At 72.3% G+C, this 57455-nt stretch carries 51 protein-coding genes (1 of these 51 cut by a window edge); 22 read left to right on the top strand and 29 right to left on the bottom strand.

The features are described from left to right. The 3 genes from KSK32_RS31135 to KSK32_RS31125 all read left to right on the top strand — a co-directional run. A protein-coding gene (locus KSK32_RS31135; protein ID WP_216935292.1) for a family 43 glycosylhydrolase crosses the window boundary here: on the top strand, positions 1–1281 show its 3' portion. 228 nt of this gene lie to the left of the window's left edge; only the last 1281 of its 1509 coding nucleotides appear in the window; the start codon falls outside the window, past its left edge; it ends in the stop codon at positions 1279–1281. Between the two features lie 92 nt (positions 1282–1373). Continuing rightward, entirely contained in the window at positions 1374–2828 is a 1455-nt protein-coding gene (locus KSK32_RS31130) for an RICIN domain-containing protein (protein ID WP_216935290.1), read from the top strand. Between the two features lie 271 nt (positions 2829–3099). Then, on the top strand, positions 3100–4581 hold the full coding sequence (locus tag KSK32_RS31125) for a hypothetical protein (protein WP_216935288.1): 1482 nt from the start codon (positions 3100–3102) through the stop codon (positions 4579–4581). 87 nt (positions 4582–4668) lie between these two features. On the opposite strand, the gene KSK32_RS31120 is transcribed toward KSK32_RS31125, so the two are convergent. From KSK32_RS31120 to KSK32_RS31110, 3 genes are all read right to left on the bottom strand, one after another. After that, positions 4669–5346, bottom strand: coding sequence for a TrkA family potassium uptake protein (locus KSK32_RS31120; protein ID WP_216935286.1), 678 nt, complete (start codon positions 5344–5346; stop codon positions 4669–4671). Further along, a complete protein-coding gene (locus KSK32_RS31115; RefSeq protein ID WP_216936463.1) occupies positions 5339–6706 on the bottom strand; it encodes a TrkH family potassium uptake protein in 1368 nt (455 codons plus the stop codon). Before KSK32_RS31115 ends, KSK32_RS31120 begins: the two co-directional genes overlap by 8 nt. 163 nt (positions 6707–6869) lie before the next feature. Continuing rightward, positions 6870–7391 carry a MarR family transcriptional regulator gene (locus KSK32_RS31110; RefSeq protein ID WP_216935284.1) on the bottom strand — a complete coding sequence of 174 codons (522 nt, stop codon included), beginning with the start codon at positions 7389–7391 and terminating at the stop codon, positions 6870–6872. 40 nt (positions 7392–7431) lie between these two features. On the opposite strand from KSK32_RS31110, the gene KSK32_RS31105 reads away from it, so the two are divergent. Continuing rightward, positions 7432–8202 carry a potassium channel family protein gene (locus KSK32_RS31105; RefSeq protein WP_216935282.1) on the top strand — a complete coding sequence of 257 codons (771 nt, stop codon included), beginning with the start codon at positions 7432–7434 and terminating at the stop codon, positions 8200–8202. After that, positions 8195–9286 carry a PP2C family protein-serine/threonine phosphatase gene (locus KSK32_RS31100; RefSeq protein WP_216935280.1) on the top strand — a complete coding sequence of 364 codons (1092 nt, stop codon included), beginning with the start codon at positions 8195–8197 and terminating at the stop codon, positions 9284–9286. The genes KSK32_RS31105 and KSK32_RS31100 overlap by 8 nt, the downstream gene beginning before the upstream one ends. 19 nt (positions 9287–9305) lie before the next feature. Here KSK32_RS31100 and KSK32_RS31095 read toward each other — a convergent pair whose 3' ends face one another. The 14 genes from KSK32_RS31095 to KSK32_RS31030 all read right to left on the bottom strand — a co-directional run bounded on the left by KSK32_RS31095 (position 9306) and on the right by KSK32_RS31030 (position 25124). Continuing rightward, complete coding sequence (locus KSK32_RS31095) at positions 9306–11060, bottom strand: serine/threonine-protein kinase (protein WP_216935278.1); 1755 nt, start codon at positions 11058–11060, stop codon at positions 9306–9308. Positions 11061–11198: 138 nt separating this feature from the next. After that, the gene (locus tag KSK32_RS31090; protein ID WP_216935276.1) at positions 11199–11876 is read right to left on the bottom strand and encodes a hypothetical protein; all 678 of its coding nucleotides are present in this window, start codon (positions 11874–11876) and stop codon (positions 11199–11201) included. Next, positions 11876–12949, bottom strand: a complete 1074-nt coding sequence (locus KSK32_RS31085; RefSeq protein WP_289256443.1) for a ubiquinol-cytochrome c reductase iron-sulfur subunit — start codon at positions 12947–12949, stop codon at positions 11876–11878. Before KSK32_RS31085 ends, KSK32_RS31090 begins: the two co-directional genes overlap by 1 nt. Further along, entirely contained in the window at positions 12946–13779 is an 834-nt protein-coding gene (locus KSK32_RS31080) for a c-type cytochrome (protein WP_216935272.1), read from the bottom strand. Before KSK32_RS31080 ends, KSK32_RS31085 begins: the two co-directional genes overlap by 4 nt. Positions 13780–13902: 123 nt before the next feature. Then, positions 13903–15198 (bottom strand): low temperature requirement protein A, encoded by a 1296-nt coding sequence (locus KSK32_RS31075; RefSeq protein ID WP_216935270.1) that lies wholly within the window; start codon positions 15196–15198, stop codon positions 13903–13905. Between the two features lie 75 nt (positions 15199–15273). Continuing rightward, a complete protein-coding gene (locus tag KSK32_RS31070) occupies positions 15274–16299 on the bottom strand; it encodes a S1C family serine protease (protein ID WP_216935268.1) in 1026 nt (341 codons plus the stop codon). A gap of 320 nt (positions 16300–16619) precedes the next feature. After that, positions 16620–17084 (bottom strand): hypothetical protein, encoded by a 465-nt coding sequence (locus KSK32_RS31065; RefSeq protein WP_216935266.1) that lies wholly within the window; start codon positions 17082–17084, stop codon positions 16620–16622. Between the two features lie 10 nt (positions 17085–17094). After that, on the bottom strand, positions 17095–18333 hold the full coding sequence (locus KSK32_RS31060; RefSeq protein ID WP_216935264.1) for an ABC transporter permease: 1239 nt from the start codon (positions 18331–18333) through the stop codon (positions 17095–17097). Beyond that, positions 18330–19073 (bottom strand): ABC transporter ATP-binding protein, encoded by a 744-nt coding sequence (locus KSK32_RS31055; RefSeq protein ID WP_216935262.1) that lies wholly within the window; start codon positions 19071–19073, stop codon positions 18330–18332. Before KSK32_RS31055 ends, KSK32_RS31060 begins: the two co-directional genes overlap by 4 nt. Continuing rightward, positions 19070–20239 carry an efflux RND transporter periplasmic adaptor subunit gene (locus tag KSK32_RS31050; RefSeq protein WP_216935260.1) on the bottom strand — a complete coding sequence of 390 codons (1170 nt, stop codon included), beginning with the start codon at positions 20237–20239 and terminating at the stop codon, positions 19070–19072. Before KSK32_RS31050 ends, KSK32_RS31055 begins: the two co-directional genes overlap by 4 nt. A gap of 75 nt (positions 20240–20314) precedes the next feature. Further along, the gene (locus KSK32_RS31045; protein WP_216935258.1) at positions 20315–21331 is read right to left on the bottom strand and encodes a hypothetical protein; all 1017 of its coding nucleotides are present in this window, start codon (positions 21329–21331) and stop codon (positions 20315–20317) included. Between the two features lie 95 nt (positions 21332–21426). Continuing rightward, positions 21427–22995, bottom strand: a complete 1569-nt coding sequence (locus KSK32_RS31040) for a cell wall metabolism sensor histidine kinase WalK (RefSeq protein WP_216935257.1) — start codon at positions 22993–22995, stop codon at positions 21427–21429. Further along, a complete protein-coding gene (locus tag KSK32_RS31035) occupies positions 22988–23707 on the bottom strand; it encodes a response regulator transcription factor (protein WP_374226733.1) in 720 nt (239 codons plus the stop codon). Before KSK32_RS31035 ends, KSK32_RS31040 begins: the two co-directional genes overlap by 8 nt. A 67-nt stretch (positions 23708–23774) precedes the next feature. Next, complete coding sequence (locus KSK32_RS31030) at positions 23775–25124, bottom strand: efflux RND transporter periplasmic adaptor subunit (RefSeq protein WP_216935256.1); 1350 nt, start codon at positions 25122–25124, stop codon at positions 23775–23777. Positions 25125–25333: 209 nt separating this feature from the next. On the opposite strand from KSK32_RS31030, the gene KSK32_RS31025 reads away from it, so the two are divergent. After that, a complete protein-coding gene (locus tag KSK32_RS31025) occupies positions 25334–25705 on the top strand; it encodes a hypothetical protein (RefSeq protein WP_216936461.1) in 372 nt (123 codons plus the stop codon). Positions 25706–25846: 141 nt separating this feature from the next. Continuing rightward, positions 25847–27067 carry a carbohydrate-binding protein gene (locus KSK32_RS31020; protein ID WP_216935254.1) on the top strand — a complete coding sequence of 407 codons (1221 nt, stop codon included), beginning with the start codon at positions 25847–25849 and terminating at the stop codon, positions 27065–27067. A gap of 109 nt (positions 27068–27176) precedes the next feature. Here KSK32_RS31020 and KSK32_RS31015 read toward each other — a convergent pair whose 3' ends face one another. Beyond that, the gene (locus KSK32_RS31015) at positions 27177–27695 is read right to left on the bottom strand and encodes an RNA polymerase sigma factor (RefSeq protein ID WP_216935252.1); all 519 of its coding nucleotides are present in this window, start codon (positions 27693–27695) and stop codon (positions 27177–27179) included. 177 nt (positions 27696–27872) lie between these two features. On the opposite strand from KSK32_RS31015, the gene KSK32_RS31010 reads away from it, so the two are divergent. Together KSK32_RS31010 and KSK32_RS31005 are read left to right on the top strand one after the other, a co-directional pair. After that, the gene (locus tag KSK32_RS31010) at positions 27873–28661 is read left to right on the top strand and encodes a GerMN domain-containing protein (protein ID WP_216935251.1); all 789 of its coding nucleotides are present in this window, start codon (positions 27873–27875) and stop codon (positions 28659–28661) included. Between the two features lie 76 nt (positions 28662–28737). Beyond that, positions 28738–29649 (top strand): alanine and proline-rich secreted protein Apa, encoded by a 912-nt coding sequence (locus KSK32_RS31005; RefSeq protein WP_216935248.1) that lies wholly within the window; start codon positions 28738–28740, stop codon positions 29647–29649. 107 nt (positions 29650–29756) lie between these two features. On the opposite strand, the gene KSK32_RS31000 is transcribed toward KSK32_RS31005, so the two are convergent. After that, the gene (locus tag KSK32_RS31000; protein WP_216935247.1) at positions 29757–30908 is read right to left on the bottom strand and encodes a hypothetical protein; all 1152 of its coding nucleotides are present in this window, start codon (positions 30906–30908) and stop codon (positions 29757–29759) included. 309 nt (positions 30909–31217) lie between these two features. Then, positions 31218–32516 (bottom strand): hypothetical protein, encoded by a 1299-nt coding sequence (locus tag KSK32_RS30995; RefSeq protein ID WP_216935245.1) that lies wholly within the window; start codon positions 32514–32516, stop codon positions 31218–31220. A 477-nt stretch (positions 32517–32993) separates the two neighbouring features. Between KSK32_RS30995 and KSK32_RS30990 the strand changes: the two genes are divergently transcribed. The 12 genes from KSK32_RS30990 (at position 32994) to KSK32_RS30935 (ending at position 45748) form a co-directional block, all read left to right on the top strand. After that, entirely contained in the window at positions 32994–34784 is a 1791-nt protein-coding gene (locus KSK32_RS30990; protein ID WP_216935243.1) for a glycoside hydrolase family 6 protein, read from the top strand. Positions 34785–35471: 687 nt separating this feature from the next. Then, entirely contained in the window at positions 35472–36296 is an 825-nt protein-coding gene (locus KSK32_RS30985; RefSeq protein WP_216935237.1) for a hypothetical protein, read from the top strand. A 235-nt stretch (positions 36297–36531) separates the two neighbouring features. After that, positions 36532–37854 (top strand): ABC transporter substrate-binding protein, encoded by a 1323-nt coding sequence (locus KSK32_RS30980; protein WP_216935235.1) that lies wholly within the window; start codon positions 36532–36534, stop codon positions 37852–37854. 5 nt (positions 37855–37859) lie between these two features. Then, positions 37860–38816, top strand: coding sequence for a carbohydrate ABC transporter permease (locus tag KSK32_RS30975; RefSeq protein WP_216935233.1), 957 nt, complete (start codon positions 37860–37862; stop codon positions 38814–38816). Positions 38817–38818: 2 nt separating this feature from the next. Next, positions 38819–39727 (top strand): carbohydrate ABC transporter permease, encoded by a 909-nt coding sequence (locus KSK32_RS30970; protein WP_216935231.1) that lies wholly within the window; start codon positions 38819–38821, stop codon positions 39725–39727. Between the two features lie 2 nt (positions 39728–39729). Then, positions 39730–40134: a VOC family protein gene (locus KSK32_RS30965; RefSeq protein ID WP_216935229.1), complete on the top strand. Its 405-nt coding sequence runs from the start codon at positions 39730–39732 to the stop codon at positions 40132–40134. Then, the gene (locus KSK32_RS30960) at positions 40131–41573 is read left to right on the top strand and encodes a four-carbon acid sugar kinase family protein (RefSeq protein WP_216935228.1); all 1443 of its coding nucleotides are present in this window, start codon (positions 40131–40133) and stop codon (positions 41571–41573) included. The genes KSK32_RS30965 and KSK32_RS30960 overlap by 4 nt, the downstream gene beginning before the upstream one ends. Continuing rightward, positions 41566–42405, top strand: a complete 840-nt coding sequence (locus KSK32_RS30955; RefSeq protein WP_216935226.1) for an amidohydrolase family protein — start codon at positions 41566–41568, stop codon at positions 42403–42405. Before KSK32_RS30960 ends, KSK32_RS30955 begins: the two co-directional genes overlap by 8 nt. After that, positions 42402–43496: an isocitrate/isopropylmalate dehydrogenase family protein gene (locus tag KSK32_RS30950; RefSeq protein ID WP_216935224.1), complete on the top strand. Its 1095-nt coding sequence runs from the start codon at positions 42402–42404 to the stop codon at positions 43494–43496. The genes KSK32_RS30955 and KSK32_RS30950 overlap by 4 nt, the downstream gene beginning before the upstream one ends. A gap of 21 nt (positions 43497–43517) precedes the next feature. Continuing rightward, positions 43518–44588 (top strand): Gfo/Idh/MocA family protein, encoded by a 1071-nt coding sequence (locus tag KSK32_RS30945; RefSeq protein WP_216935222.1) that lies wholly within the window; start codon positions 43518–43520, stop codon positions 44586–44588. Further along, on the top strand, positions 44585–45250 hold the full coding sequence (locus KSK32_RS30940; protein ID WP_216935220.1) for a GntR family transcriptional regulator: 666 nt from the start codon (positions 44585–44587) through the stop codon (positions 45248–45250). Before KSK32_RS30945 ends, KSK32_RS30940 begins: the two co-directional genes overlap by 4 nt. A 93-nt stretch (positions 45251–45343) precedes the next feature. Then, positions 45344–45748, top strand: coding sequence for a DivIVA domain-containing protein (locus tag KSK32_RS30935; RefSeq protein ID WP_289256440.1), 405 nt, complete (start codon positions 45344–45346; stop codon positions 45746–45748). Between the two features lie 45 nt (positions 45749–45793). Here KSK32_RS30935 and KSK32_RS30930 read toward each other — a convergent pair whose 3' ends face one another. The 6 genes from KSK32_RS30930 to KSK32_RS30905 all read right to left on the bottom strand — a co-directional run bounded on the left by KSK32_RS30930 (position 45794) and on the right by KSK32_RS30905 (position 52367). Beyond that, positions 45794–46360 (bottom strand): DUF6434 domain-containing protein, encoded by a 567-nt coding sequence (locus tag KSK32_RS30930; RefSeq protein ID WP_216935218.1) that lies wholly within the window; start codon positions 46358–46360, stop codon positions 45794–45796. A gap of 39 nt (positions 46361–46399) precedes the next feature. After that, on the bottom strand, positions 46400–47146 hold the full coding sequence (locus KSK32_RS30925; RefSeq protein WP_216935216.1) for an alpha/beta fold hydrolase: 747 nt from the start codon (positions 47144–47146) through the stop codon (positions 46400–46402). A 94-nt stretch (positions 47147–47240) separates the two neighbouring features. Beyond that, positions 47241–48197, bottom strand: coding sequence for a helix-turn-helix domain-containing protein (locus tag KSK32_RS30920; RefSeq protein ID WP_216935214.1), 957 nt, complete (start codon positions 48195–48197; stop codon positions 47241–47243). Positions 48198–48346: 149 nt separating this feature from the next. Then, on the bottom strand, positions 48347–49783 hold the full coding sequence (locus KSK32_RS30915) for an NAD(P)/FAD-dependent oxidoreductase (protein ID WP_216935212.1): 1437 nt from the start codon (positions 49781–49783) through the stop codon (positions 48347–48349). Positions 49784–49935: 152 nt separating this feature from the next. Next, positions 49936–51048: a hypothetical protein gene (locus KSK32_RS30910; RefSeq protein WP_216935210.1), complete on the bottom strand. Its 1113-nt coding sequence runs from the start codon at positions 51046–51048 to the stop codon at positions 49936–49938. A 212-nt stretch (positions 51049–51260) separates the two neighbouring features. Beyond that, positions 51261–52367, bottom strand: a complete 1107-nt coding sequence (locus tag KSK32_RS30905; RefSeq protein ID WP_216935207.1) for a hypothetical protein — start codon at positions 52365–52367, stop codon at positions 51261–51263. Positions 52368–52406: 39 nt separating this feature from the next. Between KSK32_RS30905 and KSK32_RS30900 the strand changes: the two genes are divergently transcribed. Further along, positions 52407–52592, top strand: coding sequence for a hypothetical protein (locus KSK32_RS30900; protein WP_216935206.1), 186 nt, complete (start codon positions 52407–52409; stop codon positions 52590–52592). Between the two features lie 465 nt (positions 52593–53057). Here KSK32_RS30900 and KSK32_RS30895 read toward each other — a convergent pair whose 3' ends face one another. The 3 genes from KSK32_RS30895 to KSK32_RS30885 form a co-directional block, all read right to left on the bottom strand. Beyond that, complete coding sequence (locus tag KSK32_RS30895) at positions 53058–54482, bottom strand: serine/threonine-protein kinase (protein WP_216935204.1); 1425 nt, start codon at positions 54480–54482, stop codon at positions 53058–53060. Between the two features lie 34 nt (positions 54483–54516). After that, positions 54517–55515, bottom strand: a complete 999-nt coding sequence (locus KSK32_RS30890) for a LacI family DNA-binding transcriptional regulator (protein ID WP_254187261.1) — start codon at positions 55513–55515, stop codon at positions 54517–54519. Between the two features lie 622 nt (positions 55516–56137). Then, on the bottom strand, positions 56138–57103 hold the full coding sequence (locus KSK32_RS30885; protein WP_374226758.1) for a lytic polysaccharide monooxygenase: 966 nt from the start codon (positions 57101–57103) through the stop codon (positions 56138–56140). Positions 57104–57455: the final 352 nt, after the last annotated feature.

The following is a 57455-nucleotide window of genomic DNA, read 5'->3' as shown; positions in this document are numbered from 1 at the left end:
GGCTACTACTACATGACCGCGACGGTGCCGCAGTACGACCGGATCGTGCTCCGGCGGGCCACCACCCTGCAAGGGCTGGGCACCGCCACCGAGACGACGATCTGGCGCCGGCACACGAGTGGGGAGATGGGCGCCCACATCTGGGCCCCGGAGATCCACTTCATCAACGGCAAGTGGTACGTCTACTTCGCCGCCGGGCGGGCCGACGACGTGTGGCGGATCCGGATGTACGTGCTGGAGAGCGCGAGCGCGAACCCGCTGTCCGGCTCGTGGACCGAACGCGGCCGGATCACCACGCCGTGGGACACGTTCAGCCTGGACGCCTCCACGTTCGTGGTGAACGGGGTGCGGTATCTGACCTGGGCCCAGCAGGAGCCCGGCATCTCCACCAACTCCAACGTCTACCTCGCCCGGATGGGTGCCGACCCGTGGCAGATCACCGGCCCGGTGACCCGGCTGGTCGTGCCGGCGTACGACTGGGAGACCCGCGGCTTCCGGGTGGCCGAGGGACCGGCGGTGATCCAGCGCAACGGCCGGGTCTTCCTGACCTACTCGGCCAGCGCCACCGACGCGAACTACTGCCTCGGCATGCTCACCGCGTCCGCGGGCGCGAACCTGCTCGACGCCGCCGCCTGGCGCAAGAGCCCGACCCCGGTGTTCGCCAGCAACGCCGCCACCGGCCAGTACGGCCCCGGCCACAACTCCTTCACCGTCTCCGAGGACGGGCAGAGCGACATCCTGGTCTACCACGACCGCAACTACCGGGACATCAGCGGCGACCCGCTCAACGACCCGAACCGCCGGACCAGGATCCAGAAGCTGTACTGGAACGCCGACGGCACCCCGAACTTCGGCATCCCGGTGCCCGACGGGGCCACCCCGGTCCGGCTGCGGTCACACGATCTGACCGGCGGCTACGTCCGTCACTACGACTACCGGGCCCGCGTCGAGCCGAACGTGACGAACCTGGCCGACTCGCAGTTCCGCGTCGTCCCCGGCCTCGCCGGCGGGGGCACCGTGTCGCTGGAGTCGACGAACTTCCCCGGCTACTTCCTGCGCCACCGTGACTTCGCCCTCTACGTGGAACGGGACGACGGATCGACGTTGTTCGACGGCGATGCGAGCTTCCACCGGCGCTCCGGCCTGGCCGCCAGTGCCGGGCTCTCCCTGGAGTCGCAGAACTTCCCCGGCCGGTACGTCCGCCACCGGGACGGACTGCTGCACCTCGAAACTGTCAGTTCGAGCGCCGACCGTGACTCCGCCACCTTCCACCTCGAATAGCGGTCGCCAACTCGCCCTGTCCACCACCGACGCGCTCCCTCGTCCATCCCGACGCAGGGCTCGGCGTGACGGCCTCACGGGAAGGTTCAACCATGTTCAACCCGTCAGTGAAGTCGCCCCCAGGGGCGCGTAGCCGGGCCCGTCGTGCCGGCCTGGCGCTGGCCCTGGTGGCGGCGCTGGCCGGCGTGATCGGCGTCGTCCTGGTGGTCGCGTCGCCGCCGGCCCAGGCCGCATCCATCGACACCGGCGCCTGGTACGTGTTGGTCAACCGCAACAGCGGCAAGGTCCTCGATGTCACCGATACGTCGACCGCCGATGGAGCGCCGCTGCAGCAGTGGTCCCGTAACGACGGCGCCTGGCAGCAGTTCCGGTTCGTCAGCTCCGGCAGCGGCTACTACCGGCTGCAGAACCGCAACAGCGGCAAGGTGGTCGACCTGTGGGAGTGGAACACCGCCGACGGCGCGGAGTACCGGCAGTGGCCCGATCTCAACGCCACCAACCAGCAGTTCCGGGTCCTCGACTCGGACAGCGGCTACGTCCGCCTGATCAACCGGCACTCGAACAAGGCCATGGAGGTGTGGGAGTGGTCCACCGCCGACGGCGGCCGGATCTCCCAGTACGCCGACCTCAACGGCGCCAACCAGCAGTGGCAGCTCGTTCCGATCGGCGGCGGCGGTCCCGGGACGCCACAGACCGGCCTGGTCGGCTGGGCCACCCAGAACGGCGGCACCACCGGCGGCGGCAACGCCGCGGTAACCACGGTGACCAGCGCGTCCGGGCTGTCGAGCGCGCTCGGCTCGTCCAGCGCCGCGGTGATCCGGGTGTCGGGCACGATCTCCTGCTCCGGGATGCTGCGGGTCCGGTCCAACAAGACGATCCTCGGCAACGCCGGCGCGACGATCTCCGGCTGTGGATTCACCGTCAACGGGGACCGCAACGTCATCATCCGCAACCTGAACTTCCGCAACTGGAGCGACGACGCGATCAACGTGGAGCAGTCGGCCACGAACATCTGGATCGACCACAACAGCTTCACCAACGGGTACGACGGCGCTGTCGACATCAAGCGCGGCTCCGACTTCGTCACCGTGTCCTGGAACCGCGTCTACGGCCACGACAAGTCGATGCTGCTGGGCCACAGCGACGACAACGGCAGCCAGGACATCGGACACCTGCGGGTCACCTACCACCACAACTGGTTCGACGGCTCCAACCAGCGCCACCCGCGGGTCCGCTTCGGCAACCCGGTTCACGTCTACAACAACCTCTACAGCAACGTCGGCGGCTACGGCGTCGCCTCGACGATGAACGCCGGGGTGCTCGTCGAGGGCAACTACTTCGAGAACACCGCCGACCCCTACCATCGCGGCGAGGGCTCGTCCGGTCCCGGTTCGCTGGTCGCCCGCAACAACTGCTTCGTCAACTCGGGCAGCGGACAGGCCGGCGGCAGCGTGGCCAGCATCCCGTACCCGTACCCGATGGACGCCGCCTGTAACGTGAAGGCCGTCGTGACGGCGGGTGCCGGAGCCGGCCGCATCGGCGTCTGACCGGCACGGACCTGCATCACCACGTCACCGGCCGGGCCGCCCCGAGATCGCACTCGGGACGACTCGGCCGGCGTACGCGCTACCCGAGATCGGCCGTCCTCGGAGCGGGTGCGTCGGACGCCTGCCGGTCGAACCTGAGGTTCGGCGCACCGCGCCCCGCTCGGGCTGACCGGTCCGATCCCAGCGTGACGAGGTGACCGGCACCGACTGCTAGTCTGCGCGTCGCCGCAGGAGTGCCCGACGGGGCGCCGCGGCCGATGGAGGAACCAGCATGCAGGCGATCCTGCGGTCACGTCGTCGGCTGGTGGCCGGGGTCGCCCTGGTGCTTCTGTCGGTCGGCTGCGGCGCCGACGCACCCCGCCGGGCCGACAACCCGGCCGCCGCGCCCACCTCCGCGAGCCCCGGCCGGCCCGCCGGAACCGCCGCGGCAGCGGCACCGAGTGCACGGGCCGGCCTGGGCGCCACGCCGGTGGACTGCCCGCAGGCAGGTGCGCCGGCCCGGTCGCCGAGTCGGCTCACTCCGACCGCCGGGTCGTACCTGGGGCGGGCCGGCGGCGTGGCGACCGCGGTGGACGTGACCCCGGGATGCCAGCTCGTGGTCGGTGGCCGGTTCACCGCGGTGGCCGGCGGACCGGCGACCACGATCGGCCGGGGCGGCGCCGGCACGGTGCTGCTCCTCGACGGTGCCGGCCGGCGTCTGCTGCGTACCGTCCGGCTGGCCGGCGCCGTCGAGGACCTGGAGGTACGCCGGCCGGGCGGGGAGATCGCGGTGGCGACCGACCGTGGCGTCATGCTGCTGGACCCGACGGCGGACCGGGTCCGTTGGCAGCGCGGCGGCGCCGCCGGCCGGGTAGCGGTCGGGTCCGCCGGCACGGTCGCGGCGCTGCGCGGTGCCACCGTCACCGTGTACGACCTGGGCGGCGCGACACTGGCCCAGGTCGCGTTGCGCGGACGCACGGTCAGCGACGTGGCGGTGGACGACCGCAGCGGTCTGATCTTCGTCAGTGGGTTCCGGCAGACCGGCGGTGGCCGGTGCGTGCCGGTGCAGATCGCCTATGTGCACGCCTACGACCGGCAGGGGAAGCTGCGGTGGCGGGCCTACGACCATCCCGTGGACCGGTTGGGTGACCTGTGCGCGGACAGCCGTGCCGACCGGGTCGCGATGGGCCGTGACGGGCGTCTGTACATGGCGGGGGAGACCGCCGGTGGGAACACGATCTTCTCGCGTTCGGCCGGCGACCCGGGACGCGCCGCGCCGAACGTGGTCACCGACGACTTCAGCCGGGCCAGCAACACCGCGGACGCGCACTACACCTACCTGGCGCGCTTCGACCCCGCCTCCGGGCGTCAGCTCGCCGGGCAGGTGGTGATCAGCCGGATCGACAGCAAGGGCAACCGCGGCAACACCATCAAACCGCTCGCGGTCATCGCCGACGAGTCCGGCCGGATCTACGCCGGCGGGGTGTCGGCGTACCAGATCGCCGGCCGGTCGCAGGTGACGCTCGGTGGCCGTCGGCTGGCCCCGTACGCCGGCGGTGACGCCTGGGTGCTCGTGCTCTCCGCCGACCTGCGGCGGCGCCTGACCTGGGTGGTGTTCACCGACGGCGGCGCCGGCGCCGTGCGGGGGGTGACCGTGGCCGGAGGGGTTGCGGCGGCGGCCGCCCAGGTCGACAAGGTCGGCTTCTGGCGCGGACCGGGCCCGTCGTTCGGCACCGGCGGCGGATACCTCGCCGCCTGGCCCGGTCTGCGCTGACCGCCGCTCCGGCGGCGGAAGCGCGCCTCGGCCCGCGCACCGTCGTCGTGCCGCCCCGTACAGCCGGAGGTCGCACCGGGCGTGTGGTCACCCGCTTGCGGCGAAGCGTTCCACACTGTCGATCGGCCCGACGATGAGGATCAGGTCGCCGTAGGCGAGCACGGTGTCCGCCGTGGCGTGGCTGAAGTCGGGACGTACGCCCGGCGGCGGAGCCTGCGGTTTGACCGCGACCACTGTGACGCCCCACCGGCTGCGTACCCGGGAGTCGCGCAGCGGCACGCCGACGACCTCACGCGGCGGAGTGGTCTTGACCACGGCGAAGTCGGCGTCGACCTCGACGTAGTCGAGGATCCGGCCGGAGAGCAGGTGGGCCACCCGCTCGCCCATGTCGTGCTCCGGCGCGACGACCTTGTGGGCGCCGACCCGGGTGAGGATGTGCCGGTGCTGGTCGCTGACCGCCTTGGCCCAGATGTCGGGGATGCCGAGCTCGGACAGCAGGCTGGTGGTGAGAATGCTGGCCTGGATGTCGGTGCCGATGGCCACGACGGCGCGCCGGAACTCACCGACGCCGAGCTGCCGCAGCGCCTCGATGTCGGTGGAGTCGGCCGTGACCACGTGCGGGAGGCGGCCGGACAGGGCCTGAACCACCTTCGGCCGGTGGTCGATGCCGAGCACCTCGGTGCCACGGCTGATCAGCTCCAGGGCCAGGGCGGAGCCGAACCGCCCCAGGCCGACGACCACCACGGGTTCGGTCAGGTCAGCCAACGATCGTCCTCTCCTCGGGTAGTTCGAAACGCCGGGTCCGCTCCCGCAGCGCCAGCGCCGAGGCCAGCGTGAGCGGCCCGATCCGGCCGGCGAACATCAGCACGACCAGCAACAGGTCCGCCTGCGGTGGCAGGCTGCCAGTGATCCCGGTGGACAACCCGACGGTGGCGAACGCCGACACCACCTCGAACAGCGCGCGGTCGAGCCCGTGCGGTGTGATCATCACGAGCGTGAACGTGGCGGTGACCACCGCGCCGACGCTCAGCAGCGCCACCGCGAGCGCCTGCCGCTGGTTGCTGGCCGGGATGCGCCGCCTCCCGACGTGCACGTGCGTCTCCCCGCGCATCTCCGACCAGAGCACGAACGCCAGCAGCCCGAACGTGGTGACCTTGATCCCGCCGGCGGTGCCGGCACTGCCGCCGCCGATGAACATCAGCACGTCGCTGGCGAGCAGGCTCTCCGGGCGCATCGCGCCGATGTCCAGGCTGTTGAACCCGGCGGTACGGGTCATCGCCGAGGCGAAGAACCCGGCCAGCAGTTTCTCCGGACCGCGCAGCGGGCCCAGCGTGGCGGGGTTGGTGAACTCCGACAGGGTCAGCACGACGGTACCCAGCGTCAGCAGGGCCGCCGTGAGGGTGACGGTCAGGCGGGTCAGGACCGACCACGTCGCGGGCCGGCGCCAGCATCGGGCGAGTTCGAACACCACCGGGAAACCCAGGCCGCCGAGGATCACCGCGCCGGCGATCGTCACCGTGATCCAGGGGTCGGTGACGTAGCCGACGAGGCTGTCGGAGTTGATGGAGAAACCGGCGTTGTTGAACGCCGACACCGCGTGGAACACCCCGTGGTAGATGGCCGGACCGGCCGCCTCGCCGTACCCGAGCGCGAAGCGGAGCGTCAGCACCACTGCCACGACCGCCTCGGCGGCGAGGCTGAACAGCACGATGCGCCGGACCACCCCGCGCACGTCGGTGAGGTCCAGGCTCTTCGTCTCCGCCTGCGCGAGGAACCGGGCCCGCAACCCCAGCCGCCGTGACACGAGCACGGTGAACAGCGTGGCCAGCGTCATGATGCCCAGGCCACCGGCCTGGATCAGCAGCAGGATGACCACCTGGCCGAACAGCGACCAGTAGCTGCCCGTGTCAACCGTCACCAGGCCGGTGACACACACCGCCGAGGTCGCGGTGAACAGCGCGTCGACAAGCGGTGCTCGCTGTCCCGACTGGGTGGCCACCGGCAGCGACAGCAGACCGGTGCCCGTCGCGACGGCCGTGCCGAATCCGACGGTGATCACCTGGGCCGGGTGCCGGAAGCGGGCGCTGCGGCGCTGCCAGGCGGGCCGGCGCGCGGTCAGGGCCATGGCGATCCGCCCGCCCCGGCCGCCCGGTCCGCCCGCCCCACTCGTGGCGTCCGCGTCATGCCTGGATCCTGCCATGACCGCACCGGCGGCGATCGTCCGCGGCGGCCTGCCGTGACGTGCGCGGGCGGCCCGTCGTCCCGGCGCGGCGGAGCGGGGTGGGTGGCTAGCCGCCGGCCTCGCGGTGGGCGCTGCCCGCCCACCGCCGCCACCACTGGTCCTCGGTCGGCTCGCCGGCGGCTGCCACCAGCGCGCCGATGAGTTCCACAGCGGTCGCGGCGCGCACCGGTTCCACCGCGCGGACGAGGTCTCGGATCCGGTCGGCCCGCCCGCGAACCACCTCGCCGACCAGGTCGCGGCCGGCCTCGGTGAGCGTCAGCCAGGCCACCCGCCGATCGGTGGTGCCCTGCCGCCGGGCCACCAGGCCACGCCGGACCAGTCGGTCGCAGGTGCGGGTGACGGTCGACGGGTGGACATCGACGGCGGTGGCGAGATCCACCGTTCGCAACGGCCCGCCGGCGGCGAGCAGCACCATCGCGCGGTACTGGGAGAGGGTCAGCTCCGTACCGAGGCCGGCCAGGGTGCGCGCGGTGAGGCCGACCATGACCCGGCTCAGCGCGGCGAGTCCGTCGACGAGCGCCGACTCGGGGTCCGTCGCCTGCGCCCCGGCCGGCACGTACAGTTCCACCACGGAATGGTTGCATGGGTGCAGGGAAGGTGGTGGAGAGGTGTTCGGCTGGCGGGACGGCTCCCGAGAGCTGGCTGTCGGGCGCTGGGAGCGGCTCACCGCCGGACCGCTGACGTTGCTGTCAGTGGTTTTCCTGGCGGCGTACGCGTGGCCCATCCTCGTGCCGCAGCTTTCCGACCGGTGGGTGGTCGTCTGCGAGGCCACCGGTCTGGTCATCTGGCTGCTCTTCTGGGCCGACCTGCTGGTGCGGTTCGCCCTCGCCGCCGACCGGTTGCGGTTCCTGCGCACCCACCTGTTCGACCTGACCGTGCTGGTGCTGCCGTTCCTGCGCCCGCTGCGAGCGCTCCGGCTGGTCACCGTCGTGCTGAACCTGACCCGGCGGACGACCGAGTGGGCCCGTGGGCGCCTCGCCCTGTACGTCGGTGCCACGACCGTGTTGCTGGTGGTCGTGTCGGCCCTGGCGGTGCTGGACGCGGAACGGGGCGCGCCGGACGCCTCGATCGCCTCGTTCGCCGACGCCCTCTGGTGGGCCGTGGTGACGATCACGACCGTCGGGTACGGAGACCTCTTCCCGGTGACCACTGCGGGTCGGCTGGTCGCGCTCGGCCTCATGGTCGGCGGGATCGGCCTGATCGGTTTCGTGACCGGGTCGCTCGCGACCTGGATCGTCGAGCGGGTCGCCGACCGGGACCGTCCACAGCCGGTCACGGCCGCCGACGTCGCGGCTCTGCGGGACGAGATCGCCGCGCTGCGGGTGAGGCTGGAGTCGCGGCACCGCGCCGAGCCGGAACCGCTCGACGTCGATGACTGATCCGGATCGTTCCGGTGAGTCCGGCCACCGGCCGTGGCTCGGACTGCCCGCGGCGCTGGCTTTCATCGGCGTCGTACTGCTGGTCGACGTGGCGGCCGCCGCGCACGCCGTACTCATCGGCTTCCTGGCCCTGGCCCCGCTGCTGGCCGCCGCGGTGGACACGCCGAGACGTACCGCCGTCGCGTCCGCCGCGGCGACGGTCGCCGCCGTGCTGGCCGGCCTGCCCAGCCAGACCCTGGGCAGCCTCGACCACGTCCTGCGGGTGGCGGTGGTCATCACGGTCAGCGTCACGGCACTGTACGTGGCCCGGGCGCGCACGTTGCGCGAGGAGCGGATCCGGCGGATGAGCGAGATCGTGCGGGTCACCCAGAAGGCGATCCTGCGGGAGGTTCCGCCCCGGATCGGCGCCGTCGCACTGGAAGCCCGGTACGTCTCCGCGCAGCGGGGCGCGGGGGTGGGCGGTGACCTCTACGAGGTCGTGCCGGGACCGGACCGGTTGCGCGTCATCATCGGCGACGTGTGCGGCAAGGGACTACCGGCCGTGCAGCTCGCCTCGGCGGTGATCGGTGCGTTCCGGCAGTCCGCGATCGTGCGCGACCGGCTGGAGGAGATCGCCGCGGACCTCGACGCCCTGGTCGCGCGGGAGCCGAGGCCCGCCTACGGGGTCACCTTCGTCACGGCCGTCCTGCTGGAGGTCCGTGGGCCGGACCTGTGGGTGACGAGCTGCGGGCATCCCATGCCGTTGCGGCACCGTCCCGGGCACCTGCCCGCCCTGCTCGGCGAGAACGAGCCGGACCGGCCGCTCGGGCTGGGCGGCCGGCGCAAACCGCCGGCCCACCACACCTGGGCAGTCGGTGACCGCCTCCTGCTCTACACCGACGGCCTGATCGAGGCACGCGACGACGCCGGCCGGTTCTTTTCGCTTCAGGTGCTCGACCGCCCGCTGTCCGCTCCCTCCCCGCCGAAGGCGCTCGACGCGGTACGGCGCGCGATGCGGACGCATACCGGTGGCGAACCCCGCGACGATCTCGCGCTGCTGCTGATCGAGCGGCTGCCGGACGACGGCGACGACGCCGGTCGGTAGGGGGCCGCCCGGTGAGAGGTCAGGCCGGCACGTCGGCGCCGACGGACGTGGGAGCGTCGGCCGGGGTGGTCGAGGCGGTGGCGGCGGGTGCCGACGGCGCGTCCGGGCTCGCCGGGCTCGATGGGCTCGCCGGGCTCGACGATGCCGGCGGGCTCGACGGTGCCGGCGGGGAGACGGACGGGCTCGTGGGGGAGCCGGTGGAGCCGGTCGGGTCGGCTGTCGGTTCACGGCTGGGGCCCGGCGGCGCCGGCCGCGAAGGCGAGGGGCGGCCGGTCGGTTCTCCGGCCGAGGGCGACGGGCTCACCACCGACTCGTCCCCGGCTGCGTCCGGTGGTGTCGTCGCGGGCGCGGCGTCGGTATCGGTGGATCGGGGTGCCGGACGATCGGGCCGGGCCGGCGGCACGCGGCGGGTCGCCGGGGTCGCCTCCGGCTCGTCCTCGCCCGCGATGGTGACCAGTGCCGAGGCTCTCCGGCAGGGCACGCCGGCGAGCGAGAAGCGGTCCGGGCCGGATCGGGCCTGCTCGCCGTAGGTGCCCCGCAGCGGCACCCGGATTCGCGACGACGCTTCCAGCGGGACGGGGAGCCGGACCGTTCGCCCCGACTGCCACCGGTCCAGCGGGGCGGCCAGGTGCTGGCCGGGCGACAGTCGGAACACCAGGACGGGCCGTCCGGTCGGCTGCCCGCCGGTCACCTCGACGGTGAGTTCGGCGTCGAAGGTTCCCTGCCGACGCTCGGCCGCGTAGGTGACCGTGCAGCCGGCGGTCGCGGTCGGTGTCGCCTCCGACGCGCCGTAGGCGTCCTGCGTCGGGCCGGAGCCGGGAAGCTGCGCGACGAACACCGCAGCCGCCAGGACCGCCGGGAGACCGCCGACCAGCGCCGCCCGCCGGACGTTTGTCCGGCGAGTGCTTCCGGCCGTCTCGGGGGCGGTGGGTCGGGGGTCCGGGCGCGCAGCGACGGGCGGCCGCAGCGGCACCGGGTCGGGGCGGGCAGCGGTGGCGAACGACCGCGCCAGGGCGTCCGCGCTCGGCCGTTCGGCGGGATCGGGTGCCAGGCAACGACGACGCAACTCCTCCACGGCCTCGGGCACCCCTTCGATCCGGAGGGCCGCCCCGCGATCGTCGCGGTCGGCCCGGTCCGGGCGAGCCGGCGGTCGTCCGGTGAGGCATTCGGTGAGCAGGAGGCCGAGGGCGAAGACGTCACACGCGGGAGCGGCCGGCTCGCCGCGCAGTTGCTCCGGAGCCATGTACGACGGGGTGCCGCGGATCTCGCCCCGGCTGTCGACGGTGTCGGAGCCGACAGCGAGCGCCACGCCGAGGTCGACCAGCTTCGCTCCCTCGGGAGCGAGCAGCACGTTACCGGGCTTGACGTCGCGATGGACCAGCCCTGCCTCGTGGATCGCGGCCAGCCCGGCCGCCACCTCCGCGCAGATCCGACCACCCGCGGGCCACCCCGGCGGCCCGGACCGGCGCAACCGGTCGGCGAGCGTCTCGCCGTCGACGTACTGAAGCACCAGGAAGGGTACGCGCCGCAGCCCCGACAGCCGGGCCTCACCGTAGTCGTATACCGCCGCGACGTTCGGGTGGTCCAGCCGCGCCGCGGCTCGTGCCTCGCGGCGCACCGCCTCGCGCCATCCGCTGTCCTCCGCCGTGCCCGGGGCGAGCAGCTTGACCGCGACCGTCCGGTCGAGCAACTGGTCCACCGCCTGCCAGACGACAGCCGATCCGCCCCGTCCGACCTGCCGCACCAGGCGATAGCGGCCCGCCAACACCCGCATCGTTCACCTCCTCGACGGTCGGTTCGGCCGTCTCGATCTCTGCGGCGTACCTTGACCTCCTACCCGGGTCTTCAGCAGGGAAAACGGAACCGGGGAAACGGGCCGGCACCCCGACGCCCGCCGGGGCGACGAGGACGGTCAGCCGCCCTCGTGGATCCCGGCCTCCTCGGGCTCGACGACCGCGGGCGGGGGCGCGATGGGGGTCAGCGATGCGGCGACCGGCGCCGGGCCGGTGATCCGCTGGCCGTTGCCGAAGTCGAAGGTCACCGTGGCGTTCTGCCCCGAGCGCAGCGACTCGTCCAGTCCGAGGAGTGCGAAGGAGCGGCCGGACTGCTCGTTGAACCGCACGAAGCCCAGCGGAGGAAGGTCGATGCGTGCCGGCTGCCGCGACCCGACGGTGGGTCCGCCGGGACCGGGTGAGCCGGAGGCCGGCGTGCGGTCGGGTGTGGAGGTCGCAGGCAGGTCGCGGTTCGTTGCGACCAGGACGACCTCCCGGGCGTCCTCGCTGGTCACCGTGACCGTGACAGGGCTCTTGGAGTCGTTGTAGAGCACGGCGTGCAAGGGCGCGTCACCGCCGGCCGGATAGCCGCCGACACCGGGGTACGCGAGGAGCAGGCCCCGGACGGCGTACTCGCCGTTGTCGCTGCTGAGATTGACGCCCTGGATGGAGGGATCCTTCTCGGCGGTCTCCGCGATCTGACCCGCGCCGCAGGCAGCGAGCAGGAGGTTGCCGGCGGCCAGACCGGCCACCAGCGCGGCCCGCAGGCGACGGCGGGCCGGGCGGGTCCGATCGATCGGCTGCTGCTGGACCCTCATCAGGGACGCTCCCAGAAGTCGGGGCCGATGGATGCCTGGTAGTCGGAGGACGCGACGAAGAAGCCCTCGTCGTCGACCTCGATCGGCAGTTGCGGCAGTGGCCGGTTGGCCGGACCGAAGACGGGACGGGCGTTGTCGGTGATCAGGAACTGCGACTGGTGGCACGGGCAGAGCAGCCGGTTGGTCTGTTGTTCGTAGAGGCTGGCGGGACAGCCCGCGTGGGTGCAGATCTTGGAGTAGGCGATGAAGTCGCCCCACATCCAGTCCCGCTTGCCCGCCTCCCGGTTGTTCTCCCGCGCCACGAGCGCGTCCTGGGCCCGTAGGTGGATGAGCAGGGTGACCGAGTCCGCGTACTGGTTGCTGACGCCGTGCGGGATGCCCGGGAAGGCGGTGACCTGCGCTCCGGGCAGGATGTCCGGCGGCCGGATCGGTCGCCCGTCCTCCCGCACCAGGCGGATCCTGGTGACCGTGCCGTTGTCGTCGGCGGGCGCGAAGCCGGTGCGGAACAGCTCCCGGTCGTCGTGAGGATCCCGGATGAGCCCGCCCACCAGGGGAGCGGCGGTGACCACCCCGACGGGAAGCAGCCCGGCGAGCAGGGACACCCCGAGCAGCGGGCGTCGCCGGACGCCCAGCTCGTCGGCCAGGTACAGCATGGTCTGGCCGGTGATCCGCCGGTCCTGCGCGGAGGAGGGCTCGTCGTGCCGGTCCTGGATCGACACCTCCTTGGGCAGCAGCTTCTTGCCCCACACCAGGACACCGAAGCCCACCGCGAGCAGTGCGACGCCGAGGGTCAGCCCGAGAATCGGGGTGTAGAACTCCTCGATGCCGCCGACCAGCCGGTAGCGCCACGGCCACCAGATGTAGACGCCCAGGAAGACCGTGGCCGACAGACCCGCCGCCAGGAACAGAGACGCCACCGTACGGCTCATCCGCCGCTCGGCCGGGGAGCCGGCGGCCACCTGCGGCTCGTAGTGGACGATCTCGATGTCGTCCCGGCGTGCGCCCTCCCGGACCACGGCGAAGCGCGGCAGTGCCGGGTCGTGGACGTCGACCCGCTCCGTGCGCCCGGTCACGACTTGCCCGCGATCCACAGACTGGCGAACACCAGGGCGACGACACCGACCAGGAAGATCGCCAGACCTTCCGTGGACGGACCGTAGCGGCCCAGGTCGAAGCCACCGGGACCGCGGTCGTCCTGCACGACCTGCTGGATGTAGGCGATGAGGTCGGTCTTCTGCTCCGGTGTGAGCTGGCCGTCGCCGAACACCGGCATGTTCTGCGGACCGCTCAGCATGGCCGCGTAGATGGTGCGCTCCGACGCCGGATAGAGGCTGGGCGCGTACTTGCCGGAGGAGAGCGCCCCGCCGCCGCCGCCGAACGCGTGACACTGCGAGCAGTTGATCCGGAACAGCTCCCCGCCCCGGGCCAGATCGGGCTCGTCGGCCCGGGCCCCGACCGTGTCGGGCACCACCGGTCCGCCGCCGAGTTCCTGAACGTACGCGGCCAGTTGCCGGATCTCCTCGTCGCTGTACTGCGGCGGCTTGCGCATCGCCTGCGCCTCCTGCCGCGCCAACGGCATCCGGCCGGTGCCGACCTGGAACTCCACGGACGCCGCGCCCACCCCCACCAGGCTCGGCCCCCGCCCCTCCACACCACCGCCGTTGCGGCCGTGGCAGGTGATGCAGCCGACGTCGAACAACGCCTCACCCTCCGCGGCGGCGCCGCTGAACCGGTCCGCGTCCTGCGCGCGGGCGGAGGGCGCGAGAGCCGTGTACGCGCCACCGGCCAGGACGAGCGCGGCCACCAGCCGGACGACGGCACCGGCACGGCGACGGGCGAGCGACCGGTCGCCAGGCCGCGTGCCCGGCAACCGGCCCGGCCGGCGGGAACGACGGAGACGCATGGCTGTCCTCTCGCTCGTGCGGATGGCCTATGCCCGATTTAACGCATCATATGGAGGCATGACCGGCGTGCGAGCGGAGTTCGTCGCCTTCCGTCGGCCGGGAGAGGCGGTCGGCGGGGACCGTCAGAGGTGCTGCCGCCGCCACTGGCTGACCGCCCGCTCGGCGACCTCCTCCTCGTCGCGCAGGGACGCCTTGATCCTCCGGCGGGCGGCGGCGCCGGTGAACCGGTCGACCACGACGAGGGCGAGCAGGACCACCACCAGCGCGCCCAGCGCGGCGAGCGGCGTGACGAGCGTCGCCGGCCAGCTCAGCAGACACAGGACGACGGCGGTGGTCAGCCTGGTGTACCGCACCCGGCGGAAGGTGCGCGCGACCACCGCGACCTCGGTCAGCAGGAACAGGGCGGCTCCACCGTAGAGGGCGACGACCCCGGGCCAGCTCAGCGGTTCGACGACGACCTCGGCCACGGTTTCCAGGACGAACTTGAGCCCGAGTGCCATGGTGATGACGCTCATGATCATCAGTAGGTGCAGGTAGGTGAAGACGTCCCGGGCCAGCGAAATCCGCCGGACGTCCCGGGTGCCGTGCATGGCCTGCTCGACGCTGGGCGCGAGGGTGTCGAAGTGCAGCCACCACAGGGCCGCGAGCAGCAGGATGCCGAGGGCCGATCCCGCGATCACCGGTCCGGACAGCGCGAGACGTTCGAACCGGCCCGGTCCGATTCCGAGGGAGATGACCGCCTCACCGAGCGCGATCAGGATGATCAGGGAGTGGCGTTCGGCCCAGTGCCCGGCCGAGGCCACCGCCCACCTGGAGTAGGGCAGGAACAGGCCGACCGAGTACTCGGCCAGGAGCGCGGCCGTCCACAGGCCGAGACGGGCGTCGACGCGTGCGCCCGGCGGGGCCCACCACGCCGCCGTGGCGGCGAGCGCGATCAGGACGGCTGCCACCAGCGGCGGCACGAAGACGAGCGCCAGTTGCCGCGGGCCCCGGCCGGCGCCGGTGAGGACGAACAGGAACGCGCCCATCGTGAGTCCGCGCAGGACCAGGTACGCGACCGCGAACACGGTCGGCCCGGCCAGGTCGTCCCGCTGGTTCTCGAAGGCCTGCGGGATGGTGATCGCCAGCACGAAGGTGGCGACGGCGATGCCGAGCCCGAACACCGGCAGGATTCCCTTGTCGAGGCGGACGAGGTTGCCCAGGGCCGCCAGCACGGTCCAGCACCACCAGAGCAGCGTCAGCACGAGCAACCCGGCGACGACCGACCTCGGGGTCGGGTGGGTGGAGACCAGGCCGGTGACGTTGAGGAACGCGAAGACGAAGACGAGGTCGAAGAACAACTCCAGCCGGGTGACCCGCGTCCCCGGCACGACCGGCGTCAGCCACCGCGACCTGCGCACGAGAACGGAAGTACCCACCGCTTCAGTCTCCCCGGGCCTCGGTGGGGCCGCCCCGGTTTCGGCGTGGCACCACCGACGTCGCTGGGCGAGGGGTCAGCGGGTGGCAGCGGTCGGCGTGACAGTCGTGCTGCGGCTGTCGGACCCGCGCAGGTAGGTGACCGGCACGCGCTGGCCGGGCTCGACGCCACGCAGGGCGCCGAGGAACGCCTCCAGCGTGTCGGTGCGGTCGCCGGCCAGTCCGGTGATGATGTCTCCGGGCCGCAGACCGGCGGCCGCCGCCGGACCGTCGCCGGCGACGTCCCGGACCAGCACCCCCCGGTCGGTGGCGGCGCCGAGGGATCGGGCGATCTCCGCCGTCAGCCGGGTCACGGCCAGCCCGAGGTACGGCTGAGTGACCTTGCCGTCGTCCAGCAGGTCGTCCGCGATGTCGACCGCCGTGGCGACGGGAATCGCGAACCCGATGGACACCGCCCCGGTCTGCGGCGGGAGATACGCGTCGTTGATCCCGACCACCCGGCCGGAGTAGTCGGCGAGCGCGCCGCCGGAGTTGCCGGGGGAGATGGCGGCGTCGGTCTGGATCAGGTCGACCAGGGCGTTGCCCTGACTCGCCGAGCCGGGAATCTCCCGGCCGACGCCGGAGACGATGCCGGCGGTGACGCTGTTGAGGAAGCCGAGCGGACTGCCGAGTGCCACCACCGGTTCACCGGGCGCCGGCAGTTCGGTGCGCAGCGGCGCGGGCGGCAGGTCGGTGCGTTCCGCCCGGAGGACGGCGAGGTCGGTGACGGCGTCGGCGGCCACCACCCGGGCGGGCACCCTGGTTCCGTCGGCGAGCGCCAGCTCGACGTCCCGCTGATCGCCCACCACGTGCTCGTTGGTGAGGACCAGCCCACCGTCGCGGAAGACCACGCCGGAGCCGAGACCCTGGTCGGTCCGGACGGTGACCACGGAGGGTTGCAGCCGCGCGACCACCTGTGGCAGGCCTGCTGCGGGCGGCGCGGCCGAGACCGTCGACTTCTCGGCCGGTGTCGCAGTGGCATCGCCGTCCGCCGTGCACCCGAGCGTCACGGCCAGCAGTGCCACGCTGCCGATGAGCGTCGCCCGGCGCCGTCGACGTTCCACGTCTCTGCCCTCCCGCAGTGCCTGAGTGGCGGCGGACTCTCCGGCGCCTTCCGCGCCCGCTACCCGCAGCCCTCACAAACAAACGCCGGGAGGGACCGGTTCGGCCGGTTGTCACGGTCATGACCGCCGATCGTCATGGCACTGTCGTATTGCCACCGGTCACCCGTGTCGCTGCGCGCGGCGCTTCCGCCCGTCGCGTTCCCGGCTGAGGATGAACGCGCCGGTGCTGTTCCTCTTCGCCGCCGCGGTCGTCTCCGACCTGCTCTGGGGCCGGTCGCTCACCGGCGGCGGCAACAGACCGCCGGTTCGCAGCCAACCGTCTACTCCTGCCGGATGATCGTGGCGGCCGTGAGGTCGCTGCCCTGCCTGTCTCCCGTCACCGCGACGGTGTCGCCGGGCCGGAGGTCCTTGAGCGCGGCGGGCAGCCGGACCTGCGTGCTGTCGTCCGTCCGCACGGTGACCACCTCGCCGGACTCGCGCCGAATCTTGACGACGGTCCCGTCGATGCCGGTGACGGTGCCGGTGGTGGCCGGGGTGGCGGTGGCGGCCGGGGGAGCGGCGCCACCGCCACGGGCTCCGCCGCCGCGGGCCCCACCGGCGGGTCCGTCGACCGCTGCTCCGCGTCCCGCCGGTGCGGGCCCGGAGTCCGGCCCGTATGCCTGCTGCGCCTGGGCGCCGCCGGCGAAGCCGCCGACGAGCAGCAGCGCTGCCATGAGCCACGGGGTGGCCCGGCTCCGCCAGGGGCGGGATCCGGCGGCGAGTGCGGTGTCGAGTTCGGTCGTCATGCTTCACCTGTCATTCGTAGCGAAGTGCGTCGATGGGGCGCAGGCCGGCGGCGCGGCTGGCGGGGACACTGCCGAAGAAGAGTCCGATCGCGACGGAGACTCCCAGCGCCAGGGCGACGGAGCTGGGCACGATCACCGGTTGCACGCCGACGATGGTGAAGCGGCTGCCGATGAGTGCGGCGGCCACGCCGAGGCCGCCGCCGAGGACGCTGAGCATTGTCGCCTCGGCGAGGAACTGGGTGAGGATGGTGCGCCGGGGTGCGCCGAGAGCCTTGCGGATGCCGATCTCCCGGGTCCGCTCGGTGACCGTCACCAGCATGATGTTGGTGATGCCGATGCCGCCGACGAGCAGGCTGATGCCGGCGACGGTGCCGAGCAGGACGGTGAAGGTCTGCGCGGTCTCGGTGCGGGTGGCGAGGAGTTGGGCGGCGTTCTGGATCCGGTACGGCGCGGCGCCCGCACCACCTCCACCCCCGCCCCGGCCGGTGGCGGTGGTGCCGGCCGGCAGATCGAGGCGCTGGTTGAGGATCTGGGTGACCTGTTGCTGGGCGGCATTCACGCGGTCCGGGCCGGTGGCCTCGACGAGGATGGAGTTCACCGGGCCGTACCCGGTGAGAGCCTGCTGCACGGCGGTGAGCGGGGCGACGGCGAGGTCGTTGGGGTCGGAGAAGCCGGATGACGAACTCTTCTCGGCGAGGACTCCGACGACGGTGAACAGGGCGCCGCCGACGGTGACCTGCTGGCCGATCGGGTCGGTGTCGGCGAACAGCTCGGTGGCGACGGTACGCCCGAGCACGACCACCCGGCGGCCCTGGGCCACGTCCTGGTCGGTGAAGGCGGCACCGGCGGCGAGCGGGCTGTTCGACGACCCGAAGTAGGCCGGGTGGGTGCCGAGGAACTGCGCCACCGGGTGCTCGGTGCCGGCGTGGGTCATCGTCGGGGCGCTGCTGACCACCGGTGAGACCGCCCGGACGTCGGGGGCGAGTGCCGGGTCGTGCAAGGACTGCGCGATGTCGACAGTGAGTGCCGACGGCGTCGTTCCGCCGCGGGCGGTGCTGGACACGGTGATGGTGTTGGTGCCCAGCGCCTCGATGCTGCGGTTGACGGCCTGGGCGGAGCCGTTGCCGACGGCGACCAGGAGGATGACCGCGGCGACGCCGATGAGGATGCCGAGCATGGTCAGCGCCGAGCGCAGCTTGTTGGCGGCGACACCGCGGCCGGCGAAGCGGAGGATCTCCCACAGGCTCACCGGGCACCGTCCTGTCGTACGTCGGTGGTGACCCGTCCGTCGAAGAGGGTGATCAGCCGGCGGGCGCGGGCGGCCACCTCCGTCTCGTGGGTGATCATGACGATGGTGCGCCCGGCGGTGTGCAGCTGGTCGAGAATGCCCAGCACCTCCTCGGTGGAACGGCTGTCGAGGTTCCCGGTGGGTTCGTCGGCGAGGATCAGCGCGGGCTCGGTGACCAGGGCACGGGCGACAGCGACGCGTTGCTGCTGGCCGCCGGAGAGCTGGTTCGGCTCATGGTCGGCCCGGCCGGTGAGACCCACCATGTCCAGGGCCGCGAGGGCCCGCCGGCGTCGTTCGGCCGGCTTGACACCGGCGTACGCCAGGGGCAGCTCGACGTTGGCCACGGCCGAGGTGCGGGGGATGAGGTTGAACGACTGGAAGACGAACCCGATGCGCCGGTTGCGGACCAGCGCCAGCCGGGCATCGTCGAGTCGGCTGACGTCGACCCCGTCCAGGCGGTAGGTGCCGGCGCTGGGCACGTCGAGGCAGCCGAGGATGTTCATCAGCGTCGACTTGCCGGATCCCGAGGACCCCATGATGGCCACGTAGTCACCGGCCGCGACGGTGAGGGACACTCCGCGCAGGGCGTGCACGGTCGCCTCGCCCTGCCCGTACACCTTGGTCAGGTCATGGACGTCGAGCACCGGACGGGCCCGGGCCCCGTCGGTGCGGTGGTGGTGGCCGACCAGGTGGAGGGTCATCGGTTGCCCCGTCCGCCGCCACCGGTCAGGCCGCCGCCCGCCGGTCCGCCGCGCCCGCCGCCACCGGTGCTCGTCTCGGCGCCGCCGGTGCTGGGCAGCACGACGCGGTCGCCTTCGGTCAGGCCGGAGATGATCTCGACGAGTTGGTCGCCCCGCAGGCCCACCTCCACCGGGCGGACGACCGGGGTGCCGTTGTCCAGCACGGTCACGGTGTTGCGGTTACCGGCGCTGGTGACCGCGAGAGCCGACACCGCGACCACGTTCTCGGCGGTGTCGAGGGTGACGGTGACCTGCACGCTCTGGCCGGGCCGGGCGGCGTCGGGACGGTCCTTCAGGCTCAGGGTGACGCCGTAGGTCACCACGTCGTCGGCGGTGGTGGCGTTCGGGTCGATCGCGGCGAGCGTCGCCTCCGCGGTGGTGCCGGGTAGCGCGTTCCAGCTGACCGTGGCGGGCATGCCCGCCTTGAGCCGGGTCGCGTCGGCCTCGGGGACCGCGGCGGAGACCTCCAGCCGGGTCAGGTCGGCGATCTGCACGAGTCCCTCACCTGCCGACCCGGGCGGCGTGCTTCCGGCCCCGGAGGCGCCGCCCCCGGTCGCGCCGCCGGTGGCCGCGCCGCCCGCCGGGGTGCCGGAGTCCCCGACGCTGCCGTTCACGGCCACCACGGTGCCCGCGATCGGTGCCGTCAGGGTGGCGCCGTCGACCTTCTCCCGCGCCGCGGCGACCTTCAGCTCCGCCTGGGTCACCGCCGCCTCCGCCTGCGTGGTGGACCCCTCGGTCTCCGCCGCCCGGTCCGCCGCGTCCCGCGCCGCATCGAGGTCGGCCTCCGCCGCCGCGAGCTCCCGCTTCGCGGCCGAGGCGTCGACCTTGGCCAGCACCTGGCCCTTCTTCACCGGGTCGCCGACGGCGACGGTGATCTCCGTGATCTGCCCGGCGGTGGCGAACGTCGCGCTCGCGGTCGCCGCGCTGCGCACCGATCCGGGTACGGAGACCGCCGACGTCACCGTCGCCCGGCTGACCGGCACCGTCCGGGCCTCGCCGGCAGCCGCGGTCTCCGGTGCGCTGAACGCGGTGTACGCCCAGCCGCCGGCGAGCAGCACCGCCGCGGCGAGGCCGGCGTTGACGAACAGGGACGGGCCGCGGGCAGGGATGAGTCGTCGCACACGCATGTCCGAGAGCCTGGGGGCGGCGGCTCGGAGCGGGCCCGGCGCCACCTCGGAGCCGGCTGGGAGTCGGGCGGCGGGTCAGCTGCCGCCGAGGAAGTCCTCGATCCGGTGCCAGATGTCGGCGCTGTTGTCGTCCTGCATCATCAGGTGCGTGTTGCCCCGCACGCCCTCGTCGGGCAGGTACACCAGGCGGCCCGGGTGACCGCCGGCATCCACGAGACCGACGGTGCTGCGGCAGGCGTCGAGCCGCCCGGTCTGCCGGCGTTCGGCGATCCGGTCGCCGTAGACCGCGATCGTCGGCGCGGTGGGTACCTGGCCGGCCTCGGCGGGGCAGCCGACGGGTTCGACGGCCACCACGGCCACGACCTGCTCCGGGTGCTGGTCGGCCACCGCGAACGCGGCCGACCCGGCGGCCGAGTGGGCGAGCAGGATCGCCGGCCCGGTCCGTTCCAGCAGGGCGAGCAGCGCCTGTTCCTGAGCCGTCGCCCCCGGTCCCCGGCCGCCGCTGTCGGACCGCCAGTACGGTGGCAGGGCGGCAAGGAACTGGTCGATGTCCTGCACGGGGAACCGGGTGTCCGGGTACGGCTGGCCGGGTGACTCCCCGAAGCCCCAGCGCGGCCAGATCTCCTCCTCGGTCCACACCGACATCTTCGGTTGGCTCTCGGGTGGGGATTCGCCGGCGGCCACCGCGTTGAACGGCCGCACGTCGAAGCCGGAGACGGCCAGGGACGGCTCGTCCAGCACGTAGACGGGGTGGCCGGCCCGGGCCGCCTGCTGTGCCCAACCCTCGCGGCCGTCCGGCGTGGTCAGGAAGATCGACGAGCTGAGCCCGAGACCCGGCATCATGATCACCGGCGGCTGGTCGGCCCCGGCGGGGACGAGCCGGTGAACCATCGCCTGCCCGGTCCAGGTGGTCGACGTCCGGCCGCCGCTGTCGTCGGTGACCTGCTGCCCACCGACGAAGAAGTAGCCGCTCCCCGTCACCGTCAACCCGTCGTCGCGGGTGTCGCCGGCCCATCGGGGCACCAGCAGCGCCCCGGCCAGCACCGTCAGGGCGGTCGCCGCCGCCGCGACGATCCGTGTTCTCGTCCGCATGCTGCCTCCGTCCGGTTCGTGTACCGGGATTGAACGAGGTCAGGCTCGGAGCGAGCTCCGGGTCCGCTGGACGTTTCCGGACAACCCTCGGCGGGTCAGCTGTGCATGGTGCGCAGCAGGTCGACCAGCTCGTCGCGGTCGGCATCGGGCACCGAGGGCAGCAGGAGCCGGAAGGTGGCCCCCCGGCCGGGGGCGGTGAGCAGTTCGACCCGGCCCCCGTGTCCCCGCACGAGGGCCGCCACGATGGACAGGCCGAGGCCGGACCCGCCGCTGCCGCGGGTCCGGCTCGGATCGGCGCGGTAGAGCCGCTCGAAGACCCGTACGGCCTGGTCGGCCGCGAGGCCGGGCCCGTCGTCGGTCACCTCCAGCACCGCGGCCGGCGTTGCGGCGGGCAGCGGATCTCCCACGGCCGTGACGGGCGGCGGTCCGGCCGGTGCACGGCGCAGTAGCCCGGTGCGGACCGTCACGCGGGCCTGCGGTGGCGTGTGCTGCAGGGCGTTGTTGAGCAGGTTGGCGACCACCTGGCGCAGCCGGTGCTCGTCGCCGGTGACCATCACCGGTTCGAACCCGTCGTCGTCGAGGGCGGCCAGGCGGATCCGGCGCCGGGGCGCGCGGGCGTGTGCGTCGCGAACGCTGTCGGCGGCGACGGCCAGCAGGTCGACCGGCTGGTCTCGCAGGGGGCGCTCGTGGTCGAGCTGAGCGAGCAGCAGGAGGTCTTCGACGAGCAGACCCATCCGGGCGGCCTCGGCCTCGATCCGGGCCATCGTTCCGTCCAGCTCCGGGCCCGGTGGTGTTCCGCCCCGGCGGTAGAGCTCGGCGAACCCGCGGATGGAGGTCAGCGGCGTCCGCAGTTCGTGCGAGGCGTCCGCGATGAACTGCCGCAGCCGCCGCTCCGACTCACGGCGCGCGGCGACCTCGGTGGAGATCCGGTCCAGCATCAGGTTGAGCGCCCCGCCGAGCCGGCCGGGCTCGGTGTGCGGATCGGCGTCGGGCACCCGGCGGGACAGGTTTCCCCCGGTGATCTGCGCCGTGGTCTGCTCCATCCGGGTCAGCGGCCGGAGTCCGAGCCGGACCACCACCGCGGCGAGCGATGCCAGTAGCAGCAGGACGACCATGATCACGACCGCGTCGATCAACAGGAGAAGGTCGGTGGTCTCCTCGACCTCGCGCAGCGACACCGCCAGCACCGCGATGCCCCGGTCGTCACCGCGCTCGACCACCAGGACCCGCCAGGCGGCCGCGCCGTCGGCGGCCTCGACGGTGTACGGGCGGGTGCCGGCGGCCCGGGCGACCAGCCTGTCGTACGGCTCCACCTTCGGCACCGTGGCCGACTCGTCGGAGCGCCGGACGTCCTCCAGGCTGCCGTCCGGGCCGTACAGCAGCACCACCTGCTCCGGTCCGAGCCGGGCGCGCGGCAGCACCCGGGTTCGCTCGTGCGGGTCGTAGGACGGGGCGGCGTCCCGGGTGAACGGCCGGCTGACCGTGGTGAGCTGCTCGTCGATCCGGTCGGTGAGGGTCCGGCGCAGCAGCACCAGCCCGGCCGCGTTCGCCAGGACCAGCGCGAGCGCGGTCAGCGCCGCCACGACCACGACCAGCCGGGACCGCAGGGTCCAGCGTCCCCACCGGCGCAACCGCCGCCGCCGGGCGGCGCGGCGGCTACCCACCGTCGCCCGGCCCCGGACGCGGCAACCGCAACGTGTAGCCGACGCCGCGCACGGTGTGCACCAGCGGTGGCGCCTGCACGTCGATCTTCCTGCGCAGGTAGTAGATGTACGACTCGACGATGCGTCCGTCGCCGCCGAAGTCGTAGTTCCACACCCGGTCGAGGATCTGCGCCTTGCTCACCACCCGGCCGGCGTTGACCATCAGGTACCGCAGCAGGTTGAACTCCGTCGGCGACAGCTCGACCACCCGGCCGGCCCGGCGCACCTCGTGGGCGTCCTCGTCCAGCTCCAGGTCGGCGTAGCGCAGCACGCCGTCCGGCGCCGGCGCGTCGTCGGCGCGGCTGCGGCGCAGGATCGCCCGGATCCGCAGCACCACCTCCTCCAGACTGAACGGCTTGGTCACGTAGTCGTCCGCCCCGACGGTCAGCCCGGAGATGCGGTCCTCCACAGTGCCCCGCGCGGTGAGGAACAGCACCGGCACCCCGGCGCCCGCACCGCGCAGCCGCCGGGCGACCTGGAAGCCGTCGAGGTCGGGCAGCATCACGTCGAGCACCACCAGGTCCGGGTCGAACTCCTCGGCCATGGTCAACGCCTCATGGCCGCCGCCGGCCACCCGGACGTCGAACTCGACCAGTCGCAGCGTCGCCGACAACAGGGCACGGATGTTCTCCTCGTCGTCGACGACGAGCACACGGGTACGGCGATCGGACACGGTTGCCAGGTCTATCCGGGCAACCTCGGAGCGAGCTGGGAGCGACCTGTCCCGGAGCTGAGCGAGATCATCCCGTGGCGACAACCAGGTCGCCCTCGGCGAGTCCGGACCTGATCTCCACGAACTGGTCCCCCCGGACACCGATCACGACGGCGCGCGGTTCGGCCGCCCCGGCGAGCAGGACGGTGCCTGATCCATCCGGCTGCACCTGGACCGCGCCGGCCGGTACGCGCAGCACGTCGGTGACGGTGGCGATCCGGATCCGCACGGCGGCGCTCTGCCCGATCAGCAGATCGTCCGGAGCGTCGTCCAGCGCGAGCCGGACCCCGAACCGGACCACCTGACCGTCGCTGGCGCCCACCGGGTCCAGCTGGACCACCTCGGCGGCCAGATCGGTGCCGGACCTCCCGGCCGGGGTCACCGTGGCGGTCTGCCCCACCGCGATCCGCCCGGCGTCGGCCTCCGGGAAGGTCGCCGTGACCTGCATCCCGTCGACGACGGCCAGTTCGACGAAGCGCGCACCCGCGGACACCCGGGCTCCCACCGGTCCGGCCACCGACAGCACCCGGCCGTCGACCGGCGCGGTGATGGTCGTACCGGCCAGCCGGTCCTCCGCCTCGGCCAGGGCCAGCTGCGCGGCGGTCACCTGCTGGTGTGCCCGCAGCAGGGGATCGGTACCCGCGGCGGTACCGCCCGGCCTCGAACCACCGGACTGTGTCGGGCAGCCTCGCGGGTCCGCCGAAGCCGGGGCCGTCGCGGTAGCCACCGGCCCTGTCCTGGTTTCGCCCGGCGACGGCTCGGCGGGGGAGCCCGACGATCCCGTGGGAGCCGGGGCGGCCGACGGTGCGGGGGAGTGCGAGGGCTGTTCGGAGCCGGATCCCGGGGTGGGTGATCCCGTGTCGCCCGAGGGTGTCGTCCGGACGGCCTCGCCCTCCGTGGCGGCGGCAGCCGCACCTCCCGCGCCGCCCTGCGCGGCCGCGACGGGCGACGTGGCACAGGCGGGGGTGTCCGGCTCCTCCTCGGCCTCGAGGTCGTCGAGCGCGGCCCGCGCGTCGGCCAGGGCCTGCTCCGTGCGTGTCACCTCGGCGCGGGCCTCGCCGTCGTCGAGCACCGCCAGCACCTGACCGGCGGTGACGTCGGCCCCCGGACGGACCCGCACCTCGGTCACGGTGCCGGCCGCGGTGAACGCGAGTCCACGGCCGGCCGAGGGTCGTACCGAGCCGGTCGCGGCGACCGCTGAGGTCACCTCGCCCCGGTCCACCCGTACGGTCGCCGCCGGCGCCGCGTTCCGGTCGGCCCCGCCGGACAACGCGGCCACGCCCGCCGCGGCGGTGACCGCGACCAGAGCGGCGGTGGTGGCGACGGCGGGTACCGGCCGGCGCCGGATCGCCCGCCACACGTGCAGGTGGATGCCCATGGCTGGCGATCGTCGACCCACTTCCTGACAGTGGGCTCGGCCGTACCTCGGAGTTACCTCACAGCCCGGTGTTCCGAGGTGACTCCCAGGCCCGCCGGAGCCGCGCCGGAGGTTGGTCGTCTCTGCTGAGCCGTCGTGCGGGCGTGGGTCCGCACCCGAGAACCGAGGAGAGCCAGATGCCCCGCATCCATCGACGACCGGCCCTGACCGTGGCGGTCGGCGCCACCCTGCTGACGCTCGCGGCCGGCTGCGGCGGCAAGCCGGCGGCCGAGCAGTCGCAGCCGACCCAGCCGCCGTCCGGTGGGCTGGCCGCGTACGCGGCATGCCTGCGCGAGCAGGGCATCGATGTACCCGAGGAACTGCCCTCGGCCCGGCCCGGCCGAAGCGGACAGGCGGACCGGAGCGCCCGGCCGACGACCCGGCCCACCACCCGGCCCTCCGGCCAGCCGGGCGACGGGAACCGCCAGGGTGGCGGGCCGGAGGCGCTCCGTCCGGCCGATGTCGACGACGCCACCTGGGCGAGCGCCCAGCAGGCGTGCGAGGGCTCACGTCCGCAGGGCGGCCGGCGCGGCGACGGCTGACCCGGGCGCAGGGCCGGGGCAGATGAGTGCCGTGGCGGCGAAACCTCCCACGACGGGGCGGAGTGTCTGTCTGCGAGCCGCCCGACCGCGCCGACAGAACCCGGTCGGGCGGCGACCACCCCTCGTACCGGAAGGATCTCCATGCCAAGGATCACCCGTCCCGGCCTCACGGCCGCGGCCTGCGCACTCGCGCTCGGCGTCACCGTCGCACTGACCGGGCAGCCCGCGCAGGCCGCCCCGCCCGCTCTCGACTTCGGGTGCGAGCGGATCGCCTGGAGTTCGGACGGCAACTACCACGACCGCGACGACATCGGCGCGTCGGCGATGGCGCTCGCGCTTCTGGCCGAGAAGGGCCAGCAGTCCCGGCTGGTGCACTGGGACTACAACTCGCACCTGGGCAGCTCGACCGCGAGCTGGGAGCGGGACATGGTCACCGCCACCGAGGGCACCGCCGGCCAGTTCGGCTACGACGTGGCCGGGATCTTCCGCAACAGCCAGACGAGTCTCAACGCCGCCGTGACCCACCTGCGGTCGGCCGTCGACGCCTCCACCGCCACCAACCGGCTGTGCCTGGTCGGTGCCGGCCCGATGGGCGTGGTGTACCGGGCGCTGCAGGGCTCGAACACCGCCGCGCGTCAGCACGTCACGCTGATCTCGCACTCGGACTGGAACAACAATCACGACGACGACGACAACAAGTGGAACCTGGCCGACATCCGCCGCGACTTCCCGCAGGTGAAGTACAAGAGGATTCCGGACCAGAACGCCGGTCTGGGCACCGGTGGCGGTGAGGAGAAGTGGGCCTGGATGGCCGGCAACTCCGACCAGCGGCTGCGCTACGTGCACGACGTGGTCAACGACGTCATGAACAAGAAGGGCGACGTCTCCGACGCCGGGATGATGTACTACCTGATCACCGGTGACGACTCCGGAAACGCCGGCAAGCTTCGTACCTTCCTGACCGCGCCCGGCGGCAGCGCCTCCCCGCAGACCGTGCAGGGTGAGTCGTTCACGTCGGGCTCGGGGGTGCAGGTGGCCGACCACGCCGCGGCGCAGGGCGGCGCCACGGCGGGTTACCTGAACGACGGTGACTGGGCCGGCTACGCCCAGGTGTCCACGGCCGGCCGGACACAGTTCTCCGCCCGGGTCGCCTCCGGCACGTCGGGCGGCACCGTCGAGGTGCGTTCCGGCTCGCCCACGGGTGCGCTGCTCGGCTCGGTCGACGTGCCCGCCACTGGCGGCTGGACGACCTACCGGACTGTCTCGACGTCACTGTCGGGCACCGGAACCGGTCCGCTGCACCTGGTCTTCAGCGGCGGATCGGGCTTCCTCCTCGACGTGGACAGCGTCACGGTGAGCTGACCGCCCAGGGAAGGTCCACCGGGTCGCGCCGGTGGTGGGTGTCACGGGCAGCCACTGCGGTGACCGTCGTCGGGGGTACGCCTGCCGGGCGTACCCCCGACGACGGCATTCAGGGCCGCATGTTGGAGAGGAGTTCGTCGGCTGTCGTCGTCTCGTCCGCGCACAACGCCGCCTGCAGCTGCTGACGGCCCCGCCGCAGCCACGTCTTGACGGTGTTCTCGGGCACGCCCAACTCGGCCGCCACGTCACGTACAGGAAGGTCGACGACATAATGCAGGACCAGTGCCTGGCGGTGCCGTACCGGCACCGCCCGCAGCGCCTCGGTGACCATCAGAGCGTTGCCGTCCTCCACCTCGTGTGCCTGACCGCCGCCGAGGCGCAGCAGGGCGGCCGCGCCGCGCAGCGCCTTGCGCCGCCGGGAGAAGGCGAGGTTGAACGCGACCCGCCGGACCCACGCCTCCGGCGCCTCGTATCCGCTGATCTTCGTCCACCGGGGCAACGCACGGGAGAACGCCTCCTGGGCAAGCTCCTCGGCGTCGTGACGGTTGCCGGTCAGCACGAACAGTTGGCCTACCAGCCGACGGTACGTCGCCAGGTAGAACTCGGTGAAATCCCGATCTGTCGACATCGGACCTCTCGACGCCTGTCGCGACGCGCGCATCCCGATTCGGGCGCTTACCGTGCGGCGACCATCCGACTTGGACGCTGTCGAACTCATGCGCTTAAATAACGATCGCACCGTATGTGAATAATGCGGCAGCGTCAAACGGTAGAGTGGCGACGGCTACGCCCAGGGGAGATGACGGTGACTGACGGAATTCCGGGCGCGGAGGCGACGCGCGACGCGCTGCGCCGTATGGCCGGGACCGCCGCCGAGACCGCGCGTCCGCCGGATCTCGGCGACCTGCGCCACCGGGCACGCCGTCGCCGCGTCCGCTCCGTAGCCGCAGCCGGCCTGGTCGCCGTGGCGGTGGTGGCCGTTCCCGTCGTCACGGCAGTGGTGGCGACCCCAGCCGGTGAGCCGCAGGTCGCCGCACCCGCGCCGACGGCTTCCACCACCGGGTCGCCCGCCGCATCGTCGGCCCCGCCGCCCCGGCCGTCCGAGAGCCCGTCCACCGCCACGGCGAGCGCCCAGGCGACGGAGACCGGCGGCCCGGTCCAACCGGCGACCGAGCCGACCACCGGTACCCGCCGCGTGAAGCTGTTCCTGCTGCGTGAGCAGGCCGGCCAGCGCTGCCCGCAGGTCGTCACGGTGACCCGGGAGGTCCCGGCCCGCAGCGTCGCCAAGGAGGCTCTGCGGGCGCTGCTCGACGGCCCCACGACGGCCGACCGCGCGGCCGGCCTGACCAGCGCCTTCGACGGCGACGCCCACCGCTTCCGCTATCTCAAGCTGGAGGGGACGAACGCACGGGCGGACTTCACCGACCTCGACGGCATCCTGGCCCCCGACGACAGCTGCGAGAAGACCAAGCTGCTGGAGCCGATGCGCCGCACCCTGGAACAGTTCGACTGGATCGAGCAGGCGCGTTTCTCCATCCGTGGCGACCAGCGCGCCTTCTACGTCGACGTGCTCCACGACCGCGTTCCGAACTGACCCTCGGCGACCTTCCGCACTCGACCGGAAGGTCGAGCGGTGAAACCTGGCACCGGCATGCGGAGTGCCATCAGGTATGAATCCTCCACACCAGAATCAGAACCGGCCGCCCGTCGCCCTCGGCATGGCCGGCCTCGCACCGGCCTTCCGTCGACGGCCACAGATCGCCGCGCTGATGGTGATCGCTGCCCTCGCCGGGGCGAGCGCCGGGTGCGAGCCGGACGGCACCCGGGGGACGGCGACCCCGACGACGGCGCCTCCCGTCACCGTCGCGGTCCCGACGACGTCGGCCCCGGCCCCGGTCGTCCCGGTCCCGAGCGCGACGCAGCGCACCGGCAGCGCCTCGGCCTCCAACGCGCCGAGCAGATCCCCGTCCGCCGCGACGACCAAGGCGCCCGCGACCCCACTGGTGCCGGTCACCAGAAAGAACACCGCCCAGGGGCGGCTGTATCTGGTCTCCGGGCTGTCCCAGTTCGAGGCCAACCACGCGTACCGGTACCTCGCGATCGTCACCGGCACCGAGCCGGGCGTCAACGGCCATCCCGGTCTCGGCGCCAAGCAGAAGGACGCCCTCCGCGCCCAGCTCGGCTCCATCGTGGCCACGGTCTCCACCGACGACGGCGGCAAGGGTCTGCTGCCCGGTGACGGCACGATCAGCTACTTCGAGATGTACACGGCGATGGCCCTCGGCTCGACGCTCTACCGCCCGTTCTTCGCCGCCGAGGCCCACATCGACGACGAGTACGGCCGCAACTGGAGCGAGAACCTCCGGAAGTTGGTCGTCGCCGCCGGTGGCATCTCGGCCGACATCGTCACGATGATGCTCGACCGGGTAGCCAACGGTCAGAAGATCGAAGGCGGGCACAACGGCGCCATCGAGACCTTCGGCGGGCTCGGCAAGGAGTACCAGCCGCACCGCCTGCGCAACGACAAGGCGTTCTCACGCAGTCCCAGCCGTCTTCGGGACGTCATCGAAACGCTGAAGTAGAGACGGGCCCGGCCCGGCCGACGGTCTGCCGTCGGCCGGGCGCTTGGCTGGATGCAGTTTGTCGACGGGCCGGGCCGGTGCGTCCGGCCGGCCCGGCCCGCTCGGGTCTACTTCGCGGCGGGGCGGAGGTCGTCGAAGATCGCGGGTGCCTGGGCGCAGACCCGGTCGTACGCCTTGTCGAAGTTGGCGTCGCCCTTGCCGTTGGTGTCGTAGCCGGCGATCCCGCCGTCCAGGAACACCAGGAAGGTGATCGAGTCGGAGAAGTCGGGCGTGATGCCGGCGTACTTGGCGTTCAGGTGGACGCCCAGGCCCTTCTTCGGGATGGTCACGTCGGCGTCGCACGCGCCGCGGGCGGTGTTGATGAACTTCTGCCCGGCGGCGCCCAGCTCGATCAGCTTGATCCTGTTCTTGGCGGCCAGCTCGTGTACGTACTCGCAGGCGGAACGGTCGGGCCCGCAGTTCGGGTCGATCGGGAAGCCCGGGCTGGTGACCGTCCAGTGGCTGATGACGGAGAGCTTCGCGAGGTCCTGCGGGGCGTTGTGCTCCAGCCAGCAGGCCGCGCCGGCGGACTCGGTCATCGGCCCCCAGTTGAGCACGGTCACGCCGCCGGCACGCACGGCCTCGATCAGTGCCTTGACGGTGGCCGGCGGGTTCTTCACCCACGGGTTGGAGGCGGTGCAGGTGGTGAAGCCGCCCTGGAGACCGCAGATCGAGGACAGTTCCAGGTTCTTCAGGTACGCCCCGTAGGCGTTACGCGCGTGCGTCATCGCCCCGGCGCAGTCGGTGATCCGCTGCTCACCGCCGACCACGACCTTGGTCAGGGAGAACTTCGAGGCGTACACGCTCAGGGCGGCCAGGGCCGAGATGTCGTCGGCGTCGGTCTCGCCGCCCGGCTCGCTCATGTCGGAGGTCACCCACAGCTTCGGCTTGCCCGGGGCTGTGGGAGCCGGCGTGGTGGGTGGAGCCGGGGTCGTGTGGCCGTCCTGGTCGACGGTGAACGTGACGCTGCGCTTGGCCGTGGTGGATCCTCTGCTGGCGACAGCGGTCAGGGTGTACCTCCCCTCGGACACCGTCCGGCTCTCCCACCCGAAGGGCGACCCGTTGCTGTCACCACCGAAGAAGTACGGTGCGACGCGTTCGGTCCGGGTGAGGTCCGTCGCGCCGTCGAGGTGGAACACCACGCTGTCGGGCCGGCCGGTGACCTTCGCCTCGATCGACACCTTTCCGCTGACCACTCCGCCCGCGGGGAGTCCGGTCATCCCCGTCACCCGGAGGGTTTCGTCGGCGGAGGCCTGCGGCCCCAGGATCCAGATGCCTGCCACCATCGCGGTCGCCGCTGCGGCGAAACCTGCCGCGGTCGTCCATCGCCTGCTGCTCTTCGCCATGCCTGTCACTCCTGCCATTGCCTGTGCCGATGCCTGCCGCGGTCACGGAAGGCGGTTGCCAACGAGAGATCCCGTCCGGCCGCATGCGGCGTACGCGTCGGCGAGCGGGACGGTGCGGTGAAGGTGGTGGTACTCGGGGTGTGGAGCCGGGCGACGTCCCGGCTCCACACCCCGGTGGTGGCGTTACCTGCAACCGGTGACGGCGACCTTGTTGCCGGAGGTGTTGGCGCCCTGGAACGTGTTGGCGGAGGTGCTGCGGACCACCGAGCAGGTGCCGCCCTCGACCCGGATGGTCTTGTTCTTCACGCCGTCCTTGAACGCGTAGAGCGGCGCCTCGACCATGCCCGGGTTGACCATGCGGATGAAACCCGCTCCGACGATCTTGATCGTCCGGGTGTCGGCCTTCGTGCCGCCGGCCCAGGAGAAGACGCCCTGGTTGTAGCCGTTGGACGAGTTGGAGACGACGGTCAGCCCGTCCAGGATCGCGGTGCCCTGCCCGTAGTCGCCCCAGGCCATCTGGATCGGCGCGCCGTTGCGGTTGTGCACGATCGTGGTGTCCCGGATGGTGAGGTCGCCGGTGTAGAGCTTGGCGGAGTCGTCCCAGGTGTCGATGAAGGTGTTCTCGATCAGCGAGTCGTCGCCGCCGCTGAAACCGTCGGAGTTGTTGCTGCCCAGGTCCCGGTTGTCGAGGTATCGCATGCCCGACATGACGACCTGCGCGCTCTTCGCCCACATGTGGTAGAAGCGCGGGTTGACCGAGGTGTAGTTGCGCAGGGTCAGCTTGATCTTCGCTTCGGTCGTCACGCCGGCCCGGGCGTAGTCCTTGACGTGCGGGCCGTCGCCGGTCAACTGGGAGGTCTGCTTGTCCCGGCCGGTGATCGTCAACGCCTTCGTGCGGTTGGCCGGGATGAAGAAGTTGCCCCTCAGGGTCACTCCCGCGCCGATCACGATCTCCGTCCAGGAGTCCGGCACGGAGAGCTTGCCGATCGACTTGTTCGCGGTGAACGTCGCCACCCCGTTGCTGACCGACGGGTTCGCCGCATTCGCGGTGCCGCCGTTCGTCGGCGTCGGTGCCGGTTCGCCGGCCCGCCGGTCGACCGTGAACCGTACCGTCTGCCGGGTGGTGCCGCCGGGGCCGATCGCCCGCACCGTCAGCGTGTACGCGCCTTCCGGCGCGGTGGCCGCGTGCCAGCCCGGCACGGTAGCGCCGTTGTTGCCCATGAAGTAGTACGGCGCCTCCCGTTCGGTCCAGGTCGCCGTGCCGGCACCGGAGAGCGAGAACTCCACCCGGTCGATCGTGCCGCTGGTGCGCGCCTCGATCCGGGCCGTGCCGCTCACCGTGGCGCCGTCGGTGACACCGGCGAGCTGCGTGATGCGGGGGGCGTCGTCGGCGGAGGCGGTGGGGGCGACTGCCCATGCCCCACCACCCGCAGCCAGTACCAGGCCGGTGATCGCCAGCCCGCGCCAGGATCGTCGTGACATCGTGTCTCCTCAGGATTCGTTCGGCTCTCGCTGATCGGCGACGTACCGATCGACTGGGGACACTCCGCGCCGGCGGGTCAGGTTTCGTCGTCGGAACGCCGGATGTGGTGCCGTGGTCGCCGCATTGCGTTGACGTTTCAGAGCCGTGATCACCGCCGCCCCAGGTCAGCGCCGTGGGGCCGGGGGATCTGGTCGACGGACCTGGCCCGCGAGCACCTGTTCTGCCGATGCTTGTGACGTAGGAGCCGCTCCCAACGGCGCATCGGCGGGAGGTCGAGGGCACCGGTTCTCCGGACGACCATCCCGCCGATCTGCCTTGTCGCGTCGCTGGCGACGACAGCGCACCACCACCGCCCGTCCGGGTCGGGCACCTCAGAAGAACACCGACGACCTCGGTGGGCCGTCCGCACGACTGCCCACCGGGTCGATCAGCCGGGTCGCTCGTGACCCGGTCCCGTCCCGAAGGAGATCTGTGCAATGAACGTGTGGAGAAGACTCTCCGGCTCACGCCGGGCGGTCGCGCTCTCCGGAGCAGGCGTCCTGGTTGCGGGAGGGCTGGTGGCACTGCCCGTCACCGCCGCCCAGGCCGCCACCCAGTGCGAGGTGTCCTACTCGACCAACGACTGGCCGGGTGGGTTCACCGCCTCGGTCACCGTCAAGAACGTCGGCGACGCCCTCAACGGCTGGACGCTGGGATTCGCCTTCCCGGAAAGCGGTCAGCGCGTGGGGCAGGGTTGGGCCGCCCGGTGGACCCAGTCCGGCCAGGAGGTCAGCGCCCAGAACGAGGCATGGAACGGCTCCGTCGCCAGCGGTGCGACGCTGAGCCTCGGCTTCAACGGCTCGTGGAGTGGCAGCAACCCCAAGCCGACCCGGTTCACGCTCAACGGCACCGTGTGCAACGGCGGCACGCCGTCCACCAGCACCCCGCCGACGAGCACCCCGCCCACGTCGACGCCGCCTACGTCGACGCCGCCCACCACGCCGCCGCCGACCACCCCGCCGCCGGGGCAGAAGGTGGACAACCCGTACGCCGGGGCCAAGGGGTACGTGAACCCGGAGTGGAAGGCCAAGGCCGAGTCGGTGGCCGGCGGTAACCGGGTGTCGAACAACCCGACCGCGGTCTGGCTGGACCGGATCGCCGCCATCAACGGCACGCCGGACAGCAGCTCCAACGGCGCGATGGGCGTGCGTGACCACCTGGACGAGGCGCTCGCCCAGGGCGCGGACTACATCCAGTTCGTCATCTACAACCTGCCCGGCCGCGACTGCGCGGCGCTCGCTTCCAACGGTGAGCTGGGTCCGAACGAGCTGCCCAAGTACAAGTCCGACTACATCGACCCGATCGCCGCGATCCAGGCCGACCCGAAGTACAAGGACCTGCGCATCGTCAACATCATCGAGATCGACTCGCTCCCGAACCTGCACACCAACACCGGTGGCAGCCCGGGCGCGACCGCGATGTGTGACACGGTGAAGGCCAACGGCGCGTACGTGAACGGTGTCGGCTACGCCCTGGCGAAGCTGGGCTCGATCGGCAACGTCTACAACTACATCGACGCCGCCCACCACGGCTGGATCGGCTGGGACAGCAACTTCAGCCCGGTCGCGACCCTGCTGCACCAGGCGGCGATCGCCTCGGGCAGCACGGTGGACAACGTCACCGGCTTCATCGTCAACACGGCGAACTACTCCGCCCTCAAGGAGCCGTACTTCAAGGTCACCGACACGGTGAACGGGCAGATGGTGCGGCAGTCCAAGTGGGTCGACTGGAACTTCTACGTCGACGAGCTCTCGTTCGCCCAGGCGTTCCGGCAGGAGCTGATCTCCAAGGGCTTCCGGAACAACATCGGCATGCTGATCGACACCTCCCGCAACGGTTGGGGCGGCTCCGCCCGGCCCACCGGCCCGGGCCCGATGACCAGCGTGGACGCTTACGTCGACGGCAGCCGCATCGACCGTCGGATCCACGCCGGCAACTGGTGCAACCAGTCCGGTGCGGGTCTCGGCGAGCGGCCGCGGGCCAACCCGGAGCCGGGGATCGACGCCTACGTCTGGGTGAAGCCCCCGGGCGAGTCGGACGGCTCCAGCAAGGAGATCCCGAACAACGAGGGCAAGGGCTTCGACCGGATGTGCGACCCGACGTACACCGGTAACGCCCGCAACGGGTACAGCATGTCCGGCGCCCTGCCGGACGCGCCGATCTCCGGCGCCTGGTTCCCGGCCCAGTTCGCGCAGCTCATGCAGAACGCCTACCCGCCGCTGTCCTGATTCCGGTGCTCGCCGGTCACTCGCACCCGGCACGGCACCTTCGACGGTAGTCCCGCGTCCCTGACCCCGGCCGCCCGGCCGGGGTCAGGGCGCAACAGGTATCGCACCCCCGGTGGTCGTTCGACACACCGGACTCGTCGATGGGTGACGCCGGGATCCGCGTCGTGGGCCGGGCGTGACGCATGCTTCGCCCGACGCAGCCACCCGATCTCGCCGGCACACGGGGGTACCGGCCCCCGGCTCGCCCAACCGGGGGCCGGTACGTGTCACCACCGCTCTGCGGAGCGGGTCACAGGGGCGGCGGTGCGTCCAGATCCCGGTTGGGGGAGCCGGGGTCGCGGGCCGTGCCGGTCGTGAGCACCCGAGCCCGAGGCTGCCACGTACATCCAGGTATCTCAATCCGTGTGCGTCGGTCACCGATGACGGTGCCGGAGCTGTCAATCCGGGGAACGCCGGCTGAGCAGCATATCCGCAGGCGGGCGCGAATCTCGCCGCCGTTCGCCGGGCCGGGCGAGGGCTGAAACGATTCAGCGGCGGCGTCCAGGCCCGTCGGACGGAGGTCGTCGGCGGCGCGGCACCCCAGTGGCGGAGTGTTACCTGAGCATTGCCACAAAGTTTCCATTGACGCGCTCCGTGTTCACTGTATACAACGTATCCGTCAAGTTCGCATCGATGAGCGGAGGCCGGATGAACAAGGCGTTCAGCACGAGGTGGCACCTCGCCACGGCGGCGGTGGCGGCGGTCACGTTGCTCGGCCCCGGAGCGGTGGCCGCCCACGCCGCACCACCAGCACTCAACTATCCGTGTGAGCGGATCGCGGTGAGTTCCGACGGCAACTACCACGACCGCGACGACATCGGCGCGTCGGCGATGGCGCTCGCGCTTCTGGCCGAGAAGGGCCAGCAGTCCCGGCTGGTGCACTGGGACTACAACTCGCACCTGGGCAGCTCGACCGCGAGCTGGGAGCGGGACATGGTCACCGCCACCGAGGGCACCGCCGGCCAGTTCGGCTACGACGTGGGCGTCGTCTTCCGCAACAGCCAGGCCGATCTCGGCCGCGCGGTCACCCACCTGAAGAACAAGATCAACGCCTCGACGGCCGGCAGCCGGCTCTGCCTGATCGGAGCCGGGCCGATGGGTGTCGTCTACCGCGCGCTGGACGCCTCGAACCCCGCGGTGCACCAGTACGTCAGTCTGATCTCCCACTCGGACTGGAACAACAACCACGACGACGACGACAACATCTGGAACCTCGCCGACATCCGTCGCGATTTCCCCCAGGTGCGCTACACCCGCATCCCGGACCAGAACGCCGGCCTGGGCACGAACGGTGGCGAGGCCAGGTGGTCCTGGATGGCCGACTCGGGCGACCCGGGCCTGCGCTACGTGCACAACGTCGTCAACAACGTGATGAACAAGAACGGCGACGTCTCCGACGCCGGAATGATGTACTACCTGATCACCGGCGACGACGCGGGCAACGCGACCAAGCTGCGCAACTTCCTGCAGTGACGGCGGGCGGGGCGGCGCCCCGGGTGGCGACGTCCGCGGTCACGCCGCCCCGCTCACCGGCCGGGCAGTGCCGCCGGCTGCTCCGTGACCACCGGGGTGGCTGACAGCGGCGCCGTCGTCCGTCACCGCCCGGCAGCGGGCCCGGACGACGCCTCTCCCCGAGACATCGGGACGAGCAGACGCGACCGACTCCACATCCCCCACCACACCTTCTCGCCCCCTCCCTGGAGTAGCCATGGCACATCTGAGCCGCACCGGCATGTCCCGCCGTCACGCGCTGAGCCTCGGTCTCGGCGCCGGCCTCACCGTCGCCCTCGCCGCGTGTGGCGAGGACGGCACCTCGACCGCCGGCGGGACGTCGCTCGGCGGGGCCAGCCTCACCGGGCTGATGCGCGCCAGCTTCATCCCGGCCATCCATGAACTGCAGCAGAAGCAGGCAGCCGCCTGGGCGGACTCCCACGACGGGGCCGTCGAGCTGACCTTCGCCAAGGAGTGGCGGGAACAGATCGCCGCCGTCGTCGAGTCCCGCGCCGGTGAGGACCTCGGTGAACTGTTCGCCAACCAGGCGCACATCTACGCGGACCGTCTGGTTGACCTCACCGATCTGTGTGAATCCGTCGGCGAACGCAACGGCGGCTGGTACGACGTCGCCCGGGACGCCTGCGTCGTCGACGGCCGGTGGCGGGCCGTGCCGCGCGCCTACACCGCGCACGTGATGAACTGGCGCACCGACCTGTTCGCGCAGGTCGGCATCACCGAGTTCCCGAAGACATGGACCGGCCTGGTCGAGGCGGCGACCCGGCTGCGGGACGCGAAGCTTCCCCGGGTCGCGCTCACCATGAGTCAGGCCGGGCCGAACGACTCGGCCAGCGTCGCCTACTCCCTGCTGTGGTCCTACGGCGCGGCCGAGGTGGAGAAGGACGGCAAGACCGTCGCTATCAACAGCGCCGAGACGCGTGCCGCCATCAAGGTGATGCAGGACCTGGCCGCCGCGAGTGCCCCGGAGATCTCCTCCTACGACGAGGGTGGCAACAACACCAGCTTCCTCGCCGGCAAGATCGCCGTGACCCAGAACGCCACAAGCATCTGGTACACCGCACAGAAGCAGGCTCCGGACGTCGCGAAGAACATGAGCCACGCGCGCTACCCGGAAGGGCCGGCCGGTCACCAGCAGCTCGTCGAGATGAACTCGCTGGCGGTCTTCGCCCACAGCAAGCGGATCGAACCGGCCAAGGACCTGCTCGGCCACCTGATGGACAAGGCGCAGCTCGGCGCGCTGGCCGAGATCGCGCTCACCTACTACACGCCGCTGCTGAAGAGCTACGACGATCTGCCCTCCATGCCGTGGAACTCCGAGGCCAAGCTGAAGGGGCTCAAGGGGCTGGCCGCCGGCGGGCACATGCCGGGCTGGCCCGGGCTCGCCTCCCGGCAGTCGGCCCAGGCGTACAACAACCAGACGATCGTCAACATGTTCGCCCGGGTGATCAGCGGCAAGGCCGGCGCGGAGGAATCCATCCGGGTCGCCGAGGGCGAGCTCAAGAAGGTGTACGGGGGCTGACGTCGATGACCGTACGCACAGTCGACCGGGTCGCGGGGTCGCGACGGCCGGTCGGGTCCGGCCCTCCGGCCGCCCGTGAGCGGTGGTCCTTCCTGGACCGCGAGACCCCGCTGGGCTATCTGCTCGTCCTGCCGATGGCGGTGGTGGTCCTCGGGCTGGTGGGCTATCCGCTGGTGCTCACCGTGTGGTTCAGCCTGACCGACAAGTCACTCGGCAGCGACACGGTCTCCTTCGTCGGGCTGACCAACTACCTGGACCTGCTCGACGACCCGGTCTTCGCCCGGACCATGTGGAACACGTTCAACTACACGGTCACCGCCGTGTTCGCGAAGCTGGTGCTCGGCCTGGTGATGGCGCTGGCGCTCAACGAGGTACGCCGGTTCCGCCGGTTCTTCCGCGCCGCGTTCCTGCTGCCGTGGGTGGTGCCCTCGTCGTTGAGCGTGCTGGCCTGGATGTGGATGTTCCAGGCGGATTTCAGCGTGCTGACCTATCTCGGCCGGCAGGCCGGGCTGGTGGACGGCAACATCCCGTGGCTGGGCGAGGCGGGCTGGGCGATGGCCGCCGTACAGACGGTCAACATCTGGCGTGGTGCCCCGTTCTTCGGGATCATCATCCTCGCCGGGCTGGCCACCGTACCCAAGGAGCTCGTAGAGGCGGCCGTCGTCGACGGGGCGAGCGCGTGGCAGCGGTTGCGGTACGTCATCCTCCCGCACCTGACCCCGATCCTCGTGGTGGTCACCCTCTTCTCGTTCGTGCAGACGCTCGGCGACTTCCAGATCGTCTGGATCCTCACCAACGGCGGCCCGGTCAACAGCACCCATTTGATCAGCACGCTGGCGTTCCGCACCGGCATCCGGGGCGCGGACATCGCTTCCGGTTCGGCGATCTCGTTCTTCGTGTTCCCCGCGCTCGCCGCGATCATCGCGCTGCAGCTGACCGTGATGCGACGAAAGGCGAAATGACCATGGCCACCGTGTCCGGCCGGGCCGCCCGGCCACCCCTGCCCGCGCCTCCGCCGCGCGCCGTACGGCTGTTGCGCCGCCTGAAAGTGGGCCGCCGACTGCTGATCACCGGCACGCTGGCGTTGTTCACCGTCTTCACCCTGTTCCCGTTCGTCTGGATGGCGCTGACCTCGCTGCGTACCGGATCGGACCTCTACCGGGTCGCCGACCGGCCGTTCTCGGTCAGTGGGCTCACCCTGGACCACTTCCGGGAACTGCTCACCGAGACGAAGTTCCTCACCTGGACGCTGAACAGCCTGATCGTGGCGCTGTCGGCCTCGGCGATCGCGTTGGTCATCGGGGTGCCGGCGGCGTACAGCCTGGGTCGGTTGCGGTACCGCGGCGGCGCCGTGGTCGGCGTGATCGTCTTCTCCACCTACCTCCTCCCGCCGGCGTTGCTGTTCATCCCGATGAACGTCGTGGTCAACCGGCTGCACCTGGGCAACACGCTCGGCGCGTTGATCCTGGTGTATCTCACGTTCCTGGTGCCCTTCATCGCCTGGATGCTCTCCAGCTACTTCCAGAGCCTGCCGGTCGAACTGGCGGAGGCCGCCAGGATCGACGGCGCCAGCCGGCTGCGGGCGATGATGGTGATCGACCTGCCGTTGGTGCTGCCGGGCGTGGTCTCGGTGTTCTTCTTCGCCTTCACCCTCTGCTGGCAGGAATACCTGTACGCGCTGACCTTCGTGCGCTCGGCCGACAAGCAGCCCGTCGCGGTGGGTCTGGTCAACGCGTTGCAGGTGGGCGACGTGTTCGCCTGGGGCCAGCTGATGGGTGGGGCGCTGCTCGGCGCACTGCCCGTGGTGATCATTTTCTCCTTCCTCATGGACTACTACCTGTCCGGCCTGACCGCGGGAGCCGTGAAGGGATGAGCATGCGCGAGTGGGTCCGAGGGCTCGACCACGTCGGCCTGGTGGTGCCCGACACGGAGCAGGCGCTGGCGTTGTGGCGGGACCGGCTGGGCTTCGCCGTCGTGCACGCCGAGGCGGTGAACGACGGCACGGTTCTGCTCACCCACCTCGACCTAGGCAACGTCCACCTGCAACTGGTGCAGCCGCTGGTCCGCCCGCACCCGCTGCACGAGTGGCTGGACCGGCACGGCGCCGGCCTGCACCATCTCTGCTTCGGAGTGGACTCGGTCGACGTGGCCTGGCACGCCGACGGGGTCGGCGTCCCGCCCGCCCAGCCGGCCCCGCACCAGGGGATCCGCGGCCGGCGGTCGGTCTTCCTCGATCCGTACCGCTCCGGCGGCGTCCAGGTGGAGCTGACCGGCTCATGAGTCACTCGTCGACCGCGCCGGGCCTGGCGGGGCTGCCCGCAGCGTGGGCGGGGCCGCTGGTGCCGCCACTGGAACAGCGGATCGCCGCCGAACGGCGTACGGTCGTCGTCCTCGACGACGACCCGACCGGCACGCAGACGGTGCACGGAGTGCCTGTGCTGACCCGATGGGACGCCGCCGCCATCGCCGGGGAACTCGCGTCCGAGCCGCCGGCGCTGTTCCTGCTGACCAACTCCCGGTCGCTCGACCCGGTCCGGGCCGCGGAGATCAACGCCCGGACCGGCCGGCAGATCCGTGCCGCGGCCGAATCCGCGCGGCGACGGGTCGTGGTCGTCAGCCGGGGTGACTCGACCCTGCGGGGGCACTTCCCGGACGAGACCCTGGCGCTCGCCGACGGCCTCGGCGGGGTTTTCGACGGCGTCCTGCTGGTGCCCGCATTCCTGGAGGGCGGGCGGGTGACAGTCGACGGCCGGCATTGGGTGGCCGGCGCCGACGGCTGGACGCCGGTGGGCCGTACGCCGTACGCCCGGGACGCCACGTTCGGGTTCGGCTCGTCCGACCTGCCCGACTGGGTGGCCGAGCGCAGCGGCGGCCGGATCCCGCGGGAGAGCGTGCAGCTGCTGACGCTGCGCGAGTTGCGCACGGGCGGGCCGGCGGCCGTCTTCCGGCGGCTGTCCCGGCTGCGGGGCGGTGCCGTATGCGCCTGTGACGCGGCCGAGCAGGCCGACCTCGACGTGCTGGTCGCCGGGCTCCTGGCAGCCGAGGCGGCCGGGGCGCGACTGCTCTACCGCACGGCGGCCTCCTTCGTCCGGGTCCGGGCGGGACTGCCGCCGCGGAGCCTGCTCACCATCGGCGAACTGGGCCGGAGCCGGCAGACCGGCGGGGGAGGGCTGGTGGTGGTGGGCTCCCACGTGCCCACCACCACCGCCCAACTCGGCCGGCTGCTCGCTGACCCCGCGGTGGTGGGCGTCCAGGTCGACGCGGCGCTGCTCGCCGGCTCCGACCGGCAGGCGGCAACCGAGGTCGAGCGGGTGGCCGCGCTGGCCGACGAGGCGATGGCGGAGGGGCGGACCGCGGTGGTGCACACCAGCCGCCGGGTGTTGACCGCGGCGACGGCGGCGCGGGCCCTCGCCCGGAGCGTGCGGATCTCGACCGGGCTGGTACGGATCGTCGCCCGGACGACGGCGCGGCCCGCCTTCGTGGTGGCCAAGGGCGGCATCACGTCCAGCGACGTCGCCGCGGAAGGGCTGGGCATCAGCCGGGCCGAGGTGCTCGGGCAGGTGGTGCCGGGTGTGCCGGTGTGGCGGGCCGGCCTGAACAGCCGGTTTCCCGGCCTCACCTACGTGGTGTTTCCCGGCAACGTCGGCGGCCCCGACGATCTGCTGGCAGTGGTGGCGAGGCTCGGTGGAGCCGATGGACAGGAGTCGACGCATGCGTGAGCCGTTGAATGGATACGACGTACACGCCGCCGGGCCGGCGAGCCGTCGGTCGCCGTTGGTCGACGTGCACGGCCACTTCGGTCGCTCCGCCGCCACCGGATACACGGCGGGCGCGACCGAGCTGCTCGCGGCGATGGACCACCACGGCATCGACACCACGCTCGTCATGCCACAGCCGTCGGCCGACCAGGACACCGCCGACGAGGTGCACGCCGAGATCGGGGAGGCGGTCGCACGCCATCCCGGGCGGCTGTACGGCATCGTCAACCTCGACCCGCGGCTGCCCGACGCGGAGTACCGGCGACGGGCCGGAACCCTGCTCGACCAGCCCGGTTTCGTGGCGGTGAAGATCCACACTGCCGGGTTCGGGGTGGCACCCGACGACCCGGTCTGCGACAAGGCGTTCCGGATCGCCGCCGACCACGACGTACCGGTGATGGTGCACACCGGCCTGGGCGGGCCGCACACCCTGCCGCACCGCCTGGTGGAGCCCGCCCGCCGGTACGCCGGGCGGCCGGTGGTGCTCTGCCACGCCGGATTCGGCGCGTTCTGCGCCGAGGCGATCGAGGTGGCGCTGCTCCTGTCGAGTGTCCACCTCGAACCGTCCTGGTGCCCGGCCTTCAGCGTCCGGCAGATGGTGCGTCGGCTCGGTGCCCACCGCGTCATGTTCGGCAGCGACCACATCGACAACATCCCGGTGGAACTGGCGAAGTTCGACGCCGTCGGCCTGACCCCCGGTGAACGCCGCCTCGTCTACGCCGGCACCGCGGCCACCGTCTTCGCCCTCGAACCGTCCGCCCCCGCCACCCCCCGACCGGAGGTTTCCGCATGACCGCGTACCGCATCGCCGTACTGCCCGGAGACGGCATCGGTCCCGAGATCACCGCCGTCGCCACCGAGGTGCTGCACCGCCTCACCGCCGCGCACGGCGGGATCTCACTCGATCTCGACCCGCACGACGCGGGCGCCACCCGCTGGCTGCGCGAGGGCACGGTGATGACCGACGAGACGTACGACGCCTGCGTGCGGGCCGACGCCATCCTGATGGGCGCGATCGGTCTGCCCGAGGCGCGCCATCCGGACGGGCGGGAGGTCAACGGCGACGTCATCTTCCGGCTCCGCTTCGACCTCGACCTGTATGCCGGCATCAGGCCGGTCCGGTCCTGGCCGGGACTGACCAGCCCGCTGTCGGCAGCGCCGTCAGTCGACTACGTGGTGGTGCGGGAGAACGTGGAGGGCCTCTACGCCTCCCGGACCGGCGGCTGCAACGTACGGGAAGAAGTCGCCACGGACACCATCGTGATCACCGCGACCGGCACCCGGAAGGTGACCGAACAGGCGTTCCGGCTGGCCGGTAAACGTGCTGGCCGCCCCCGGGACGGCCGCCGGACGGTCACCTGCGTGGACAAGGCGAACGTGCTCGCCTCGTACGCGTTCTTCCGGCGCGTCTTCGACCAGGTGGCCGAGGACCATCCCGAAATCGGCACCGAGCACGTGTACGTCGACGCGATGACCGCGTACCAGGTGCAGCAGCCCGACATGTTCGACGTGGTGGTCGCGGAGAACATGTTCGGCGACATCATCTCCGACCTGGCGGCGGCCACCGTCGGTGGGCTCGGTCTGGCCGCCTCCGGCGACGTCGGTGACCGGCACGGGCTGTTCCAGCCCGCGCACGGCTCCGCGCCCACCATCGCCGGCAAGGGCGTCGCCAATCCGATCGCCACCGTGCTGTCGGCGGCCATGATGCTCGACTGGCTGGCGGACCGGCACGCCGATCCGGCCGCGGCCGAGGTGGCCAGGCTGATCGAGGACGCGGTCGGCGACGTGCTCGCCGACGGCCGGGTCCGCACGCCGGACCTGGGTGGGACCGCGGGCACCGCCGAGGTCGGTGCGGCGATCGTCGCGGCGGCGGGGCGGCGGTAGGTGGGAGAGGGAGGAACGGGGATGGGACGACCCTTGCGGGGCCTGATGGTCGGTGCCGGCTACTTCGCGCCGATCCAGCTCGCCGCCTGGCGGGCGGTGCGAGGCGCGGAGATCCACGGCCTGGTCGGGCACCGTGATCCGGATCGGGTTGCGGCGGTGGCTGGCGAGGCCGGCGTCGGCTGGTCGGGGGTCGACCTCGAAGCGGCGATGGCGGAGGTCCGGCCCGACTTCCTGGACATCTGCACGCCGCCGGCCACCCACGGCGAGCTGATCCGGTTCGCGGTCGACCGCGGGCTGCCGGTGCTCTGCCAGAAGCCGCTCGCGCCGACCGTGGCGGACGCCGCGGAGCTGGCGGACCTGGCGCACCGGCACGGCGTGCCGCTCGTGGTCAACGAGAACTGGCGCTGGCAGCCGTGGTACCGGGAGGCGAAGCGGCTGATCGACGACGGCGTACTCGGCCGCCCGTTCCACACCACCATGCGGATGCGGCCGGGCGACGGCTGGGGGGAGCGGCCCTACCCGGATCAGCCCTACTTCGCCGCCATGCCACGCCTGGTGCTGTTCGAGACGGGCGTGCACTACGTCGACACGACCCGCTACCTCTTCGGTGAGATCGACGAGGTCCGGTGCACGACCGCGACCGTCAACCCGGCCGTCACCGGTGAGGATCTGGTCATCGCGGTGCTGCACACCACCGGCGGCGGCATCGTGGTGTACGACGCCGACCGCTCGGCGGTGGCTCGGACCGTCCGCAGCCTGGCGTACGGCACGATGTCGGTGGAGGGAACGGACGCCACCCTGGAGGTGGCCGACGACGGCACCATGACCGTGCTGCGCCGCGACGGGCGGACGGCTCGGCACGACTACCGGATCCCGGACGGCTGGAAGGGCGGCTGCGCGACCGCCGCCCAGCAGAACTTCGTCGATGCCCTGCGAGGTCGCGCCGAGGCGGAGACGCCCGCCGCGGACTATGTCCGTACGATGCGGGTGGTGGAGGCCTGTTACCAGTCGGCCGCGTCGGGGCAGGCCGTCCGGATCCGGTCCGAGCGGGTGGCAGGCGTGCCGGAACCCGCGGGTGAGAGGCTGCCGTGAGCACTGAGACGACCTACCTTCCGCTGGAGGAGAGCACCTACCAGCGGGTGCGCGCGATGCTGCTCAGCGGCGAGATCCCGACCGGCCAGCCGGTCAACCAGAGCGAGGTCGCCGTCGCGCTCGGGGTCAGCCGCACACCGGTCCGCCGCGCCCTCGCCCGGCTGGAGGGCGAGGGCCTGGTCACCGCCGGCCCACGCGGCTGGCACGCGGTGGGCTTCGACGCCGACCGGATGACCGCCGTCTTCGAGATCCGCGCGGTGCTGGAAGGTCTCGCCTGCCGCCTCGCCGCAGGCCGGGCCGGCCGGGCCGAGCTGGCCCGGCTGCGGGTGCTGTTCCAGGACGCCTACGAGCAGCTCACCACCACCGGTTCGGCCGAGGCGTACTACCAGGCGGATGTGGTGTTCCACCGGGCGCTGCTGGAGCTGGCCGGGGAGCCGCTGCTCAGCCGTACCGCCGAGGTGCACCACATACTCACGACGAGCCTCGCACCCGGGCTCTACCGCGACCCGCACGAGACGCATCCGGAGCACCTGGCGATCATCGAGGCGCTGGCGGCGGGTGACGCCGACCGGGCCGAGGAACTGGCCCGCGGGCACATCCGCGCGGCCGTGCCGAACATCCGCACCGGCGCCGTGTACGTGCCGGGCGCCGAAGCCACCTGATGGTCGTCCGGCGCCACGACCGTCCGCGCCCGCGTCCGGCACGAGTAGTGAACCGGTCACCGGGCACCCGCCGTACTCATCACCGTATGGGTCGTGGCGGGGGCGGAGGCTGACATGGGCACGTACCGCAGTGGAAGCCCGTTCGCCGGACGGCTGACCCCCGAGGACATCACCCAGGTACGGCTGCCGCCGGCGCCCTGGTACCGGCGCGACGAGGTCGACGCGCTGCTGCACCGGCTCGCGTACGAGCTGGGTGAACGGGCGCGGGAACTGGAGATCGCGTGGGCGGAGAGCCAGCGGATCAAGCGGGCGCTGCGGCTCTGGCAGTCGGAACGGGCCGGCTCCGGGGCACACGCGAGGCGGACGACCACCGGCCGCCGGGTGCGGCGGACCACCCTGCCGAAGCGGCTGCCCTCCGAGTCCGCAGCCGGTTCCGCGGGCGCCCCGGGACGGCACGTGGCGACGCACCGGACGGACACCGAGGACTCCGCGGGGTAGCGGACGGTCCCCACCGGCCGGCGGGGCCGGCTCACCCCACCTCACTCACCCGTCCTCGGTCGGTGGCTCGTCGGTCCGCGACGGTCCGCGACGTTGCTCCACCGGCCGCGACCGGTGCTCCTGCCAGGCGGCCAGCGCAGCCGCTCGGTCCGCCTGCGGGTGGGCCCTCCGCCACTGGCGCAGGAATGCGTTGAACTCGAACTGTGCGGCCACCGGCCGTTCGCGGGCGGCTTCGGCCCGGGTGCCGTACCAGTGCGAGACGGCAGCACCCAGGGTCTGTCCGGCCCCGTCCCGGATGAACGCCCGCATGAACTCGTCGAAGACGAACTCCTTGCCGACCTGCTCGCGGAAGAACTCCCGCAGCACCTGACTGCACCGCTGCCCGGCGGGGATGACGGTGTCGGCAGTTACCGGCGGACCCAGTTGCCGCGCCGGCCCCGCCCGCCGAGGAGGCTCCGGCGCCGCCGTGCCGTCCAACGCTGCGGCCAGCCGCTCGACCAGCGCCAGTTTGCCGCCCCCGCGCGGGACGCCCATCGTCCGGGCCAGGTCCGTCAGCTCGGCGAGCGTCCAGTACCAGCGGCGCAACTCCGTACCGGAACGGACGTGGGTCAATGGCGGGCGATCCGTCACCGTGACACTCCAGGCGGGCATTCAGGGGAACAGGGGTGTGACGAAGTCCGACACCGTCTCGGTGAACAACGCCGGTCGCTCGATGATCCAACCGTGCCCGACGCCGGGAACCGTGCGGTGCTCTCCGCGTGCGAAGGCCGCGGCGAGCGGGGGCGCGGAGCGCCTGATGCCGGCCGGTTCGTCGCCACCGCACAGCACCAGGACCGGTCGGACGAACGCGTTGTCCACCGGAGGCCGATATCCGGTCAGCTCCCGGTTGATGCGGGCGAACGCCCGAGGATGGGTCCGCCGTGCCGCCGACAGGTACCAGGGGCGCAGGTCGGGCGGTATCCGTAGCACCCGGGCGTTGGCTCTCAGCATCGGCCCGGTGACGATGAACGGCGTCAGCACCGGACCGAGCAGCCGCGGTGACGACCAGAACGGCAACGGGACGGCGTTGACTCCGCTGGCGACCACACCCGCGATCCGATCCGGCGCCGCGCGGGCCAGTTCCAAGGCCAGATACCCGCCGAGCGACAGCCCCACCACACCGACCCGGGCGTCGGGGACCTTGCTGTCGATCAGGTCGGTCAGGTCGTGCACCACCCGGCTCATCGAAACCCATCGCCGGTTCCGTGCCGTGCCGTGCCCGGGCAGATCGGGGATCAGCAGGCGGAACGAGTGGCCGAGTGTCTCCACGACGGGCTGCCACATCGTGCGGTCGATGAGCAGGCCGTGCAACAGGAGCAGCGGGGGTGCGTCCAGTGGGCCGTGTTCGCTGACTTCCACCCTGTCGTCCGTCCAGGTCGTGATGCCGTGCAGTCTCCGCCGCGACTCGCGTCCGGCCCGGACCACGCTAGGGGGCGCCGGCGCGGCACCGGTATCACAACTGCGCCGCGGCACTGTCGAGACCGTGCCCGTCTGCCGCCGCCTCCGCCCGCCAGCGTCCCGGGCTCGAGCCGAAGTGCGCCCGGAAGGCGGCGCCGAAATGGGAGGCGGAGGCGAACTGGTAGCGGTACGCCAACTCGGCTGCGCTCACCGGCGAGCCGGCCAGCTCCCGGGCGCATGCCTGCAGCCGCCGTAGCCGGATGTAGCCGGCCGGGCCGTGGGCGTGGCCGTTGTCGGCGAAGGCACGGTGCAGTTGGCGCACCGACACGGCGAGTCGGCCGGCCAGCCAGGAGACGGAGAGGTCAGGTTCGGTGAGGTGGTCCTCGACCAGTCGCTCCGCGGCGATGCGCAGAGGGAGGTGAGGACCGCCCCGCGTGTCTCCGAGCGTGCCGTCGAGCAGCAGATCCAGCACGGTGGCGAACACCGAGGCGAGGTTTCGCCGGCGGGCGGGATCCTCGGTGGCGCCGACCGCCGTCATCAGGTGGGGCAGCTGTCTGCCCAGGGCGCGCCCGGCCGGGTCGAGGGGTGCCGAGCTGATCGCTGCGTCCAGTGCCGCGTACCGGGCCTCGACCAGAGCCGGCGGAAGCCCGACGAACAACAGCTTGGCGGCGGCGGGATAGTCGACCTCGAAGGACTCTCCGCCCGGTACGACCACGAGCCGGCCCGGCACCACCGGCTCGACGCCGAAGCGGTGCCGAATCCGACCGTCGGCCTTCGTGCTCAGCAACAGGAACACGCCGCCGGGCGAGCGTTGTCCGGTCTGCCGCGCGTGCAGCGCACCGACGGTGACGGACACCAGACGAGCCGGACCGATGTCGGCGGTGCTCAGCCGGGCTCGGAAGCCGGCCGGGTCACGGGCCTCGACCGCTTGGCTGACCAGGCTCTGCCGGACCGCACGGCGGAAGTCGTGCAGGCCGCGCGGACCCGAGAAGCGGTGCGTGAGCACGGGCACGGTTGCTCCTTGATCTGTCCGCCGCGGCTCGGGCGGCCGCGGCGCGCTCGGTTGCCTCGATGATCCTCGTGCACCGCCGGGCCGGGCCCCGGCTGTCCGGACGGATCCGGGGCCGCCCCGGTTCGCGATTCCCGGCCGGGCGGAGGCGGTCACCCGCTGTGGCGGGCGGACGGCCGGGTGATCCGGCGCAGTCCGCGCCAGGCGCCGACGAGGCGGGCGGGTAACGGGGCACCAATGTCGTCGTTGACGTCGCTGGTCACCCGTGGCCAGCCGTCCGCGTACGTGGGGTGCCCCGGCAGCGCCCGGGCGAGTTCCGACACGCTGACGCCCTGACGCACCGCGGCGGCCAGCTCGCCGATCCACTGCCCGACCCGGGGCGACACCACAGTGGCCCCGAGCAGCTGACCACCCGGCCCGACGACCAGGTGGCAGAAGCCGTCGACCCGCTCGCCGAGCGCGTCCCGGTCGAGATCCTCGTCGACCCACCAGCGGGCCCGCGCCCGGTCGCCGTGGAGCCGTTGTGCCTGCTCCAGCGTGACCCCGACCTGCGCCACCTCGGGATCGGTACGGGTCACCCGGGGCACCGGGATCCGGTCGACCCGCCCGACCGGTCCCAGTAGCGCGTTCTCGGCCGCTTGGACGCCCTGCAGCTCGGCGGCCCGGGCCAGCGGCGCGGATCCGGTGACCGGGCCGGCGGCGAAGACCCGATGGTTCGCGCTACGCAGCCGCTGGTCCACCACGACATGGCCGCGCACGTCGCGCCGCACCCCGGTGGCGGTCAGCCCGAGCCGATCGGTGCGCGGCCGGCGCCCGACGGCGAGCAGGATCCGGTCGGCCGGCACGACCGTCCCGTCGGCCAGGTGCACCGTCCCGACGCCGACGCGATCGACCAACTGGCCGGTACGCAGCGCGACGCCCTCGGCGCGGAGCCGCTCGCCGATGAGGGCGCCCACGGCCGGTTCCTCGTTCGGCAGCAGGCGGCCGGCCACCTCGATCAGGGTTACCCGCACGCCCAGCCGGGCCAGGGCCTGGGCGAGTTCACAGCCCGTCGATCCGCCGCCCAGCACCGTGATCCGCCCCGGCAGCCGGTCGAGCCGCGACAGGTCGTCGGCGGTCAGCGGTTCCGCGTCGGCGAGGCCCGGAATCAGCGGTACGGCGGGGGCGCACCCCGTGGCGATCACCGCTCGACGGAAGCGCACCTCGCGGACCGCGTCGGCGCCGGTGACCCGCAGTGAGTCCGGGCCGGTGAACTCGGCCCGGCCGTCCAGCACGTAGAGTCCGCCGACGATCGTGCCGTCGCGCAGGTGATCCGTCTCGGCGCGGGCCGCCGCCCGGACGGCGGCGAGCACCGCGACGTCGTCCACCCGGGGCTCGCCGCAGCGCAGCCCGAAGCGGCCGGCGGTCGCCACCGTGTGTGCGGCGTGCGCGGCCGCGATGAGGGCGGCGCCCGCCGCGGACGCGGCGTGCCCGCTCGCGCCGTCGGCGACCAGCAGCACCTGTGCGTCGAGTCGACGGGCCGTCCGCGCGGCGGCGAGCCCGGCGACACCGCCGCCGAGAACCACCATGTCCCACGTGCCGGTTCGCATCTCTCGCCCCGCTCCGTGACGTCGCAGCCCGATCCTGTGCCTGTCGTCGCACCGTCGTGAGTTGCGCCCGGCCGGGTGGTCGCCGGGCGGCGCGGACGTATCGCGGCCCGGCGGGTGACAGTCCGCCGGGCCGCGACCTTCCCGGTGTGTGGTCAGTTGAGGGTGCAGACCGCGAGGCTGTCCAGTTCGGGGCGTTGCGCGCCGACCCGGTTGAAGGCGATCTCGATCCGGTCGAGCGCCGCCCCACGCTTACTCTTCAGCGGGTTCAGGATGGCGTTGGCGATGAAGTCGGGCCCGCCTTCCGGCTGCACGGCGATCCGGGCGAGCCGGGAGTTGGCCTCGTCGATCTGCTTGTCGAGGGTGGCCAGTTCGGACTGGACCTGCCCGGCGGCCGCGGCCGGTACCGCCGGCAACTCGACGCGGGGGCAGTTCACCGTACGGGCCTGCGCCGCCCCGCCGGTTCCGGACCCGGCCGCCTCGCCCTGGCCCCCTTCGCCGTTGACGGCGCTCGGCGTGCCGGGGGAGTTGAGCGTGCAGGCGGCCAGGTCGACCAGGTCGTCCGGTCGGTTGCCGTCGACCCGGCCGATGTTCGTGGCGATGCGGTTCAGGACGGCGACCCGCTTGTTGCGCAGTGGGCCGAGGATGGCGTTCTGGATGAAGTTCGGGCCGCCCTCGGGCTTGACGGCCAGCTTCGCCAGGCGCTCGTTCTGCCGGGCGATCTCCTCGTCCAGGTTCGCCAGCTCCTTCTCCACCCCGGCGACCGCCTCGGCCGGCACCTCGGGGAGCTTATCGCGTACGGTCGGGCAGTTGACCGTCTGCGCGTTGGCCGGCGGAGCGGCCACCCCGCCGCCCTCGGCGCCGCCGGCCGCACCTCCGAGCGCGCAGTTCGCCAGGCCCTGCAGCCCGACCGGCGCGGCACCACCGACGCGGGTGATGTTCTGGCTGATCCGGTCCAGCACTGCGCGGCGCTTGCCGGCGATGTCGTTGAGCTGGTTCTGCGCCGCCTTGGGCTCGCGAGCCAGCCGCTCGTTGACGTTCGCGATCTGCTTCTCCAGATTCTGCAGCTCGCGGTTCACGCCGTCCTGCGCCGCTTCCGGCACCGCGCCGAGCTTGTCGGCGACGGACGGGCAGACCACCGACACCGGCGCTGAGCTGCCGTTCTCGTCGGCGGACGCCAGTTGCAGTCCCGCGCCGATGAGCAGCGCGGCGAAGACCCCCACGCCACCGAGCTTCAGGACTGCGTTCTTGCGCGTACCCCTGGCCATGCACCTCTCCTTTGGATCGATCGCGGAGGGTCGCGCGGCGTCAGCCGCGCGACCCTCCGCTGCGCGAAGTGAGGACTCAGGAATCGTGCTCGTGCCCGCTCCGGCTAGGCGGTTCCGGACGATGTCCACGGTCGATGTGGAATACGGAACCGGTACCAGGATCGTTCAATTAACTTGTCACGACATCACATGAAATGGCCTGAACTGCGGCTTCACCGGAAGCTCAGCGCCGGCTCGCCGGAGATGGCGAAACCACCAGTGGTCGTCGCGTTGCCCGCGGTGATGGCCTGACCGCCGATACGCAGGTTGCGCACGGTCAACTCCAACGGTGCCTTCGCCTGCTTGACCAGGTTGCGGGGCAGGTCCTTGCTGCCGTTGCCGCGCAACGAGTTGATCTCCGCAACGCTGTAGAGCTTGTCCACTGTCGTGTCGGCCAGCGTGATGGTGCGGAAGGTCTGGGCGGCGGAGGTGTTGGACAGGGCCACGACCCGGGTGGTGGGCCCCATGATCCGGGTGCCGGTGATGCTGACGTTCGAGACGGTGCCCGAACCCCCGGCCTCCTGGTAGTTCAGCAGGCCCCAGTTGGAGTTGGTGCCGGTCCATTCGGTGTGCAGCAGGGTGTTGTTCGTGGCCGTGATGTTGGAGATGGTCTTGGCGAACCAGCCGAGCTGGAACACCGCGCCGTTGTCCATCTGCCACAGAGTGTTGTTCTTGACGGTGGCGTTGGAGCTGTAGAGCTTGAAGGCGTCGTCGAAGGCGGAGACGAACGAGTCGCTGATGGTGGTGCCGGTCAGGGCGGGAATGCCGTCGCCGTTCCAGCCCCAGTTGCCGAGCACCTTGACGTCCGAGATGGTGCCGCTGAACCGGGACTCGTCGTCGCTCTGCTTGGCAGTGATCTCGTTGTCGCGGTGGCCGGTGACCACCCAGTGTGGGGCGTTGACCACGGTGACGTCGTGGAAGCGGAACTTGTCGGTGCCGAGCTGCACCATCTTGACGGTGTGCTCCCAGCAGTCGTAGCTGCACGAGGTGGTGCCGTTGGTCCGCTTGTCCGCCCGCCAGTCGAAGTCCTCACCGGAGAGCACGCCGCGACCGGTGAGGGTGAAGCCCTGCTGGGTCGACTTGCTCACCGTGGCCGAGTCGATCGCACCCTTGACGTATGCGCCGCCGTCCAGGTGCACCCGCCGCACCGAGTCCGGCACCGGCCAGTAGCCGAGATCGTGCACGCCCCGCTTGAAGATGACAGGCGCCGAGCGGGCGGCCCGGGCGCGGTCGAAGGTGGTACCGGGGTTGACCACGTACGTGTCGGGGGCGGTGCGCAACGGGCGGTGAGGTTCTTGCCGACGACGGTGAAGTCGCCGGTGCCGCGAACCTTGATGTCGGTCACCGCTCCGGCCGCGGCCGTCCGGGTCACCGTGACCGTCGGCGTGGTGCCGGCGGGGAACCAGAACGAGGACCAGTTGAACGACCGGTTCTCCGCGCGGGCGTGGTCGCCACCGTCGCAGTTGGTGGTGGGGCAGGTCCGCGGCTTCGGGGCGGTGCGGTAGACCGACGGCTTCTTCCCCTCCACCGACACGGTGTAGATCGACGACTTGTCGCCCGCCGGCAGCCCGGGGGTCCTCGCGACGGTCACCCCGGCGGCGGCTGCCGCGGTCCGGGGCAGGACGGGCTGCTGCCCGGCGTACGCGCTGGTGATGCCGGTGACCGCCAGGCCGGCGACGGTCACGCCCAGGGCCAGTGGCCCGAGGTGTCTGCTCTTTCCTGCCATGCCCTTGCTCCTTCGGTGGTGGTGGGGATGTGGTGCCGCGGTCCGCCCCGCCCCGGCACGGCGAGGGTGGTACGGGAAGGACACTCCGCAGTGGTCTGGGAGGTTTCAGGACGCGCGCCTACTTCTCGGCGCCTGAGCCGCGCGGGCGGGCCCGCTCTCCCCGCCGCCTCGACCTGGTCTCACCGCGCGGGTGCCCGCCGAACACGCGCCGCTGCCTGTTCCCCGGGCCGGTGTGGCGCCGGGATCAGCTCGCCGGAGCCGAACGGGCGACGGCGTCGCCGACGCGGTCGACGGCCTCACCGAGTGGCGTGGCCGCCGCCGCCGAGACACCGCCGTCGCGGATCTCGTCGGCGAGGCTGCGGCGCAGGTCCGCCATCAGTTGCGCCAGGTTGTCCGGACGCGCGTTCTGGTTGTTCACGACATTGACGGCCTGGGCGTCGATCTTCTGCGCCGCACCCTGGGTGACGGTGCCGTCGGCGAGGCCACGGCGGAGCAACTCCCGGAGCTCGGCCGCCGCGACGCCGACGGACACGGCCGGACTGGCGGGCGCCTTCGTCCGGGCAGGGGCCGCCCCCGTGGCCGCGGGCGCGGATGTTCGGGCCGCGTCCGGCGTGCGGGCGGGCTTGCCGCTCGGTGACGAGCCGGGCGTCGTGACCGGCCGCGTCGACCTGACCAGGGGCGGCCAGGAAAGTGTGGGTGTGGGCAGCTGGGCGGCGGGCGGCGGCGTCGGCGAGCGGGTGAGCGTGACGATGGTCGCGGCCGCCGCGACGGTCCCCACGACCACCGTGGCCACCGCGCCGATCAACGGTCCTCTCCACCGCCGGTCCCGGGCCGGTTCCAGCACCGCCGTCACGGCCCGGCCCGCCGGAGCGGGCACCGGCGGAGGAGTCTCCGCCGCCCGCCGCCCGGCGGGCAGTGGATCGGTGAGGCCGCCGAGGTCGGCAGCGACCTCCGCGGCGGACGGTCGCCGGCTCGGCTCCCGCTCCAGACACCGGTCGCACAGCCGCACCACCTCGGCGGGAACTCCGGCGGGCATCTGGATGACCTCGCCCGGCGGTCTGCCGGTGAGCATCTCGACCAGCAGCGCACCGAGGGAGTAGACGTCGGCCGCCGGATCGGCCGGAGCATCGGCGAGACGCTCCGGCGCGAGGTACGGAGGAGTGCCGAAGGTCCAGCTTCGCTGAGGGCGGTCACCGATCCTCGCAGCGATGCCGAAGTCGAGCAGCTTCACGTCGCCGTCGGCAACCATCACGTTGTCCGGCGTGACGTCCCGATGGACGACACCGTGGGCGTGCACGGCCGCCAGCACCGCAGCCACCCGCCCGGCGATGCCGACGGCCTGACGCCAGCCGAGCGCTCCGGCGGCCAGGACGTCGAGCAGCGACTCCCCGGCGAGCATCTGCAGGACGAGGAAGGTGACCGTCGTCCCGTCGGGCGCCGTCGCCCGGCCGACGTCGTGCACGACCACCACGTCGGGATGGGGGACGGCCGCCATGGTGCGAGCCTCGTTGCGCGTCAGTTCGTCCCGGTCCACCGGGACGTCCCGGTCCGGCCCCGGAAGCTTGACCGCGACGAGACGGTCCAGCTCGACATCCACGGCCCGCCAGATGACCGACATGCCGCCCGCGCCGATGCGTTCCAGCAGTCGGTAACGACCGCCCAGCGTCACGCCGGGCGCGGGCCATGGACCGGACGGGTGCTGATCAGGCAGACCCGCGACGGACGAGTTCGGTGGGAAGTATGACGGTGTCACTGCTGGGGCGGTCCTCGGTGATGTCGGCCAGCAGCAGCCGGCAGGCGATCCTGCCCAGCTGTTCGGCCGGTTGGCGGACGGTGGTCAGGGCCGGCTGGATCATGGTGGCCACGGGCGCGTCGTCGAACCCGACCAGGGCCACGTCGTCGGGCACGGCGCGGCCGGCCCGTCGGAGCGCGTGCAGCGCGCCGACCGCCATCGCGTCCGAGGCGACGAAGACCGCGTCGATCGTCGGCGCCCGGCTGATCAGCCACTGCATGGCGTGCGTCCCGGACGCCTGGGTGAAGTCGCCGTACGCGGTGGCCGCCGGCTCGATGCCGGCCTCCGCCATCGCCTCGCGGTACCCGGCGAGGCGGTCGGCTGCGGCGGGCAGGTCGGGCGGCCCGCCGATCGTGGCCACCCGGCGGCGTCCGCTCCGGAGCAGGTGACGCACCGCCGTGCGGGCGCCACCGCGGTTGTCCACGTCGACGAAGGGGAGGTCGAGGCCGGCCGGTCGGCCGACACCGCGTACCGGTACCGGGGAGGCGGCCACCGCCCGAGCCACCGGGTGCTGGTGGTACGCGCTGACCAGGAGGACGCCGTCGGCCCCGCCGGTGAGAAGGTAGCGTTCGATGCCGGCCAGGTTGTCCCGCGCCGCGGTCAGGATCGGCATGGGGGAGCCGTGTATGGACAGTTCGGCCTCCGTGCCGGCGGCCAGTCGCGCGAAGAACGGGTCGGCGAACACCCGTGCGGTCGGCTCGCAGATCACCAGGGCGATCACCGGCGGCTTGCGCAGGCCGTGCTGTCGGACGTCGCGGCGTACGTAGCCGAGTTGCGCCATCGCCGCGTACACACGCTGCCGGGCGCCCGTCGTGACGCGGACGGAACCGGTGAGCACCCGCGACACCGTGGCCGGTGACACGTGGGCCGCCGCGGCGATCTGTTGGACGGTCGGCTGCGCGCGCATCATGCTCCGGCTCGAGGTCGGGTACCGAGCGGTCGGCCGCCGTTCTGTGGGCAGGCGGGCGCGTCCGCGGCGCGACGAGCCCGGCGTTGAGGAGTGTGGGACGCGGGTTTCGTCGCGGGGTGCTTACTTCCCGGTGGCGGGGCGTGGCCTGACTCCGCCGGAATCACCGAAGCGTGGCACGGCCGGCGAGGACTGGCAAGGCCGGTGCACCGGGGCGGCCCGTGCCCCGACCGGCAGTACCCGCCGGCCCGGGCCCGGCGGCTGTCCGGTCGGGGCGGCCGGAGACGCATTCGTACCGGTCATCGCTGTCGAGGCATCGACAGCGATGACCGGCGTCCGTCGGTGGTGTCCTCGGTGCGCAGGGTCGGCGTCCGGTGGGGACGGGGCGATTCCGGGGGCAGGACGCGCGCAGCGCTGAAACGCGTTTCAGGCAACATCGGACAGCACGGGCAGCGTCGCGACGGTGCCAGGGCCGCGGCGACGGTTGCGGCCGGCGTCGACCGCACGGCCGCCACCCGGAGAGGACGGCTCATCCGTGCTCCGGCGAGTGGCCGAGGTGCGGCCCACGTCGAGGACGAGGGCCGCACCGGCGGAAGATCCGCTGTACGGGCGGGGACGGCCTGACTCAGCCGCAGGTCACGTCCGTGAACATGGGGACGGCGGTGCCACTGCCGAGCAGCCCGGCGGTGACCGAGGCGCCCGGGGCGAGCACCCGGTTCCACGTGGCCGCATGGACCATGGCGGTGGTGCCGCTCTGCATCGGAGTGCCGTTCCACACCTGGTCGAGCCGCACGCCGGCCGGGAACGTCCAGCTGGCGTACCAGTTGGTCATGGTCATCGTGCCGGTGTTGGTGACGGTCACCGTGGCCTGGAAGCCGCCGCTCCAGCTGTTGTCGGTGTGCAGGCTCGCCCGGCACGACAGAGCCGGTGGGGTGGTGGGCGAGGCGCTCGGCGTCGGCGTGGGCCCGCTGGGCGTCGGCGTGGGCGTGGGGCCACCCGGACCGCCGAAGTCGACGTCGGAGCAGCCGTAGAAGGTCTCCTGGCTGTCCACCCGCGACCAGACCGAGTAGATGACGTGCCGGCCGGAGCGGTGCGGCAGTTGGCCGCTGAGGCGGTAGGCGCCATCGCTCACCGGCGGCTGCGGGTCAGCCGTCAGGAACGGCTGCGCCTCGAGGTCGTCCCAGGTCAGCGGTTTGGTGGGGTCGTAGTCGTCAGTGGTGATGAACAGCCGGATGCCGCCGGGGTGCGGCACCCAGGCGCCGTAGGAGAAGTCGTACGTGGAGTCCGGCTGCACCGGGGTAGCCGGCCAGTCCGCCCGAGGGGCGTCGTACGCGGCGTACTTCGGGTTGCCGCCGCTGCACAGCTGGCCGTCAGGGATGTAGCCCCGGGTGCGACCACCGCCGTCGGAGCGCAGGACGCCGTACCAGTCGTAGAGCGGCTGGGTGCCGCCGGCGGCCACGGCGGCCTGGCAGGCCGGGTTCTCAGGCACGATCTCGCCGCTGCCGACGATGCCGTCGTTGTAGCAGGCGTACGTCCGGCTGGCCGGCGCCTGGAGCGCGCCGTGCGCCTGCGCCGGCCGGGTCGGGGACAGAGGACCGTCACGACGCCGGCCGTGAGGGCCAGGACGCCGAGGACGGCCAGCATGCGCCGGGTAGGCGTTGCCGCCAGTTGCATTGTTCCTCCTCGCGGTCCCGTCTCGGGACCGCCGTCGCCGACCGGGTCCGGTCGGAGTTGCGCAGGTGAGTGGGTCCGGCGGCGGCGCTGCGGTGGCCCAGACCGCGATCGCCCATTCCGGCGAGCGGTGGGTGCCCGGCCACCCGGCCCGCTGCCATCGGAGTCGCCGCTCGGTGACAGAAGCCAACATGTCCCGGGTCCCGGGTGCCACCCCGTGTCCAGGGGGCCGGTCACTACCTGCGGCTTTGCCTGAAACGCGTTTCACCGAC

The organism is Micromonospora sp. WMMB482 (assembly GCF_019038635.1).
In the GTDB taxonomy this organism is placed as follows: domain Bacteria; phylum Actinomycetota; class Actinomycetes; order Mycobacteriales; family Micromonosporaceae; genus Micromonospora; species Micromonospora marina.
This window is presented reverse-complemented; position numbering and strand designations above follow the sequence as displayed.

What these genes read in the sequence shown, in the direction of transcription:
- KSK32_RS31090 (WP_216935276.1), bottom strand. Translation starts at nt 11,876, where the DNA reads ATGAGGGTCCAGCAGCAGCCGATCGATCGGACCCGCCCGGCCCGCCGT.
- KSK32_RS30960 (WP_216935228.1), top strand. Translation starts at nt 40,131, where the DNA reads ATGAGTCACTCGTCGACCGCGCCGGGCCTGGCGGGGCTGCCCGCAGCG.
- KSK32_RS31045 (WP_216935258.1), bottom strand. Translation starts at nt 21,331, where the DNA reads ATGCGGACGAGAACACGGATCGTCGCGGCGGCGGCGACCGCCCTGACG.
- KSK32_RS31055 (WP_216935262.1), bottom strand. Translation starts at nt 19,073, where the DNA reads ATGACCCTCCACCTGGTCGGCCACCACCACCGCACCGACGGGGCCCGG.
- KSK32_RS31080 (WP_216935272.1), bottom strand. Translation starts at nt 13,779, where the DNA reads ATGCGTCTCCGTCGTTCCCGCCGGCCGGGCCGGTTGCCGGGCACGCGG.
- KSK32_RS31065 (WP_216935266.1), bottom strand. Translation starts at nt 17,084, where the DNA reads ATGACGACCGAACTCGACACCGCACTCGCCGCCGGATCCCGCCCCTGG.
- KSK32_RS31100 (WP_216935280.1), top strand. Translation starts at nt 8,195, where the DNA reads ATGACTGATCCGGATCGTTCCGGTGAGTCCGGCCACCGGCCGTGGCTC.
- KSK32_RS30890 (WP_254187261.1), bottom strand. Translation starts at nt 55,515, where the DNA reads ATGATGCGCGCGCAGCCGACCGTCCAACAGATCGCCGCGGCGGCCCAC.
- KSK32_RS31005 (WP_216935248.1), top strand. Translation starts at nt 28,738, where the DNA reads ATGAATCCTCCACACCAGAATCAGAACCGGCCGCCCGTCGCCCTCGGC.
- KSK32_RS31020 (WP_216935254.1), top strand. Translation starts at nt 25,847, where the DNA reads ATGCCAAGGATCACCCGTCCCGGCCTCACGGCCGCGGCCTGCGCACTC.
- KSK32_RS31050 (WP_216935260.1), bottom strand. Translation starts at nt 20,239, where the DNA reads ATGCGTGTGCGACGACTCATCCCTGCCCGCGGCCCGTCCCTGTTCGTC.
- KSK32_RS30995 (WP_216935245.1), bottom strand. Translation starts at nt 32,516, where the DNA reads ATGTCACGACGATCCTGGCGCGGGCTGGCGATCACCGGCCTGGTACTG.
- KSK32_RS30910 (WP_216935210.1), bottom strand. Translation starts at nt 51,048, where the DNA reads ATGGCCAGGGGTACGCGCAAGAACGCAGTCCTGAAGCTCGGTGGCGTG.
- KSK32_RS30990 (WP_216935243.1), top strand. Translation starts at nt 32,994, where the DNA reads ATGAACGTGTGGAGAAGACTCTCCGGCTCACGCCGGGCGGTCGCGCTC.
- KSK32_RS31115 (WP_216936463.1), bottom strand. Translation starts at nt 6,706, where the DNA reads ATGGCCCTGACCGCGCGCCGGCCCGCCTGGCAGCGCCGCAGCGCCCGC.
- KSK32_RS31095 (WP_216935278.1), bottom strand. Translation starts at nt 11,060, where the DNA reads ATGCGGGTGTTGGCGGGCCGCTATCGCCTGGTGCGGCAGGTCGGACGG.
- KSK32_RS31015 (WP_216935252.1), bottom strand. Translation starts at nt 27,695, where the DNA reads ATGTCGACAGATCGGGATTTCACCGAGTTCTACCTGGCGACGTACCGT.
- KSK32_RS30985 (WP_216935237.1), top strand. Translation starts at nt 35,472, where the DNA reads ATGAACAAGGCGTTCAGCACGAGGTGGCACCTCGCCACGGCGGCGGTG.
- KSK32_RS30965 (WP_216935229.1), top strand. Translation starts at nt 39,730, where the DNA reads ATGCGCGAGTGGGTCCGAGGGCTCGACCACGTCGGCCTGGTGGTGCCC.
- KSK32_RS31030 (WP_216935256.1), bottom strand. Translation starts at nt 25,124, where the DNA reads ATGGGCATCCACCTGCACGTGTGGCGGGCGATCCGGCGCCGGCCGGTA.
- KSK32_RS31125 (WP_216935288.1), top strand. Translation starts at nt 3,100, where the DNA reads ATGCAGGCGATCCTGCGGTCACGTCGTCGGCTGGTGGCCGGGGTCGCC.
- KSK32_RS30955 (WP_216935226.1), top strand. Translation starts at nt 41,566, where the DNA reads ATGCGTGAGCCGTTGAATGGATACGACGTACACGCCGCCGGGCCGGCG.
- KSK32_RS30970 (WP_216935231.1), top strand. Translation starts at nt 38,819, where the DNA reads ATGGCCACCGTGTCCGGCCGGGCCGCCCGGCCACCCCTGCCCGCGCCT.
- KSK32_RS31000 (WP_216935247.1), bottom strand. Translation starts at nt 30,908, where the DNA reads ATGACCGGACTCCCCGCGGGCGGAGTGGTCAGCGGAAAGGTGTCGATC.
- KSK32_RS30945 (WP_216935222.1), top strand. Translation starts at nt 43,518, where the DNA reads ATGGGACGACCCTTGCGGGGCCTGATGGTCGGTGCCGGCTACTTCGCG.
- KSK32_RS31130 (WP_216935290.1), top strand. Translation starts at nt 1,374, where the DNA reads ATGTTCAACCCGTCAGTGAAGTCGCCCCCAGGGGCGCGTAGCCGGGCC.
- KSK32_RS30975 (WP_216935233.1), top strand. Translation starts at nt 37,860, where the DNA reads ATGACCGTACGCACAGTCGACCGGGTCGCGGGGTCGCGACGGCCGGTC.
- KSK32_RS30980 (WP_216935235.1), top strand. Translation starts at nt 36,532, where the DNA reads ATGGCACATCTGAGCCGCACCGGCATGTCCCGCCGTCACGCGCTGAGC.
- KSK32_RS30915 (WP_216935212.1), bottom strand. Translation starts at nt 49,783, where the DNA reads ATGCGAACCGGCACGTGGGACATGGTGGTTCTCGGCGGCGGTGTCGCC.
- KSK32_RS30950 (WP_216935224.1), top strand. Translation starts at nt 42,402, where the DNA reads ATGACCGCGTACCGCATCGCCGTACTGCCCGGAGACGGCATCGGTCCC.